Raw genomic sequence first — 55123 nt, 5'->3', positions numbered from 1 at the left:
CCGACGAGGAACTTCTCGAAGTTCCACTCGACGTCGCCGGCCTTCCCGTCGGCGTCGGGGGTCGTGGTGAGCTCGGCGAAGAGCGGGTGGGCGTCCGGCCCGTTGACGTCGAGCTTCTCGGTCATCGGGAAGGTGACGCCGTACGTCGCCGAGCAGAACTCCGCGATCTCCTCGGCGCTGCCCGGCTCCTGGCCCATGAACTGGTTGCACGGCGCACCGACGACGGTCAGGCCGCGGTCCCGGTAGTCCTGCGCGAGCTTCTCCAGGGCGGTGTACTGCGGGGTCAGCCCGCACTTGGACGCCACGTTGACGACGAGCAGCGGGCCGTCGAACGCGGCGAGGTCGAGCTCGCCGCCGTCGAGGGCGCGGACGGGGATGGTCTTGATGTTCGTGGAAGCCATGTCCGCGAGGGTACTGCTGGCGGTGGGACGCCGTCACCCACTGTGACGGTCGAGCAGCGCCTTTGCCTGCGCCACCACCAGTGCCCGGGCTTCGGGAGGCTCGATGACCTGGACGGCGCTCCCGAACTGCAATAGCTGGCGGACGCCGCCTACCTCGGAGTATGCGACCGAGATCCGAACACTGCCATTGCCGGAGTTGTCCGGCTCGGTCACCTCGGTCAACCTCGACCCCAGGATTCTGCGGGCGATGTCCAGTCGGCTTCGCTCGAGGTCGGCGGTGACGATGATCTGCTCCCTGGGTTGTTCCAGCGCCTCTGACATGTCCGTCACCACCGAATCGAGAGTCTGCCCGGGGCGTAGCCGCCGTGGTTCATCGAGGACGGCCCACGACTCGAGCCTGCTCGTGGTGTAGAGGCGGGGAAAGCTGTTGCGGTCAGCCACGAGCTACCAACGGCCACCTCTGCCGAGTAGCCCGTAGGGGTCCACGATGCGATTCTCCGAGGTGTGCTCACCGCTTCGGCGGTACACGATGGACAGTCGTCGGGCTTTGCGGACATCATCCGCGAGAGCCGAGACATCGCCGTGGTCTGGACGTTCCGTGAACCACGGGTGATTGTCGATGGTGACTACCTCGGACAAGGACAGGGGGCCGAGGCGGTCTCGGGTGCGGGCCGTCCCCAGTTTTCCGAGTGCCGTGGCCGTCAGTGCAGCCACCCCAAGTTCTGCTGCACGGTCGACATCGAGTCCGGTAACCCGGAGGAGGTCCTTCTCCCTAGTGGAGAGACCGGAGACCGGGAACCGACCGCCGGGGAGGAGGGTGACCCCGCCGTACCGTCCTGGCTCGGTGACGATCGGCGCACCTACGTCCTGGAGCGTGACGAGATCCCGGTGGATCGTCCGGGGCGAGACGCCGAGGTCATCGGCAAGGCGAGCCACGGTGTTGTTTCCTGTCGACTTGAGGATGCTGATCAGGTCGAACAGCCGTTGGGGGCGGGACACTACTCATCCTTCCGCAGGGTGGTCGTGGACTGTATCGGGTGCCGGGACGAAACCCTGACATGTTCTGTCATGGTATCCGTTCATGCTGGGTTTCAGAGGCGAAGTGAACTGATGCCTCGTCAACTACGACCGAAAGGAAGCCACAATGTCAGAGCCCAACCCCTACACCTTCATTGTCTATGTCCGGGATGCCCAGGCATCGGCGAAGTTCTACGGAGACCTCCTCGACACGACCCCGGTATTCGACTCGCCGCGGTTCATCGCCTTCGAGTTGTCCCCAGGCGTTCAGCTTGCTGTGTGGAGCGGATCCGATGTCTACGGAAGCACCTTGCCTTCGGAATCGGCACTGCCTCGCACCAGCGAACTCTGTCTGTCGCTGGGTAGCGCAGCCGAGATTGACGCACGTTTCGTCGACTGGCGTGACCGTGGGGTCCAGATGGTCAAGGAGCCCTACGATGATGTTTTCGGGCGGACATTCGTCGCGGCAGACCCGGACGGGAACCTTATTCGGGTCGCTCCGGTGGACTGATGAGAGGTGGACCGTCCCGGAACACCCAGAAGTTCTGCAGCAGGAAGTTCAGCACCGTGGTCACACCCTGGGACAGGAACCAGGACCGAAAGAACACGCCGTATAGCCCGGCACTGCGTGGCGGATGACCAGGTCGACGACGACGGCGGCGGTGAAGCGCAGAACGTAGGTGACGGTGCTGACGGGGTCGACCCCGCGCCGCGTGCCGGATCCGGGGTCCCCGTGCCACGGATCGACCGAATCGTGCACGCGGCGCGGGGGCACGAGGATCACAACGTTCCTCAACGGACTCTGAGAAATGAGCGTGGCCAGGGCGTCCGCACGGCATCGATGTCCGGGGAATCATCGGTTGCCGGTCTGTGCCGGGCGGGGATGTCATGGGTGCAGAAACTGCCCCGACGGGTGCGGACACCGCTTCCGCTTCCTCGTCCCTGAATCGGAATCCGGAGTGACACTGTGTCTGCGACGACCCCTCAGAACCCACGGAGTGACGCGGTGCCCGGGCTCTCCACCGGCACCACCGTGGTGATGCTCCTGGCCTCGATCCTTCCGTTGATCGATTCGAGCCTGGTCAACGTCCTCCTCCCGTCCATCAGCTCATCCCTCGGGGTGCCTGAGGACTCCGTGCAGCTCGGCATCTCCGGCTACATGCTCGCCGCGACGGGCGGCATCATCCTGTCGACGACCTGTCTACGACGCTTCGGCTCACGGCAGGTCTGGTTCGTCGCGGTGGCCGGGTTCGCGGTCGGCTCCGCACTCGTCGGATTCGCGACGAGTCTCCCCGTCTTCGTCGCGGCCCGCGTCGTGCAGGGCGCGGCCTGTGGGTTCATCATGCCGGCCGTCCAGCAGCTCACCGCGGAGATCGTCGGACGCCAGGGGATGCGGGCCGCGTTGGCGACGCTGGGTCTCCCCGCCGTCGTCGCACCGGCGCTCGGGCCGCTGCTCGGCGGCGTCCTGGTGGACGCCGTCGGCTGGCGCGTCCTGTTCCTCGTCAACGTGCCGGTCGCCGCGGCGGCCGCGCTCATCGCGGTGAGCGTCCTGCCGCGCACCCGGGGCGTCCGGACCCGACTGGGGATCGCCCAGGCGGCCCAGGCGGTGCCGGCACTTCTCGGGATGGTCGGGTTGTTGTGGGTCGTGAGCAGCGCGCCGACCCTGCCGACGTGGGGCGTCGTCGCGGCATCGTGCCTCGCCGTCGCTCTCATCGCGGTGTTCTGCGTCCTGGACCTGCGCGCGGGGACGCCGTTGCTGGACGTGTCGTTGTACCGTCGTGCCTCCTTCGCCACGGTGATGGGGCTCTGCCTGGTTGTGGGGGCGGTGTTCTACGGGACGTTGCTGTCCACGTCCCTGCACGTGCAGGGCGATCTCGGTCAACCTGCCTGGATGGCCGGGGTGCTCCTCGGCGTGCAGGGCCTCGGTGCCTGGGTGGTGCGGAGCCTGATCAGGGGGCCGTGGAAGTCGGCCAACGCCTTCGGCGTCATCGCCGTCGGGCTGCTGGTTGCGGCGGCGGGGACGTTGGGGGTCCAGGCGATCACCACCTGGGACGCTGCGGCGTTCGGCGTGGCCGTGAGCTGTTCCCTCGTTCGTGGGCTGGGCCTCGGGGCCTGCACGTTGCTGGCGCTCTCTGCCGCGTACGAGGTGGTCACGGACGATCAGGCGCCGGCGGTCGGCGCGCACTCCAGGCTGATGCTGCAGCTCGGCGGGGCCCTCGGCACTGCTCTCGTCGGGGTGTGGTCGGGCTCGGCGGTCGGGCTCGGCGTGGCGGTGGCGGTCGTCGCGGTACTCGGGGCGTCCGGAGCCACCGTGCTCGTGGAGAGACGGCGGACGGCAGGGGTACCGACACCGTAATCTGGGCGCATGGATGACGCGGTGATGTTCGGACGTCGACTGCGGCACGCCCGTACCGACCGCGGGGTGTCACAGGCGGGGCTGGCGTCCGGGATCTGCTCGACGAGCGCGGTGTCGCGCTGGGAGGACGGCCAGAGCGTCCCGCCCGCCGATATCATCGCTGACCTGGCTGAACGGCTGGGCCTGGGTGTCAGCGTCCTCACCGGCCGGGGCTTCGACTCCCGCCTCGCGGAATCCCCGGACGGCTTCGACGCCCTGGTGACGGTCGCCTTCGGATCATCACCGTGTGACGCCACCTCGCCGATGTCCGCCTGGATCTCACGGGCGCGACTGGCACTGGACACCGCCGACCCGTGGACGGAGGGAGACCCACGACCTGTTGTCGATGACCTGCAGGTTGATCCGCTCACGGCGACGACACCGGCGGCCCTGGAGATCGTCGAACTGCTGGACGCGCTGGCCCATGTCGCAGCAGACCCGACCGCCCGGACGGTGGACACGCTGGTCGCGACCCTGACGTGGACGCAGGACGCCCCGGGGATCTTCCGGCGTACGGCGATGGAGACGGTGGTGGCAGTTCTCCTCCTCGCGGAGATGCCGATCGCCGCCCGCGGAGCGGTGGCCCGGGTGTCGCCGGCCTCCATCACGGAGACGACGCGACTCCTGCTGACCTGGGATGACGGAGGCTCCGCGGAGGACGGGACGCCTCTGCCGGCGGTGCACGCCCGGCGAACGGCGCGGGACGTCGCCTTCTCCGTCCTGCATCGCTCGATGAACGCAGGGCGCCCGGATCCCGGGATCGTCGATGCGGTGGTGGCGTCCTGCCCCGGCGACGGGCTCGTCGCCGAGTGGGTTGAGGCGCGCTCGGCACCTGATGGGCGGTGACCACGGGGCCGACCCCGCGCCACCGACCAGACGGCCTACGTCGGGCCGAGCTCCAGGACCTCGACGCGTCCCATCCCCACCCAGCCGACGGAGTCGGAGACCATGCGCGGCTGGTGGACGTGGGCCAGGACCCACCGGTCGTAGCGGCGTGACTGCAGTTCGGCGAGGGTGGTCGGCAGGCACGGTTTGCGGCTGAACTCCCCGGTGAGGCTGGTGTGCAGTACTCCCAGGTGCACCTCGCCGTCTGCGCCGTCCGCGCCGCTGCCGCCGCCCCCGGCGATGGGGAAGCACTCGACGATCCGCCGCGGGTCGGGGTCGTCGGCGACGGAGACCGTGTGCACGGTCAGCCCGCCGACACGCATCTCGGACGGCCCCTCGGCGGGGGCGACGGTGAGCCCGTCGATGTGGGGCAGGCGTCGGGGAAGGTCGGCGGCGACGTCGTGGTTCCCCCAGGTCACCAGGACGGGGACTCCGGTGGCGACGGCGGCGCGCAGGAACGTCTCGGCGTCGGCGACGACCTCGTCGGTGGCGTAACCGCGGTCCACGAGGTCCCCGGCGAAGACCAGGAGGTCCGCGCCGCCGCGCTCGGCGTCCTGCAGCGCCGAGAGCGACGAGAGCGCCGAGAGTGCCCACGGGAGTCCGGGGGCGGTGGGAAGTCCCAGGTGCAGGTCGGCCAGGGCCGCGACGATCACGAGGCAGCCTCCCCGGTGGGACGCGGCGTGGTGCGTCGGGCCAGCCAGGTCTGCACGACCAGCAGGACGACGGTGGAGCTGAACACGCCGATCAGCGTCATCGCCATGGCCTCGGTGCGGTGGCCCTGGTCGAACTGGCCCATGATCCAGGGCGACAGCAGCGTCATGTCACTCGGCCGGATCAGCGAGGCCATGACCAGCTCCCGGATCCCGGTGAGGAAGGCGAGCAGCCACCCGGCCACGAGCCCCGGGACGAGCAGTGGCACGGTGATGCGCCGGAAGGACAGCCAGGAGGACGCCCCGGCCACCGTCGCCGCCTCGAAGACGGCGGGGGAGACCGCCTGGGCGGAGGTCTTGATGTTCTGCACCGCCATCGGCAGGAACAGCGCGGTGTAGCCCAGCACCAGGATCCAGGGGGTGTTGTACGGCGTCCACGGCAGCCACCGGGCGTTCCACAGGAAGATGAACCCGATGGCCAGCACGATGGCCGGCACCGTCTCCGGGGAGACGGCGAGGAAGTCCGTCACCCGCGACCGCAGCCGGCCGGACGTGGCGTCCTGCGTGCCTGTCGGCGTCCCGCGCAGGGCCGTCACCAGCGTGACGGCGAGGGCCAGCAGGACGGCGGACGTGGCGCCGACCGCGCCGAGGAGCGCGGACGTCGTCAGCGCCTCCCGCGCCTGGTCGCTGGACAGCACGATGGCGAAGTAGTCCAGGGTGAGGTTGTCCGGGGTCGGTGGCCTGGAGCGCAGGATCGTCGTGGCGCCGAGGATGATCGACACGTACGGTACGACCACCGACACGAGCGCCACGACCCCGATCCACGCCCACCCCAGGGCCAGGACGCTGCCGCGCAGCGTCAGGGAGACGGGACGTCCCGTCCGGCCGTCGGCGCGTGCGTCGCGGGAGAACCACTGCTGGACGCACCACACGCTGATACCCAGGGTGAACAGCAGCGCCGCGCCGACGGAGGCGGAGGAGAAGTCGAGCGGGTCGATCGTCACGTCCCGGTGGATACGGGACACGAGGACCGGGTAGCCGATGGCGTTGCCGAGGGTGACCGGGGTGCCGAACTCGCCCGCCGCACGGACGAAGAGGATCAGGGCGCCCAGCGACCACGGGCCCACGACCTGCGGCAGTACGACCCGGGCGAGGATGCGCCAGCGCGACGCACCGGTCACCGACGCCATCTCCACCGAGGACGCGGGGATCGCGTCGAGGCAGGTCCGCAGCAGCAGGTAGAGGAAGGGGAAGAGCTCGCAGGACATGATCAGGGCCATGCCCCACACGGAGTTCACCGTGCCGCGGACCGCGCCGCCGACGACGGAGCCGAAGAGCATGTCGGCGACGCCGCCCAGCCGGGTGACGTCCATCCACGCCATCGCGGCGACGAAGGGCGGGGTCATGAACGGCACCATCACCAGCAGGTCGATCCACCGGTGCCGACGCAGCTGCGTCCAGCTCGTGAGGAAGGCCAGCGGTGCGGCGAGGACGGTGGAGAACATAACGACCAGCACCGACAGCCACACGGTGTTGCCGAGGATCCTCGGCAGGTCGCCGTCGCCGAGATCGCCGAGCGCAGAGGGGGAGTCGCCGTAGCCGGTGAGGGCGGTGAGCAGCACCATCGCCAGCGGGGCGGCGAGGACGACCAGCAGGACGAGCAGGACGGCGGTGGGGCCCGCCGGCACCGTCCAGCGACGGGGACGGTGGCGGGAACGCGGCGCCGGAACGTCCTGCCTGGCGTCCTGCCCCGCCGGACGCCGCAGCAGGTCGGTCACGACAGGTACCGGGAGACGAACTCCTCCGAGACCGCGGAGGACTTCTCGGCGAGACCGTCGAGGTCGTCGGTGAGCAGCTCGGTGGAGTCGTAGTCGGTCGCGTCGGCGGCGTCGGTGTCGGCGTCGGCGGGGATCATGTGGTTGTCGGCGCTGATGGCCTGGCCCTCCGGGGAGAACATGAAGTCCACGAACGCTTGGGCGGCGTCCTTGTTGCCGGACTGGTCGGAGACCAGCACCGGGCGCGGGGTGACGGTGGTGCCGGACGCCGGGAGGACGACGTCCAGCGGCTCACCCTTGTCCATGGCCGAGCGGGCGGAGTAGTCGACGCCGCCGAAGACGACGGCCTTCGACCCCGAGGTGACGGCGTCCAGCGCCGGGCCGTTCGCCCCCTGGACCTCCATGCCGTTGTCGAAGAGCTTGTCGAAGAGGGCCCAGGTGTCCTCCTCACCCCACTTGTCGACCATGGCGGTGACGAGGTCGGCGGCGGTGCCGGACTCGCGCGGGTCGGGCATGATGACCTTGTCCTTGAAGGTGGCGTCGGTGAGGTCCTCCCAGTCGGACGGGGACCCGGCGCCGCCCAGGGCCTCGGTGTTCACCACGAGTGCGAGGGCGGAACCGTCACGTCCGGTGAAGTCGCCGGTGGACGAGGCCCAGCCTTCGCGCAGGTCGCCGCCGGTCTCCGGGGTGTACTGCTCGAAGGCGCCGGTGTCGGCCTGCTTGAGCGCGGCGGACCAGGACGCGAGGTACACCAGGTCGGCCTGCGGGTTGTCGGCCTCGGCCGTGAGCTTCGCGGTGATCTTCCCGGTCTCGCCGGAGAAGACGTCCACGTCCACGTCCGTCCTGTCCTCGAATGCGGCGACGAGCTCGTCGGTCAGGCCCTGGGGGTTCGCGGAGTAGTAGGTCAGCGAACCGGAGAGCCCCTCGGGGGCCGACCACTCCTCGACCTCCCCGGCGCTGCCGGAACCGCTTCCGGACGCGCTGCCGGAGTCGTCGACGGAGCCGCAGGCGGTGAGCGCCGCGGTGACGCCCACGGTGGCGGAGAGGAGGAGAGCGGAGGTGCGGATGTTCACGGGGGTCCTTTACTTGGAGTGGGTGTTCGGGTTCGGCGGGGTCAGCAGGCTGATGCCGGAACCGGGGAGGTGCTCGACGTCGTCGTAGACGAGCCACGGGCGGGACGCACCGTCGACGGCGCAGCGCAGGTCGTAGCGTCCGCCGACGTAGCGGCAGGTCTCCACACGGGCCTCGATCCGAGGCGTTCCGGGGAGGTCTGTGCCGGTGGCGGTGTCGGTGGCGACGCGGACCTGTTCCGGACGCAGCGCCAGGTCACCGCGACGGTTCATGGTGCCGACGAAGTCGGCGACGAACTCGTCCGCCGGGTTCTCGTAGATCTCGGCGGGGCGGTCGAACTGGGCGACCTCGCCGTTGTTGAGCACCAGGACGCGGTCGGCCATCGACATGGCCTCCTCCTGGTCGTGCGTGACGTACAGGACGGTCAGCCCGAGACGCCCGCTGAGCTCGGTGATCCCCCGGCGGATCTGGGAGCGCAGCACCGCGTCCAACGCGGACAGCGGCTCGTCCATGAGCAGCAGCGAGGGACGGCTGATGATCGCCCGGGCGATGGCGACACGTTGCTGCTGGCCACCGGAGAGCTGCTGGGGACGCTGGTCCGCCTTGGCGGCCAGGCCCACGGTCTCCAGCGCCTCGGCGACTCGCGCCCGACGGTCCGCGGCGGAGACCCGGGGCGCGCCGGGGACGCGCACGGTGAGCGGGAAGCCCACGTTGTCGGCGACGCTCATGTGCGGCCACAGGGCGAGGTCCTGGAAGACCATCGACAGGCCGCGGCGGGAGGGGGAGAGGGTCCGAACCCGGGTGCCGGTGGCATCGAAGACGTCCCGCTCGTTGATGCGGATCCGGCCGGTCAGCGGTGTCTCCAGCCCCGCCACGCACCGCAGCAGGGTCGACTTCCCGCAACCGGAGGGGCCGAGGACGCTGATGAACTCGCCACGCCGGACGCTGATGTCGGTGGGACGCAGCCCCGTGCCGTCGGCGAAGAGCCGGGACACGTTCTCGAGGGAGACCATGGGGGAGTCGTCGCGGGTGCCGGGCTCGTTGTCGGGCCCGGTCTCAGGGCCGGTTTCAGGTCCGGGCATCGCGCGCAGGTGCCGGGCGTCGGTACGGACGGACGTCACAGGGCACCGTCGAGGATCAGCCCGGTCTTGAAGGCGTCGCCGTGGCGGAGGATCCCGCGGTCGTCCAGTGCGGAGGTGAGGGAGTCGCGGATGTCGACGGCCTCTTCCCTTTCGTCGGTCTCGGAGGTGATCTCGACGAAGTAGCCGCCCGACATCGCGGTGACCTCCAGGTCGGCGTCGACGGTGCCGTCCTCGGTGGGGACGCTGACGTTCCAGCTGCGCTGGGTGACCACCTGCGAGGCGGTGGCGTCGCTGCCGGCGAGATCGGTGCCGGTGGCCGTCGTGAACTTCCCGGGGAGCTTGTCGTCCAGGAGGCCCACGACATCGTCGGACGAGGGGATGGCACAGTCGTCGGTGAGGCAGTCGGCGGACTTCTTGTTGCTGAAGTCCAGGGTGCTGGTGGTGTAGCTGGCGTTGACCTGGGGACTGTAGTTCGAGTCCGAGCTGTCGAAGTTGTTGTCCTTCGCGGCGGCGAGGGCGTCGTCGACGGACTGCGCGGACAGTGAGTTGTCGTCGAGCGGGGCCCGGTACTTGTAGGTCAGGTCGTAGCCGTCGGCGCCGGCCTTGTGGCGCAGCCGCAGCGACCAGCCCTTGTCGGCGAAGTCCGTGCCAGGGGTGTCCACGTAGACGCTCTGCTCGACGGAGCCGCCTGAGGCGTTCTCGCCGCTGAGACCGAAGTAGTCGGCGGCGTCACCGGTCAGCTCGCCGGAGGAGTCGAGGATGCCGTCGTCCAGCCGGAGCTTGACCTGGTACTCGTCGACCGTGGCGGGCTGCGCGGCGCTGGCCTGGGGAATCACGACGCCGGAGAACGCGAGGAGGAGTGCACCGGTGAGACCCGCCATGCCGAGAGCGCGGGACGGGGCTGGAGAGGAAGTTACCTTGTTCACGCGCGGGAACTTTACGAGCGCAAGGTGGACGCGACGTGAATCCACGGCCAACGTGGCACGGCGGTCCGGGGTACGTCTGGAGAACTACGTCCGGGGTGGTGACGTCCTGCGGAACACCCAGAAGTTCTGCAGCAGGAAGTTCAGCACCGTGGCCACACCCTGGGACACGAACCAGGACCAGAAGAACACGTTCGGCAGCTCAGGGGCGAGGACGCCTACGAGATGGTCCACGAGCACCGCCGCGCTGAAGCACAGAAGGTAGGAGGCGGCGGCCCGGGTCTTCTCCGCCCGGGTGCGTTCACCGTTGAAGGTGACGTGACTGTTCAGGTAGTAGGCGACGGTGCTGCCGACGATGTAGCTGCCTGCCCGGGCGAGGGGCTCGGGGACTCCCAATGCGTAGAGCAGGGCCTTGGTCGAGAAGTCGACGATGGCACCGACGACGCCGACCATGCCGAAGCGAAGGATCTTCCGGAACAGGGCGGCCTCCGGTGAGGGTCTCGGGGGAGTGGGGCGCAGAACCGGTTCACGGTAGCAGCCGGTGATTATGGGGCCGACCCCGCGTCACGTGCCGGATCCGGAGTCCCCGTGCCACGGATCGACCGGATCCGGCACGTGGCGCGGGGTCCGGTGGGTAAGGCTGGTTCTACCGCGTCAGTACCGCGTCAGTACCGGGGCGCCTGGGCGAACCAGACCTCGCCCTCACGGTGGCGCCCCACGTTGCCGACCTCCTGGTGCTCGAAGGAGGTGAAGTCGGCGAAGAAGTCCGACCAGTTCTCCTTCGTGATGTCGGTGGCGATGCGGCTGCTCATCCGTGTCAGACCCGCGTAGATGCCGGACAGCTGGTTGCCGGCGACGCCGTGGGAGGCGCGCGCACCGGTGGACAGGTGGAAGAGGCGCGACACGTAGGACGATTCGCCGTTCCCGGCTCCGTCGCCACCGTCCTTCGCCTGGAACTGGAAGCCGTCGCCCAGGTACGGGCACTGGCCCAGCGGGTGGTCCTCGGCGGGGCCGAACCGGTCGGACCACAGGGCGATGTCGGGCAGGAACTCGCCGAGCTCGGGACGCAGCCCCAGGTCCACGGTGTACCCGGTCGCCGAGATCACGTAGTCGCCGACGTGTTCGGTGCCCTTGTCGTCGGTGACCACGACCTCGCCGTCGCGGACCCCGGCGTCCGCCCAGCGGGTGTCGGTGGACAGGTGGAAGTTGTCGTGGGAGAAGGCGCGCCACACCGAGGGCTGCGTCGGCGGCTGCGGGAGACCACCGTTGAACAGGGAGAACTCCCACTTCTGCTCGTCGGTGAGGTCGTAGAAGTGCTCCTGCATGCCGGGGAACTCCATCCAGCGCAGCGAGTTCTGCCGCGGGATGTCCGCGCGGCGCACGTGCATCTCCACGCTCGCGGCACCGGCCTCCAGGGCGGCGGAGGCGTTGTCGAAGCCGCTGGCACCGCCACCGAGCACGATCACGCGCTTGCCCTGCAGGGCGGTGAAGTCGATGTCGTCCTCGGTGTGGGCGCGCAGGTTCTCCGGCAGGGCGTCGACGAGCGGCGGCAGGAAGGTTCCGCCGCCACCGACGAGGCCCATGGCGAAGACGATGCGTCGGGTGCGGTACTCGACCGGCGTCCCGTCCTGCGTGGCGGTGACGTGGAAGCACCCGTCGGCGTCCGGCCGGGTCACCCCGGTGATGCGGGTGCCGAAGTCGACGTCCGCGCCGGTCACGCCGCGGTACCAGGTGAGGTACTCGTTCCAGTCCTCACGCGGGGTGAGGTCGGTGGCGGCCCAGGCCTCCACGCCGTACTTGGCCTCGAACCAGCGTCCGGTGTGCAGCGAGGGGATGTCGAGCTCGATGCCCTTCATGTTCTTCGGGCTGCGCAGCGTGTGCATGCGGGCGTAGCGGGTCCAGCAGCCGACCTCCTGCTCGGGGCCGGCCTCGATGACCTTCACCCCGCCGATGCGGTGGCGCGACAGGGCGAACGCGGCGCCGAGTCCGGCCTGGCCGCCGCCGATGACCAGCACGTTGTAGGCGTCCTCGGCGGGGGCGGGGACCCAGTCGTGGTTGTGGCCGATCAGGGCCATGTCGGCGCGGGCCTGCGCGGCGAGGGCGTCCAGGTTGGCCTGGGCGACGTCGGCGGGCAGGGGCTCCGGGCGGTGTCGCTCGGGCAGGGTGGTGTCGTTGCGGGGGATCACGCGTGTCATCGCGAGCTCGGCTCCGTTCTCGTCATCGGCGCCTGGGGGGCAGGCGGCCGTCCGAAGGGGAATTGTAGGGGTGCACTGTTTCGGGCGGGTTTCGCACCGGAGGCGGCGGGGACGCGGCGCGCAGTGCGCCGCAGGAGAGGTCGTCTACCAGCGGCTCTCGATGTCGAGCTGGCCCTCGTCGGTGAGCTCGCCCCACACGCGCAGGCGGGAGATGCCGCCGTCGGGGTACACGTCGGCGCGCACGGCGACGATCGGGGTGGGCCCGGTGGTGCCCTCGGCGGCGTCCGAGACGGCGAAGCGGTGGCGGGTGTCCGGCAGCACGCGGGTCTTGGCGACGAGTTCGAACTCGGAGCCGTCGGCGGTGATGCCGGTGAGCTTCACGTCGCCGGGGGCGTTGAAGACGAAGTAGGACGTGTCGAACTCGATCCAGCGCACGCGGCCCTCCCCGGCGAGCTGCACGGTGACGGAGTCGTTGCCGGCGTCGCGGCGTCGGGCGTTCTCCCAGCCGCCGCCCATGTTGTGCGCGCGTCCCAGGGAGATGATCTGGTTGGGGTGCGAGTAGAACATGTTGGTGCACTCGGTGACGCGCCCGCCGTTCTCCACGGCGGCCAGGTCGATGGTGCCGGTGATGAAGCGGGGGTCCGGGGCGGGCTGGCCGTGGACGCGCAGGCGGGCGATGCCGCCGTCGGGGATCATCTCCAGCTTCACGTGGGTGACGCGCCTGGCGGCGGCGTCGCCGGCGGGGAAGATCTCCACGTGGTGCTTGTGGTCGCCGGCGGCGTCCATCGGGGCGACGAGGGTAAACCACCGGTCGTCGGGCAGGGCGGCGAGCTCCTCGCCGGAGAGGTACTCGTCGCAGGTCAGGCCGTGCACGGCGAAGCGGGGCGGGTAGTTGCCCTTGAACCAGGCGGTGTCGACGACGACACCCTTGACCTGGCCGGGGACGCCGAGGCGCACGATGGCGGCGTCGTTGGAGCCCACCTCGTCGTGGCGGCGGCGCCGGGTCTCCCACCCGTCGTAGACCTTGCCCTTGTTGCCGAACTCGTCCGGGTCGAAGGCGGGCTCGTGCGGCATGATGAGGTTCTCACGCTCGGCGAAGGACTCGTCGGACGCCCACACCACCGAGCCGGCGAGGGCGCGGCTGGCGAGGTCGGGGTAGGAGAGGAAGTCGTGCTGCTCGTTCTGATCGTGCTGCTCGTTCATCGGGATCCTGATTCTCTTTAAGCGGTGGGGCGGAGGGTGAAGGGGCGCACGGCGGCGGGGAAGACCACGTCGTCCTGCAGGTCGGACGCCGGGACGTGCGCGGTGGCGGGACGGACGTAGACCGGCTCTCCGCCGATCCACGTGCGCGTGACCACGCCGGCCAGGGCGCGCTGGGCGTAGGCGGTGACCTTGTTGCGCTGGTGCAGTTCGTCGGGCAGGACGACGAAGGCGTCGTCGGCGCTGACGGTGGCCAGGTCGGCGCGGCGTCCCTCCTGGATCGCGCCGCGGTCGGCGAGCCCGGCCCATTCGGCGGGGGCCTGGCACATCCAGCCGATGACGTCGGCCAGGGCCAGTCCACGCAGGCGCGCCTGGGACCACACGACCGGCAGGCCCAGCTGGACGGAGCCGATGCCGCCCCAGGCCTCACCGAAGGAGCCGCCGGAGCCGCGCCCGTCGGCGCCGCCGGCACCGAGGTCGTTGCCGGTGGCGGCGAGCGCGGAGAAGGCGGTGAGTTCGTTGTTCTCGTTGGCGGACGCCTGGGTGTCGGCGACCTGGGCGAACTTCTTCAGTTCGGCGGTGCAGGGGGAGTGGTCGGAGACGACGGTGGAGATCACGCCGTCCACCAGGCCCTTCCACAGGCGTTCGCGGTTGCCGGCGGTGCGTACCGGCGGGCAGCACTTGTACTGGGTCGCGCCGTTCTGGATCTCCTCGGAGAACAGGGCGAGGTAGTGCGGGCAGGTCTCGGCGGTGATGCGCACGCCGCGGTCGCGTGCGGCGGCGATCTGGTCGATCGAGCCGGAGTCCGACAGGTGCAGGATGTGCGCTCGGCAGCCGGTGGCCTCGGCGGCCTCGATGACGGTGGCGATGGCCTTCGCCTCGGCCGAGGACGGGCGCGACGCCAGGAAGCTGTCGAAGGTCTCGTCGATGCCGCCTGCGGCGTCCGCCTTCGCCTCACCGGCGGCGATCTCGTCGGCGTCCTCGGCGTGGACGATGAGCAGGCCGTCGAACTCGGCGATCTCGGTCATCGCCTGGTGCAGCTGGGCGGGCGACAACGGCTGGAACTCGTCGACGCCGGAGTGCAGCAGGAAGCACTTGAAGCCGAACACGCCGCGGTCCCACAGGGCGCGCAGTTCGCCGGTGCCGATGTTCTCCGGCACCGCCCCGCCCCAGAAGCCCACGTTGACCTTGGTCTTCGGCGCGGCGACGTCCTGCTTGGTGTCGAGGGCGTCCACGGTGACGGTGGAGGGGACCGAATTCAGCGGCATGTCCAGCAGCGTGGTCACCCCGCCGGCCGCGGCGGCGCGGGTGACGGAGGCGAAGCCCTCCCACTCGGTGCGTCCGGGCTCGTTGACGTGCACGTGGGTGTCCACGAGGCCGGGGATGAGCACCTGGTCGTCGGGGACGTCGACCACGGTGGCGTCGGTGTAGTCGTACTCGCCGGGCACCTCGGCGTCCCGGCCGTCGAGCACGGCGACGATGTTCTCGTCGGCGACCAGCACGGTCGCCGGCGCCTGCACGGGTGTGCGATCGTCCCCGGGCAGGACCACGGCGTGCTCGGCGCGGTAGATGGTGGTGATGATGGTCATGGGGTTACTCCTTGAAGTCGGCCGCTCACCTGGAGGGTACGTAACTGCGTGTCGTCGAGGCCGGTGACCTCCAGTTCGGCGTCGGTGACCGCGCCGCAGGCCCGCGCGCGCACCAGGTAGCCGGCCATGGCCTTGGCGGTGGCGGGTTCGTCCATCCAGCGGCTCGTGTCGCCGGCGACGTAGGCGCGCAGGCGTTCCGCGCTGACCCGCCAGTCGGCGCGGAAGTAGGCGATGGTGGTCAGGTGGCGGGTGACGAGCTGGCTGGCGTGCAGGTCCCAGCCCTGCCGGACGCCACGGCGCAGGTGGCGTCCCACCAGGTCGTGGTGGATGCGCCAGCCCTCGAGGATCTCGGTGGCGGTGCCGACGGGGATGCGGTTGGTGGAGCCGTCGGACAGCTCCACGCCGACGGCGGTGGTCGCGACCTGCAGGACGTCCTTGGCGTGGTCGGCGACCGGGTGCTCCATGGACTGCTCGGCGGCGTCCACGCCCAACGACGCGGAGTAGTCGTAGGTGCCGTAGTGCAGGGACAGGACGCGGCCCGCGCCGGCGGCGATGAGGCGGGCGGGTTCGGCGGCACCGTCGGCGGCGAGGATCGCCTGCGGGGTCTCGACCTGCACCTCGAAGGGGATCTCGGGGACGTCGAGGGCGCGCTCCAGGGCCTGGAGCACCTCGACGAACACCTCGACCTGGCGGTGGTGCTGCACCTTCGGCAGGGTCAGACGCAGCGCGCGTCGGTCGCGTTCGAGCACCCGGGCCAGCACGCCGTCGCGGGCCAGGCCCTGCAGCACGATGGTCAGCGTGCGCAGACCACGATCACGCACGGCGGGGTCGAAGGACTTGAACCGGATCCCGGCGAAGGCCGGTGCGCCGGCTGTAGAACCACCAGAACCGCCACCGAGCCAGGACGCCAGGACGTCGGCGGCGCGCGCCGCCAGTGCGTCCTCGTCGGCGTCCCGGGCGTCCTGCGGGACGCCTCGCTGGGTGAAACCGTCCTCGAAGTCGATGCGCAGGTCCTCGACCGGTTCGCGGTGCAGCTTGTCGAGGGTCAGTTCGCCGACGGTCTCGGCGTGCTCGGCGGCGACGCCGAGGTCGCGGGCCAGCGCGGCGGCACCGCCGTGCGCCGTGACGGCGTCCAGTGCGTCCTGCGCCCAGCGCTGCGGCAGGGCAGTGCCTGAAGTGCTGTCCCCCACGATGAGGTGCGCGGGCACGTAGACGGTGTGCACGGGCTGGCGCCAGGTGACCGGGGTGGCCCAGGGGCCGGTGACCAGGGGGTCGACCTCGGCGAGGCGGTCGTCGGCGAGGGTGGTGATCCCGGTCAGGACGTCGGGATCGGCGGGCACGGGCACAGGTACTCCTAGCTCGGGGAGGTGCGGACGTCACAGGATGTTACGTCATCGTCCGGACCTCTGACGGGGATACCGGGAACGTCCCTGGTGAGCCGCCTCACAGGAGTTGTAACTGTAACGTACGTTCGGTACAGTTCCGGGTCTCAGACATAACAAACGCAGGAGGTAAGGAAAAGTGAGCGACACGACCACGGCGACGGGACGGACGGTGGGACGTCCGTCCGGCGGCACCGGCGGCACCGGGAACGCCGCGGCCACCACACCCGCCCAGCGCTGGAGCTTCCTGGGTATCATCAGCCTGGGCCTGTTCCTCGTGGGTGCGGACAACTCCATCCTCTACACGGCCCTGCCGGTGCTGCGCGACGAACTGCACGCCACCGCACTGCAGGGACTGTGGATCATCAACGCCTACCCGCTGGTGCTCGTCGGGCTGCTGCTCGGCACCGGCACCCTGGGCGACAAGATCGGCCACCGGGTCATGTTCCTCACCGGTGTCAGCGTCTTCGGCCTGGGATCGCTGCTCGCGGCCTTCTCCCCGAGCGCGTGGATGCTCATCGCCGCGCGCGCCGTCCTCGGCTTCGGTGCGGCCACGATGATGCCCGCCACACTCGCCCTGATCCGGCAGACCTTCACCGACGTGCGCGAACGCAACACTGCCATCGGCATCTGGGGGTCGATCGCGGTCGTCGGCGCGGCGTCCGGCCCGGTGCTCGGCGGGTTCCTGCTCGAGCACTTCCACTGGGGCACCGTCTTCCTGATCAACGTGCCCGTGGTCGTGGTGATCCTCGTGGCCACCGCCGTGTACGCCCCGGCGAACCAGGCCGACCCGAGCCGTCACTGGGACGTGCTGTCCTCGGTGTGGGCGATGCTGACCATGGTCGGCGCCGTGATGGCGATCAAGGAGCTGGCGAACTCCGAGGGCTCCGGCGGACTCGTCCTGGCCTCCGCCGCGGTGGGCGTCCTGGGTGCGGTGCTGTTCGCGCACCGTCAGGGGCTGCTGCGCCGCCGGGGGATGCCCGCCCTGCTGGAGTTCGGCATCTTCCGTGACCGCATGTTCGCCGGCGGCACCCTGGCGGCCATGTTCGCCATGTTCGTGCTGGCCGGCACCGAGCTGATGACCACCCAGCGTTTCCAGACCTCGGGCGGCTTCAGCCCCCTGGAGGCCGGGCTGCTGGTGGCCTCGGCGGCCGTCCCGGCGATCCCGGCGTCGATCCTCGGCGGCATGAACCTGCACCGGCTGGGCTTCCGTACGCTGATCACCGGTGGTTTCACCGTGGTGGCGCTCGGCGTGGCCGTGGTCGTGTGGGCCGTGCCGGACCAGCCGCTGTGGGCCGCGGTCATCGGGCTGGGCCTGGTGGGTGTCGGTTCCGGCTGCGTGATGTCGGTGTCGTCCTCGGCGATCATCGGGTCCGCCCCGGAGAGCAAGGCGGGCATGGCGTCCTCGGTGGAGGCGATCTCCTACGAGTTCGGCACGCTGCTGTCCGTGGCGATCCTCGGTAGCCTGATGCCGATGTTCTACTCGCTGCGCGCACCGGCCGAGGTGGCCGACGACGTGGACCACGGGGTCGACCACCCGGTGTTCGGTGCGGCGGCGTCGAGCGCCTACGACACCGGCTACCTGCTGGTGCTCGTGATCGCGGGTATCGTCGCTGTGGTCGCCGCCCTGGTGACTGCCTGGTGCTTCCGTGGAAACCCGAAGGAGGCGAAGTACTCTGCGCACGAGTAAGAAGGACGTGATCCTGCGCGCCGCCGTCGGGATCATCGAGTCCGACGGCCTGGACGCGGTGACCTACGAGTCCCTCGCCGAGGCGTCCGGCATGTCGAAGTCGGGGCTGATCTACCACTTCCCCTCCCGCCACGAGCTGATGCTGGGGGTGCACCGGTTCCTCGCCGGACAGTGGGAGGACGAGCTGGTCGCCGTCGCCGGCGGCCCGGCGTCCGAGGTGTCGCAGGCCGACCGGCTGCGGGCGATGGTGCTGTCGCTGAGTCGCTCGGCGACCCGCGCCGACCTGCTGCTGCAGGTGGACTCGCGCACCCACCGCGACTTCGCGGAGGTCTGGCGCGACGTGGACCGGCGCTGGTTGCCGCCCGTGGACGGGGTGGACGGTGACGGTGTCGGTGAGCAGGACGCCGCCCTGGCGCGCGCGGCGTACCTGGTGCAGATCCTCGCCGACGGCCTGTGGCTGCACGACCACGTCCACGACGACGCCCTGACCGACGTGCAGCGCAAGGCCCTGACCGCCGCCATCCTGGAGCTCATCCCGTAGGCGGTGCGGTGGGGCGAAGGCGAGTGCGGCACCTTGAGCCCTCAGGTCGCTGACGGGGCTGGAAAATGACCTGAGGGCTCAAGGTGGGGGAGGGAGAATCTATCGCCGGGCCCGGGCACCCCTGTGGAGAAGCGTCATCGCCGTCGACAGTGCGAACGCGCCGCCCAGGTACATGAGTAAGGCCCAGGAGAAGACCTCCGGGGAGTCCGCGGTGGCGTTGGCGGAGAAGACCCCCACCGCCCCGACGATGATCCCGGCCGAGAACAGGATGACCTGCACCTTCGTGCTGGCGCGGGACAGCGTGAGCGTGACGAACGCAGCCAGGGGAGAGCACAGGGCGAGGACGATCCCGAGGATGAACAACCATCCGAGGGACAAGAGGTGGGCCACGATCGCAAGTGCGACTCCCGCGGCGAAGGACGCGAGTTCCGGGTAGAGATTCCTGCCGGGGCCGAAGGTCATGGTCGGTAACTCCTTGGAGAGGGAAGAGTTCCCGGACACCACATCATGGTCCTGACCCTCCTGCAACCTCATGGCCCTGTAGCTCCGCGGCACCTTGAGCCCTCAGGTCGCTGACGGGGGCCGGAAAACAACCCGAGGGCTCAAGGTGCGAGGGTGCGACGGGGCATGGGGGCTATGCCGGTTCCGCCACCCTCCCGTGGTCGAGGACGATGACCCGGTCCGCACCGTCCGCCTGGTGGCGGTGGTGGGTTGCGATGACGACCGTGGTGCCGGCCCGGCTCTCCTCGTGGACGGCCCTGTCAATCATTGCGACCGTGGTGGTGTCCACCGAAGACAGTGGTTCGTCGAGGAGCAGCAGCGGGGCCCGCTGTACCAGTCCCTGGGCGATGAAGGTGCGCTGGCGCTGTCCGCCGGACAGGTCACCGAGGGTGCGGTCGGCCAGGTCAGTGATCCCCATGCGTGCCATGGAGGTGTCGATGACGGCCCTGTCGTGCCGGGTGAGGGGACGGAGCAGTCCACGGTGCCGCCAACGTCCCATGGACACGGTCCTGCGGACGGTGACGGGGAACAGGTCGGGAACGGCGCTGTGCTGGGGGACCAGAGCCGTGTTCTCCGGGACCCCGGTGACGGTACCTGACGTGGGACGCAGGGTGCCGGCGAGGATGCCGAGCAGGGTGGACTTCCCGGAACCGTTGCCGCCGACGAGGGCGGTGACGGTACCCGGATCGACCGTGAGGGTGATGTCCCGGAGAGTGGGGACCCGGGCGTAGCGGTGGGAGATGCTGTCGAGGTGGAGCGGTTCACGCATTCCTTGATGATAATGGTAATCATTATCAAATGGAACTTCTCATTGCTCCTTTCGAGGTCTCGTTCGTCTTCCGGGCTTTGTTGGCCGGCGGGTTCGCCGCCGTGCTCTGTGCGTGTATCGGCACATGGGTCGTCCTCCGGGGGCTCGCGTTCTTCGGGGACGCGATGAGTCACGGCATGCTGCCCGGGGTGGCGGTCGCGGCGCTCGTCGGTGGAAACCTCATGCTCGGGGCGGCCGTCAGTGCGTTGGTGATGTCCCTGGGTGTCGTGACGGTCAGTCGTACGTCGCGGTTGTCGCAGGACGTGAGTATCGGCCTGCAGTTCATCACGATGCTGTCGCTGGGTGTGGTGGTCGTGTCGCACTCGGGTTCCTTTGCGGTGGACCTCACCGCCTTCCTTTTCGGTGACGTCCTCGGTGTCACGCGTGGCGACGTCGTGGTCATCGCAGTGGCTGCCATGGTCGGTGGGCTGGCCTGCGTTGTACTGCACCGACCGTTCACCGCGTTGACGTTCGACGAGCGCAAGGCACGCACCCTCGGTATGCGTCCCGGGGCGACTCACGTGGGGATGCTGGTTCTCGTCGCGCTGGCGACGGTGGCGTCGTTCCAGGTGGTCGGCACACTGCTGGTCTTCGGTCTGTTGATCGGTCCGCCGGCGACGGCGTTGCTGCTGGTCCGGGGGATCGGGCGGGTCATGGCGGTTGCGGCCGCGATCGGAGTGGTGCAGGTCTACGTCGGCCTGCTGGTCAGCTGGTATGCGGAGACTGCTGCCGGGGCGACAGTGACCCTGCTCGGCGGTGTGAGCTTCCTGGTCGTGTTGGCGGCAAAGGCGGTTCTGTGTAGAGTCGGCCCCCCTAATGCAAATGATAATCATTATCAGTAGAGGAGAATGATGACGCTACAGCGCAGAACACGCGCTCGACCACCTGTCCCGTTCGGTCGGCTCGCCGCCGTTCTCGCCGTCCCGACCCTGGTCGTGGGACTGTCCGCCTGTGGGACGGAGGACTCGGGGACGGAATCGGCCACTGCCGCCGGTACGGCAGAGACACCCCACGGCTATGTCGAAGGAGCTGATGAAGCCAGAGAACTGCAGCTGAGATTGTCCGCCGTGGATGCCGACAGCGGTGGTATCACCCTGGTCGACCTGCTGACGGGAGACCCCGTGGAGGCGCAGGGAGAGTCCGAAGGGGTTGAGACCGCCGTGCTCAAGGAATCTGACGGCCGGTTCCTGTTCACTGCGGACGATGCAGGTGTCACCGTCACGGACACCGGCGTGTGGACCGTCGACCACGGCGACCACAGCCACTACTACCGGGCCGAACCGTCCGAGGTTGGCACGGTGGACGGCGACACTCCCGGCCATGTCGTCTCCAACAGTTCGCAGGTCGCGATGTTCTTCGACGGCGACGGCGCGGTGAAGGTCTTCCCGCGGCAGGGACTCGGTGACGGAGAACTGGCCGAGGACGTCTCTTTCGAGGTCGGTGCCCACCATGGTGTCGCAGTTCCTTTCGAGGACCACGTCCTGACCACGGTCCCCGGAGTCGACGACGAGGAACTCCCCGGGGAGATCTCCCTGTACGACGCCAGTGGTGAGGAGGTGTCGGACGAACTCACCGGGGATCTCACCTGCCCTGAGATCCACGGGGTGGTTGGACTCCGTGACCACGTGGCTTTCGCCTGCGGGGACGGTGTCCTCACGGTGGACGACGATCTCAACGCCACCGTCACCCCGTATCCGCAGGACGCGGACGGTCGCGCCTGGTCCCTGGTGGCGGGCCGGGACCTCGTGGCCGCACCGTTCGAGGACGGTGGGCTTGGAGTCCTCGACCCGGAATCGGGCGAGTGGCGGACCGCCGATACCGACGCCCCGGTGGTCTCCGCCGCGGTCGCACCGGACGACTCGACCGTCTTCGCCGTTGACGAGGACGGCACGGGATATGTGGTCGACGCCGGCTCCGGCGAGGTCACCGCGCAGCGACAGCTGGTGGACGGCGGAGGCGACACGGTTCCGTCGGTCGCCCTCACCCGGGAACGCGGATATGTCTCCGATCCTGCAGCTGGCACGGTCTCCGAGCTCGATGTGCGCGACAACCTGCGCGAAGCCCGCAGCGTCGACGTCGGTGGACACCCGGCGGCAATCGCCGTGACAGGAGACAAGTGATGAACCGTCTCCGGATTCTCACCGCAGCACTGGTCTCCGGAGCGCTCGCATCCGTCCTCGTGGCCTGTGGCAGTGACGCCGACCGTCCGAGCATCGTGGTCACCACGAACATCCTCGGTGACGTCGTTTCCCGGCTCGTCGGCGATGCCGCGGATGTCCGGGTACTGATGAAGCCGAACGCCGACCCACACTCCTTCGGCATCTCCGCCCGTGAGGCCGGGGACATGCAGCAGGCCGATCTCATCGTCGCCAACGGCCTCGGGCTCGAGGAAGGACTTGGATCGAACCTCGACAACGCCCGTGACGAGGGGGTCGACGTCCTCGAGGTCGGTGACGAGATCGACCCGCTGCCCTACGCCTCGGGCGGGGACGAGGGAGACCTCGACCCGCACTTCTGGACGGATCCCGGCCGCATGGTCACCGCCGCCGACATCATCGCAGACCGCCTGGCGGGTGCGGTCGACAGTGACGTCGGCGAAGAGATCCGGTCCTCCGCCGAGGCATACCGAGCGGAGTTGGACGACCTCGACACCGGGGTGACGGAGCTCCTGGGCTCCGTGCCGGAGGACCGCCGGAAACTGGTGACCAACCACCACGTGTTCGGCTATCTCGCCGACCGCTTCGGCTACGACGTGCTCGGCACGGTCGTTCCCGGTGGCACGACCCTGGCAGCACCGTCGGCGGCGGACCTGCGGGACCTGAGCACCACCATCCGTGACAACCGTGTCCCGGCGATCTTCGCCGATTCCTCCCAGCCCCAGCGCCTCGCCGACGTCCTCGCCGACGAGGCCGGAATCACCGTCGACGTCGTCCCCCTGTTCACCGAGTCGCTCACCGAGCCCGACGGCGGGGCAGGGAACTACATCGACATGCAACGCACCAACGCCGAGCGCATCAGTGATGCGCTCAGCTGACACCTGACTTTCATCTGCCCCTCAAGAAGGAGACCCATTCATGTCCTCAACATTCCTGATTCACAACCCACGCCGCATCCGCCGCAGCGCCACCGCTGCGGTGGCGGCGAGCCTCTCCGCCGTCCTGGCCCTGTCCGCCTGTTCCTCCGACGACGGCGGCAGTAGCGACAGCACCTCGACCGAGGAGACGTCACACGGCGGGCACGACCACGGCGATGAACCTGCTGCCGAAGTACAGGAGGTCGATGCGGCGGAGCCACGCATCCTCACCACCTATGACGGTGGCTACCTCACGCTGGACGCCAACACTCTGGAGGTGATCTCGGACGAGAAGATCGACGGCTTCAACCGGTTGAACCCGCTCGGTGATAGTCGTCACGTTCTGTTGTCCACCGGTGACGGATTCCAGCTCATCGACGTTGGCGTCTGGACCGAGCCGCACGGCGACCACACCCACAGCTACGCCGGTGATCCCGTCCTCACCGACACCGTCTTCGGTACCGACACCCCTGGTCACGTGGTCAGTCATGACGGCAACGTCGCCCTGTTCGGCGACGGCGACGGTAAGATCCAGCTGTTCAAGGCCGAGGACTTCCTGGACATCTCCGGTGGTGACGGCGACGATGTTCCGGAGCCGACAGTGCAGGAGACGGACGACCCCCACCACGGTGTCGCCGTCGAGCTCTCGGACGGGACCCTGCTGCACACCGAGGGGACGGAGGAATACCGGGACACCGTTGTTGCCCTCAGTCCCGACGGTGAAGAGATCGCCTCCAGCAACGACTGCGAAGGCGTGCACGGTGAGGCGACCGCAGCGGGCGAGGCGGTCTCCTTCGGCTGCGAGGACGGTGTGCTGGTCTACAAGGACGGCGGGTTCACCAAGATCGACGCAGAGGACAACTACGGGCGGACAGGTAACCAAGCGGGCTCCGAGCAATCTCCCGTAGTGCTCGGTGACTACAAGGTGGACGAGGACGCGGAACTCGAGCGTCCGACCAGGATCAAGCTGACGAACACCGAGGACAACACCGCGCAGCTCGTCGAGCTGGGGACGTCCTACAGCTTCCGCTCGCTGGCCCGCGGGCCGGAGGGTGAGGCTCTGGTACTGGGCACGGACGGAAAACTGCACGTCATCGACCCGGAGAGCGGTCAGGAAACCGATGCGTGGGATGTTATCGACGAGTGGGAGGAGCCGGTGGAGTGGCAGGAGGCACGTCCCACCCTGTTCGTGCAGGGGGACCGGGCCTATGTCTCTGAACCGTCCACCAACGAGCTGCATGTGGTCGACCTGTCCACCGGCGAGATCCTGGCCTCCGCTGAACTGCCTCGGACCCCGAACGAGCTGACCGGTGTGACCGGCTAGGACGCCCGGCTCTGCAGCCGGCGTCACCGTCGCATTGACCTGCCACGGGAGGCTGGAACCAATAATCTCCCGGGTAGCGGGCGGAGTGACGGGGAGGATGGGGGTCAGCGTGGCACCTTGAGCCCTCAGGTCGCTGACGGGGCCGGAAAACGACCTGAGGGCTCAAGGTGGGCAGTGCAGCACCTACCTCCGGCGCAGCAGCACGACACGGTCCGGGTGGCCGCCGATCTCGCCGTCGAAACCGATGACCGCGCGATCCACCGTCTCGTCGCGGACGAGTTCCCAGGCGTCGAGGTCGAAGCCCAGGGCGTCGACGGCACCGGACTCCTCGGGCGCGGCGTCGGGCATCACGTGCGACAGGATGAACAGGTGGCCGCCGGGGGAGACCAGTTCACCGGCGTTGAGCAGCAGGGAGGAGCGCCGATCCTGCGAGGGGGCGTGCAGGTAACTGGCGGTGACCAGGTCGAAGCATTCCCCCTCGGGGATCCCCAGCACGCCGGTGTCGGTGAAGCGCACACCGTCGACACCGGCGGCGACAGCAGCGTCCCGCGAGCGCTGGGCCGCGGTGGACGACACCTCCACGCCCAGGGCGTCCCAGCCCTGCCGCGCGAGCCAGATCGTGTCCGCGCCCTCGCCGCAGCCGATGTCCACGGCACGGCCACGCGTGGCCCCGAGCTCCTCGGTGAGCACCCGGACCAGGGCAGAGTTCGGGCGTCCCGACCAGCGCGGCGGGGCCTGGGCGTAGGTCTCCTCCCAGAAGTCGTCGTCGGCGACGTCCGGCCAGGCGTCGTGCGAGGTCGGCATCGTGAGCGCGTGCACGGCGTTGTCGGTGTCCTCGGTGACCAGAGTGGTGTTGAGCATGCCGGCGGTCATCGAGGCCTGCCCGGTGGAGGCGGGCACGTTCAGGCGCGGGTCGATCACGTTGCCCGCGGCCCACACGCGCGGGTGGCTGGTGCGTCCGAACTCGTCGGTGGCGAGGAAGGAGCCCATGCCGGGCAGCTCGGTGCGCTGCAGGTCGAGCGGGGCGAGGAAGGTGTCCCGCGGCCGCGCCTCCGGGTGCAGCCCGATCGCGTCGATCGCGTGGACGGCGCCGTCCTGCGTGCGCACGCCGGTGAGCGCACCGTCGGTGGAGAGCACCTCGGCGACCGGTGAGGTGACGATGGTGGCGCCGCGCGCCTCGAGGCGCTGGCGCGTGGCGTCGTCGAGGGCGTCCGCGACGTCCTGCGCGGTGACGAAGACGGTGAGTTCCGCGGTCCAGTTCCGCAGGAGCTGGGCGTACCCGAAGAGCATGGGGGAGGACGCCAGGACGCCGATGCGCTGGTCGCGGTGCTCCCACCCGTGGCAGTAGGGGCACTGGAAGACGCTGTCGCCCCAGTGCCCGGCGAGACCCGGGATCTCCGGGAGGACGTCGTCGATGCCGGTGGCCACGAGGACGGCGCGGGCGTACTCCACGGTGCCGTCGGCGCAGGTCACCTTCAGGCCGCGGACGACCTCGGTGACCGACGCGATGTCGTTGGTGGTCAGTGAGACGCCGTAGGACGCCAGCTCCGTGCGTCCCTTCTCCAGCAGGTCGAGCGGGGGCAGGCCGTCGTGGCCGAGGACGCCGTGCATGTTCGTGGCGAAGCGGTTGCGCGGGGCGCCGGAGTCGATGACGAGGACGTCGCGGCGGGCGCGTCCCAGCAGCTCGGCGGCGCTGAGACCGGCCGCGCCACCGCCGATGATGATGATGTCGTGTGCTCTCATGACCACGATCTTGCTGCGCCGCGGGCGCGGCGGCAACACGGGTTGCCGGAACGGCACACGCGGGAATCAGTGCGACTGGGTCTGCTTCCGGGGCTGTTTCTGCCGCCACACCGACGACGTCGTCACCGCCGCGATCGCGGTGGTCAGCGGCACCGCGGCGACCAGGGCCAAGGAACCGGTGACCGAGCGCATCAGCTCGGTGGCCATGATGTCGGAGGTCAGGATGTGTCCGAGGTCGCGTCCGGACACGCTGAGCAGCACCAGCAGCGGCAGTGCGGCACCGGCGTAGGACAGCACCAGCGTGTACACCGTGGAGGCCAGGTGGTCGCGTCCGACCCGCATCGCCGTGCCGAAGAGGCGCAGGTTCGAAGCGGTCGGGTCCAGCTGCCTCAGCTCGGCGATGGTGGAGGCCTGTGCCACGGTCACGTCGTTGAGCACACCCAGGGTGCCGATGATGAACCCGGCGAGCAGCAGCCCGCTGATCGACAGGCCGGGCAGGTACAGCATGATCTGCATGTTGTTCTCGTCGGCCAGCCCGCGCAGCTGGTTGGTGTCGATCGCCAACCACGCCAGCGCGGTGCCCACCAGCATCGCCGCCAACGTGCCGCCGAGGGAGGACGCCGTCTTCCAGCTCATCCCGTGCACCAGGAACAACGCCAGGTACAGCACCGCCGAACACGCCGTCACCGCCAGCAGCACCGGGTCACCGCCGCGCGCGAGGGCGGGCAGCAGGAAGACCCCGAAGATCCCGAGCGTGACCCCGAGCCCCAGGATCGAGCGGAAGCCGCGCCACGCACCGACCACCACGATCGCCACCACGGTGAGCAGCAGCCAGATCCACACCGGGGTGGTGCGCTCGTAGTCCTGGAAACCGTAGGTGTGCGAGCCGTCCTCGGTGGTTCCGGTGGTCATCAGGATGTCCTGGCCCACGGGCAGGTCGGCGGACCCCTCGGAGTCGGTGACGGCGAGCAGGGTGCGGCGTCCCTCTTCGGGTCCGGACGTGATGTCCACGATGACCTGGTCGCATGTCGTGGCGTCCGCACCGTTGGCGCTGGGGTGCGCCGACGGTGGGGAGGTGTCGAAGGACCGCCCGATCGACGGTGAGTTGCACGCCCCGGTGGTCTCCAGGGCGACGGTGCCGGTCGACACCTCCTGCGCCAGGCCCGAGGTCTGGTGGAAGTTGTCGCCGGTCTCCGGCTCACCCTGCGGCCATTGCATCACCACGGCCACGGCGGTGGCGACGAAACCGGCCACCAGGACGATGAAGAGGATCGAGCGCGGAAGCGTCCACACGACGGCGCGCGGGTCGAGGTTGCGCGGGTGCATGCGCTCGCGCAGCGGACGGTCGTCGGACGGTCCGTGGCTGTGCACGTGGCTGTGACCGTGTGCGCCGTGCGGCGTGTGCGGCGCCGCAGAGGCGTCGGACGCTGCGTCGGACGCTGGTGCGTCCGGTGCGTCCTGCGCGTTCCTGTTCTTCCTCGCGGGGGCGGGGGCGTGGTGGCGTCCCAAGGTGTCGGCTGCTTTCTGTCGCGGGGATGGTGGGGTGTTCCGCACCTGAGGATAGCCGGGAGCGGGGCGGGCCACCGCAGTCTGCGGCGTCGGCGGGCGGGAGGCCCGTGCCCGCACCTCGCAGATATGACCCTGCCCACCGGAGAAGCTAATCTGGGGGACATGTCCACAATCAGCCATGTCCCGGCCGCGGCGGCCGACGGTGCCGGTGACGCCGGCACTCCTGCCGCGACTGCCGTGTCCGGCACTCCTGCCGCGCCCGCACGGGAGCGGTCCGTGTCCGCCGCGGACCGGTTCATGCTCCGGCTGCTGCGCGTCAAGGAGATCGACCGGATCGACATGGAGGCCCTGGCCGGCGCGCACCGCGCGTTCCGCTGGGCCATCGTGTTCTCCGCGGTGCGCTGCACGATCACCTACCTGCTGGTGCCGATCCTCGTGCCCGTCATCAGCGCGGCGGGCATGGTCGCCACACCGCTCAGCATCACCCTGTGCGTGCTGGCCATGGTGAACGGGACGGTGAGCATGCGTCGGTTCTGGAAGACCGACCACAAGGGTAAATGGGTCTACACGTGGTTCATGGCGGTCATGTTCGTGATCCTCATCGGCACGGTCGTCTACGAGGTAATTGGGTTGGTGTCGTGATGTCGCAGTCGCAGTCTTTTGACGCGGAGAATCTGGAGGGGGAGTACGTCGAGGGGGTCGACAACGTCGAGAACGTTGACGACATCGACGCCGCTGACGACGAGTGGGAGGAGTACGAGCGCCAGGAGGTCCCCGGTTCCTCCACTGCCGACGTGGTGACGTTGTTGTTCATGGCGGCGATGATCATCGCCACGGTCTTCTGCTTCGTCTTCCTGATGTGAGTGACGCCGGGCTGAACGGCGTCAGTCGTTGAGCAACTCCCGGCACTGCTCGGCGGTGTTGGTCTCCAGGCACTCCGACCAGGCGATCTGCCCGTCGACCCACGGGTGGTTCGGCGTCTGCCCCTGGTTGAGCTGCCACATGTAGTTGTCGCACATGATCGCGGTGCCGTCGGCGGCGACGGCCGTGCGCCCGATGTCCGCGCCGATGCACTGGTCACCGAGCTGAGGGCCGGTGATCTCAGGGGTCTGGGGCACCTGTGGCACCTCCGGGACGGGGGCGGGGGCCGGTTGCGGGGCGGGCTCAGGATCCGTCGCGGGCTGGGGTGCCGGTTCGTCCACGACCCCGCCGGTCGTCGGGTTCGGCTGGGCGGCGGAGGTCGTGCTCGTCGTACTCGTGTTGGTCGTGCTGGTCATGGACGACGTCACGGTCGGCGGGGCGTCGTCGTCGGTGGAGCATCCGGCGAGCGGGAGGGCGAGCAGGGCGAGGCCGGCGAGTGTGGTGCGTCCGGCACGAAGTCTGTGGAGCATATGCGAAGAGTACATGTTCACCCTGAGCCCTCAGCCCGCGTCGCGTGCCGGATCAGGGCCTCCCGTGCCACGGAACGCCCGGATCCTGTACGCGACGCGGGGTCGGCCGTAACCGAGCCCACCCAACGAACCCCACTCACCCCAGCAGCGACTCACCCCAGTACTCGTCCTCGGTCGTCCCGCCGGGCACGTGGAACACGGCGGAGCCGACGTGGGTGATCCACTCGTTCAGCCGGTCGCCGTCGGCGAGGCGGCGCTGCACCGGGATGAACGCGGTGTCCGGGTCGCGTTGGAAGCAGGTGAAGATCAGTCCGGTGTCGGAGAGGTCGATCAACGCGGCGTCCTGCAGGCCGGCGGGCCCGGCGGTGACGGGCAGGTCGTAGTTGTAGGCGCGGCGCAGCATGCGTTCGGCGTCGCCGTTGCGCGAGGTGGCCATCGCCACGTGGGAGTGGGTGTCGATCAGGGGCAGGCCGTCGTGGCCGAGTTTGTTCACGTCGACGTCGCTGAACTCGCCGCCGCCGCTCAGCGGGGCGCCCTCCACGATGGTGCGTCCCATGGCGACCTCGCGGGTGCCGCGGTCCACGGACTCCCACTCGGGCATGTCGAAGGCCACGCGGCGCACGATCATGCAGGTCCCGCCGTCGTCGTTCCACACCTGGGCGTCGAACTCGGCGTCGGAGCGCGGGTTGACGGTGCCGTCCTTGAAGCCGAAGAGGTTGCGCGGGGTGCCGGGGTCGCCGTCGTGCACGGGGATGTCGAGGAAGCCGGTCTGGCTCCAGGACGGCCGGGCGTGGTCGGCGCCGCCGCGCACGAGGACGCGCAGCGCGTGGGAGACGGTGGTGCGGTCGTCGCCGCAGATCTGCAGGACCACGTCGCGTCCGCCCCAGGTGTCGTCGAGGGCGTCGCCGGTGAAGTGGGGCAGGGGTTTCAGCCAGGACGGCGCCTTGTCGGCGATCCCGGCGGCCTCATAGAGTCCGCGGCCGAAGCCGCAGGTCACGGTGAGGTTCCCGGGGTCGCTGGCGAGCTCGGGTTCCAGGTCGGCGAGTACGGGGTCGCCGGAGCAGAGGCGTCGGGCATCACCGGTCCAGATGCGCAGCAGGCGTTGCACGGTGGTGCGGTCGGCACCGTCGCGCAGGGTGAACGCGACGGTGGTGTTGTGCGCCTGCGGCGCGGTCGCCACGCCGGCCTGGTGCGCACCGTCGAAGGGCACGGAGGACGGCCCGGCCGCGCCGGACGCTGCGGCGTCCTGCGTCCCGCCGGCGTCCTGCGCGCAGGACGTGGTGACGGCGGCGGACGCGCCGAGCACGCCGAGGGTGCCGAGGCTTCCGAGGAAGCCGCGGCGGGTGACGCGGTGGGGACTAGTGCCCGGCATGCTCGTCGTGCTCAGCCGCATCGTCGGTGTCGCCGGTGCCGTAGTCCTCGTGGGCGGACTGCTGCACGCGCACGGGGATGTCGGCGACCTCGTAGGTGGTGCCGTCCTCGGCGGTGAGGGTCAGGGTGAGGGCGTCGCCGGCGGCGATCTCGTCGTTGTTCTCCATGATCATGATGTGGTTGCTGCCGGGTTCCATCGTGATGCTGCCGTTGGCGGGCACGGTGACGCCGTCCTCGGTCTCCTGCATGATGCCGTCGACGGTCTCGTGGAACTGGTAGACGCCCTCCAGGTCACCGGTGACGCGGGTGAGGTGGATGTCCTCGTCGGTGGTGTTGGTCAGCTCGCCGAAGACGGCGGTCATGGAGGTCTCGGTGTCCTTCGCGCCGACGTAGCCGTCGGTGAGGGTGAGCGCGTCCGTCGACTGCTCGGCTGACTGCTCGGCTGACTGGTCCGTGGTCGCCGACGCTGCACTGCTGGAGCTGCCTGCACTGCTGTCGCCGCTGTCGTCGTCGTTGCCGCAGGCGGTGAGGCCGAGGGCGAGGACGCCGGCGAGGGAGGCGGCGGCGAGGCGTCGCGTCGTGGTGACGGTCATGGGAACACTCCTGGAAGGTGTGGAGGTAGTCGCTGTTGCGGGTCACACTACTAGTCGGTTCTGTCGTCAGAAGAGTTCCGGACCGTCGCCGGGATCACGTCCGGGGGTGCTGCGGTGTGCCCGGTGACACCCCCACGGCGGGAGGGTCCGGAACCGGAGGGGCTGCAGATCCGACAACTGCACCGTGACCTCAACTCTTCCCGACTCTCTCCGACCGCCCGGCCGCGCCACGGCGCGCACCGACGACCGCCAGATGAACGGGCTGCTCAAGCGCCTGCACTTCTTCGCCGGGGTGCTGTGCGCCCCGCTGATCCTCATCGCCTCGGTGACGGGTCTGCTCTACGCGTTCGCCCCCACGGTGGAGCAGGTGATGAACCACTCGATGCTCACCGCCGAGGCGCCGGATGGTGCGGGAGCGGGGCAACGTCTGCCGGTCAGCGACCTGGTGGACACCGCGCAGGCCGAGCACCCGGACCTGGCGCTGGCCGGGGTGCGCCTCGGCGACGATGACGAGACGACCCGCGTCCTGTTCACCGACCCGGAGCTGCCGGAGTCCACGGTGCAGGCGGTGTTCCTGGACCCGTGGACCGGCGAGGTCACCGGCGACACCACCCAGTACGGCAGTGCCGGGTCGTTGCCGTTGCGCCAGTGGATCGCCGAGGGCCACCGCACGGCGTGGCTGGGCGAGCCGGGCCGGTTGTACTCGGAGACCGCGGCGAGCTGGCTGGGCGTGCTGGCCGTCGGCGGTGTGGTGATGTGGTGGCGGCGCCAGAAGTCGGGCCAGAAGTCGGGCCGAGCGTCCACCGCCAGGCTGCGGGCGATGCTGCGCACGGGCGGTCGCGGCCGTACGCGCACGATGCGCCTGCACGGGGCGACGGGCACGCTCGTGGCCGTGGGCATGGTGTTCCTCACGGTGACGGGGCTGACCTGGTCGTCGGTGGCGGGCAGCACGATCGGGGATGTGCGGGAGAAGTTGAGCTGGGGCACGCCGTCGGTGTCGGCGTCGCTGCCGGGGATTCAGGACGCACCGGACGCCGCCGGCGCCGCTTCCGGTGGCCACGCCGGCCACGCCGGGCACGGCGGGGCGGCCGGGGCGTCCTCCCCGGTGCGGGTCAGCGGCCTGAACCAGGGTTCGGTCGACCGCGTCGCGGAGACGGCGGTGGAGGAGCTGCGCACGCCGGTGACGATCACCCCGCCGAGCGCGGAGGGGCAGGCGTGGACGGCGACGGAGGACCGGGTGGCCTACCGGCTGACCAACGACGCCGTGGCGATCGACTGGGCCACCGGCGAGGTGACCGAGCGTCTGGACTTCGCCGACTGGCCGGTGGCGGCCATGGCGACCGGCTGGCTGATCCAGCTGCACATGGGCACGTTGTTCGGCCTGCCGAACCAGCTGGTGCTCGGCGCGTTGGCGGCGGCGATCATCGCGATGGTGTGCTGGGGCTACGCGATGTGGTGGCGGCGCAGGCCCGTCGGACGCCTCGCCGGGCCGCCGCGCAAGAACGTGGGCGGGACAGGCTGGGAGCGCCCCACCGCCGGGACCGTGGTGCTCGTCGTCGCGCTGGTGGCCTACGGGTTCGTCGCCCCGCTGTTCGGGGTGACGTGCCTGGCGTTCGTGGCGGGCAGCGCGATCTGGGACAGGGTGGGTGCGGCGCGTGAGGCGCGCGAGGCGCGTGTCTTCAGCACTCCACCACGTTGACGGCCAGGCCGCCGCGGCTGGTCTCCTTGTACTTGTCGTTCATGTCCGCACCGGTCTCGCGCATGGTCTGGATGACCGCGTCGAGGGAGACGATGTGGGAGCCGTCGCCGGCCAGTGCCAGGCGGGCGGCGGTGACGGCGGTGGACGCGGCGACGGCGTTGCGTTCGATGCAGGGGATCTGCACCAGTCCGCCGATGGGGTCGCAGGTCAGGCCGAGGTGGTGTTCCACGGCGATCTCGGCGGCGTTCTCCACCTGGGCGGCGGTGCCGCCGCGTACGGCGCAGAAACCGGCGGCGGCCATCGCGCAGGCGGAGCCGACCTCGGCCTGGCAGCCGCCTTCGGCCCCGGAGATCGAGGCGTTGGCCTTGATCAGCGAGCCCACGGCGGCGGCGGTGAGCAGGAAGGTGCGCACGTCGCGCAGGGTGGCGTCCGGAGTAGTTCGCCACATGTAGTGCAGGACGGCGGGGATGATGCCGGCCGCACCGTTGGTGGGGGCGGTGACCACGCGTCCGCCGCCGGCGTTCTCCTCGTTGACGGCCAGGGCGTAGACGTGCAGCCAGGCGTCGACGGCGGATGCCGGGTCGTCCTCCAGTCGGCGGCGCATGGCCGCGGCGCGTCGGGGGACGTGCAGGCGTCCGGGCAGGACGCCGTCGGTGTGCAGGCCGGCGTCCACGCAGGTGCGCATCGCCGCCCAGATGGCGTCGAGTCCGGCGGTGACCTCGTCGGGGTCGCGGCGGGCGCACTCGGCGGCCCAGGCGACGTCGGCGACGCTGCGCCCGTCGGTGCACAGGGCGAGGAGTTCGGCGGCGGTGCGGAAGCCTGGGCCGGTGGGGGTGCCGTTGTCGCCTGTCTCCCCGGAACCCTGCTCGCCGACGCGCTCGATGAACCCGCCGCCGACGGAGAGGTAGGTCTCCTCCAGTGCGGGTTCGGCAGGTGCCTCCCCGTCCGTCCACGCCTGCAGCACCATGGTGTTGGGGTGGCGCAGGCCCGAGGATGGCGCGTTGAGGACCACGTCGTCACGGGTGAAGGGCACGTCCACGGTGCCGTCGACCAGCAGGTGGGAGTCGTCGTTCAGCCTGCCCCAGGCGCCGCGGACGGCGTCGGGGTCGCACGTCTCCGGCTGCGCGCCGGCGAGCCCGGCGACCGCGGCGTCCGGCGTCCCGTGGCCGTGTCCGGTCGCCGACAGCGAGCCGTAGAGCTGCACGCGTACCCGCGTGAGGCCCGGCAGGGCGGCGGCGCGACGTGCGAAGTCCGCACCGGCGCGCATCGGCCCCACGGTGTGGGACGACGACGGGCCGATGCCGATGGAGAACAGGTCGAGTGCGGAGACGTACACCGACTCGATCGATGTACCCGCGGTGACCGACGTAGCTGACATCGTCAGGACTCTACCGTGGTGGCCCCCACGGGCCGCGCCGCCTGGCGTGCCAGCAGGTCAGCCCTGGTTTCGGGGGTGGTGGCCACGGTGGCGGCGGCCAGGGCGAGGCCCTTGGCCGCCACGATCGCGGCCTCGTCGCCGGCCGGGGTGGCCGCGGCGGCGGCGAAACCGACGGTGTGCGGCGGGGCCTCGTGGCCGAGCAGGGAGATCATCGGGTGGATCGAGGGGACGACCTGGGAGACGTTGCCCATGTCGGTGGACCCGCCGACGTTGCCGGGGTGCGCGGCGACGGTGCGTCCCAGGTCGACCAGGGCGGTGTTCCAGGCGTCGGCGAGCAGCGGCTCCTGCACCAGGCTGGCGTAGCGCGGCTCGGTCGGCTCGCACTCCCACGAGCAGCCCGAGGCCAGGGCGCCGGCCTCGAAGCAGTTCATCACCCGGCGCTTGGCGTCCTCCAGGACGTCCATGTCGAAGGCGCGGACCTCGGCGTCGACCTCGGTGTGGTCCGGGATGATGTTGGTGACGTGGCCGCCCTCGGTGAGCACGCCGGCCACGCGCACGGAGTCGGCGAGCTGCTGGCGCAGCAGTCCGATGCTGGTCAGGGCGATCGTCGCGGCGTCGAGGGCGTTGACGCCCTTCTGCGGGGCGGCCGCGGCGTGGGCGGGTGTGCCGGTGTAGGTGACCTTGAAGCGGTCGACGGCCTGGCTGGTGAAGTCGCTGCAGCGGGCGTCGGCACCGTCGCCGGCGTCCTGCCCGCCGTGGACCATCAGCGAGATCGTGGCGTCCTCCCAGGCGCCCTCGCGCAGCATGAGCACCTTTCCGCCGCCGTGCTCCTCGGCGGGCGTGCCGAGGAGTTTGACCCGGATGCCGGCCTCGTCGGCGATCTCCGCCAGGCCCAGGGCCGCGCCGAGTCCGGCGGTGGCGATGATGTTGTGGCCGCAGGCGTGGCCGATGGACGGCAGGGCGTCGTACTCGGCGCAGACGGCGACGACGAACTCGCCGGAACCGTAGGTGGCCTCGATGGCGGTGTCGAGACCGTAGACGCCGACGGAAACGTCGAAGCCGGCGTCGCGCAGTTCGGCGGCGACGAGGGCGGCGGAGTCGTGCTCGGCGAAGGCGAGCTCCGGGTTGGCGTGCAGCGTGTGGCTGATCTCCAGCAGACGGTCGCGGTGGGCGTCGATGCGTGCGGTGACGTTCTCGTTCATGGGTGCTCCTGGGCGGTACGGCGGTGGGGCGGTGTTACGGGGCTAAGGTAGTGAACACGATCAATTCTGGCGGTACGGGGCAGGGAAGTGACGAAAATGGACGACAACACGCAGGAAATGGGTCTCAGCACCCTCGACGAGCGCATTGTTCACGCGCTCCAGGTCGCCCCGCGCGCACCGTGGGCGGCGTTGGCGCCGGTGGTGGGCGCGGACCCGGTGACCCTGGCGCGGCGGTGGGCGCAGCTGCGCGCCGACGGGGTGGTGTACGTGACCGGCTACGGCGGCGACGCCGACGCGGTCATCGCCCTGATCGAGATCGAGTGCCGTCCGGAACGCACCGTCGACGTCGCCGACGCGCTGGTCGCCGAGCGCAGTGCGTTCACCATCGACTTCACCGCCGGCGCGCGCGACATCATGGTCACCCTGCAGACCCAGGGCACCACGGGCCTGGCGGACTGGACGCTGGACCGGGTGCGCCGCCTCGACGGGGTGCGGCGGGTGCGCACCCACCTGGTGTCGCAGATCGTCACTGATGCGCGCGAGTGGCGGCTGCGGGCACTGTCGAAGGACGAGGTCGCCGAGATCCACCGGCGGGTGCGTCCGGCGACCTCGCCGACGATGCCGCGGCTGAGTTCCGCCGAACGCGCCGGCGTGCTGGACGCCCTGGCGGTGGACGGCCGGGCGTCCACCGCCGACATCGCCGCGGCGGCGGGCATCACCGCGCGCAAGGCCCGCGAGGCCGTCGCCGCGCTGACCTCGACCGACCGCTACATCATCCGGGTCGACGTGGCCCGGGCCCGGACGCCGTGGCCGGTGTCGGTGTGGTACTTCCTGCAGGTCTCCGCGGACAAGCTGGCGAAGGTCGGCCCGCTGCTCAGCCGGATCGACGAGGTACGTCTGGTCGTCACCGCGACCGGTGAGTACAACGTGATCATGGCGGCGTGGCTGCGGTCCCTGCTGGACGTCAACCGGCTGGAGGCGGTGCTGGAGGAGCGGCTGCCCGGGGTGCGCATCGTGGACCGGTCGGTGGTGCTGCGTTCGCTGAAGCATCTCGGCCACGTGCTCGACGCCGACGGTGACGCGACAGGGCGTACCGTCCCCGTCCCGTGAGGAGTTTTCCGCCTGATCCTGCATATGGCCCCAGATTGGTGGTCATATCCTGCATGACGGACGCATGCGGGGGCATGGTCGAGTACTTTCGCGCCATCCCCGCGCGTCGGGGACGGGCGGCCGCAAGGATGACGACCACGGCCCTCACACCGCAGGAACTCACCACGAGAAGAGACCGAAGCCATGAGCGAGACACCACCGACACCACCGGTAGACACGACGACGCAGGACACCACGCAGGACGCCGCGGCGCCGCCGCGCATCATCGCCCCGGGGCTGCGTGACCGCGGCCTGTGGCTGGTCGGCGGGCTGGTCGTGGTCATCGCCGCGGTCGCCCAGGCCATCGGCACGCTGGAGATCTCGCTCGGTGTCGCCGCGCTGACACTGCTGCCGATGATCTGGGCGCTGGCGATGGGGGTGGTGGTGTCGGTGCAGCGTGTGCGCCCGCTGCCGGTCGACCTGCAGCACGTGGCGAACGTGATCATGGGTGTGGCGGTGCTCGTCCTCGTCGCCCGGTTGTCCTTCACCCTGGGCCCGAACATCCCCTTCCTGCTGGACGCCGGCCCGGCGCTGCTGCTGCAGGAGGTGGGCAACATCATCGGCCCGATCTGCCTGGCCCTGCCGCTGGCGGTGATGCTGCGCATGGGTTCGGCGACGGTCGGGGCCACGTTCTCCGTCGACCGTGAGGGTGCCTTCGCCATGGTCACGGAACGTTTCGGAACGAACTCGCAGCAGTACCGTGGCGTGCTGTCGATGTACATCTTCGGCTCGGTGTTCGGTGCGGTGATCATCAGCATGATCGCCTCGTTGGCGTCCTCGCTGGGCATCTTCGACTGGCGGGCGCTGGCGATGGGCGCGGGCGTGGGTTCGGGCTCGATGATGGCCGCTGGGTCGGCCTCGGTGACCGCGGCGCACCCGGAGTTCGCCGACCAGATCCTGGCGTTGAGCACCACGGCGAACCTCATCGCCTCGATCGCCGGGGTGTACCTGGGGATGTGGGTGGCCCTGCCGCTGGCGGACCGTTTCTACCGCTTCCTCACGCGGCGCCAGGGTGACGGGGAGACCGGCGCGACATCGGCGCCGTCGTCGAAGGCCCTGAAGTCCTCCGAGGCGCTGGCCACCGCGGTGACGGACGCCCCGCTGGTCAAGCTGCCGTTGTGGGTGTCGCTGCTGATCATCAGCGTCGCCGGCGTGGTGGTGTCGGTGGTGTCCTCGGGGAGTTTCTCCTGGGACATGGTCCTGACTTTCGTGGCGATCAGCCTGTTGACCGCCGCGGGTATCGGGGTGGCGAAGCTGACGCGCGGCAAACTGCCGGCGATCATCGTGGTGATCACGGTGGGCACGTTGCTGACGGTGCCGGCCTCCCCGGTGGCGCCGTGGCTGCTGGAGGTGTCCTCCAGCGTGGACTTCCTGTCGGTGATCACCATGATGCTGGCGGTCGCGGGCCTGAGCATCGGCAAGGACATCCCGCTGCTGCGCCAGATCGGCTGGAAGATCATCCCGGTGGGCATCGTCGTGATCGTCTCGACCTACCTGGCCTCGACGATGATCGCCGAGGGTGTCCTGCGCTTCATCGGGTAGGGAAGAACTCCCGTCAGCCCCGCGCGGTTACCACCACGTGCGGGCGTGACTCGTGTCCGGGCGCGACCCCGAAACGCCTGTCGAGCTCGGCAACCTCGGGCAGCGGGTCGACCTCCACGGAGGTGAAGCCGGCCTCGCGGAAGACCGCACCGAACTCGGCGGTGTCGGCGGCGGTGGCCAGCGGCAACGCGTCGAGGGTGGTGGGGGAGTAGGTGCGGGTGAAGGCGTCCTCCCCGTCCGCGGAGGGGACCTTCATCGACGGGTCGACACCGTGGGGGAACCAGGTGGCGTCCACGGCGACGACGACCCCGCCGGGGCGCAGCATCCGCCGCCACGCCCGGGCTGCGGCGACCGGGTCGGGCAGCGTCCACAGCACGTAGCGGCTGACCACGGCATCAGCGCGCGCAACGCCGGCAACTCCTCCGACCTGTGGGTCGTGGGCGTCGCCGACCTCGAACCGCGCACCACCGCCGGACGCCGCGGCCACCGCGATCATCCCCGCCGAGCTGTCCACCCCGGTCACCCGGTGCCCGTCGGACGCCAGCAGGTTGGCGAGGTACCCGGAGCCGGTGCCGACGTCCAGCACGTCCAGCACGCCGAGCGCACCACCATCCTGAGCGTCTCCCAGGCGTGACCCGAACACCGTCGACCACAGTTGTCGGTCCAGCGGCGCGCGCGGCCCACTGACCTGGTGGTCGTGGTAGTCGGCGGCGCGGCCAGACCAGTACGAGTCCAGGTGGGACTGCAGGGGCTGAAGGGTCTGCAGGGTGGAGACGCTCACGGCCGACCCACCAGTCCGCGGTCGGTGGCACGGTCGGTGCTGCGGGGGAAGATCAGGGTGATCTCGCCGTCGATGTCCACCCGTGTCACGCGCCGGCCGTAGACGGGTTCCAGGACGGCGGGGACGAGCACCTCGTCCGGAGTCCCCTCGGCGACGACGACGCCACGGTCCAGGACCACGATGTGGGTGCAGTAGCGCGCGGCGAGGTTGAGGTCGTGCAGAACGACCGCGCAGCCGGGCAGTCCGGCGACGAGTTCGAGGATCTCGTGCTGGTAGCGCACGTCGAGGTGGTTGGTGGGTTCGTCGAGCAGGATGTGGCGGGTCTGCTGGGCCAGCGCGCGGGCGATGAGGGCGCGTTGGCGTTCGCCGCCGGAGAGTTCGGCGAGGTCGCGCCGGGCGAGGTCGGTCATGCCGACGGCGTCGAGGGCGCCGGTGACCACGGCACGGTCGTGGGCGCTGGTGCGCGGCAGGCGTCCCTGGTGCGGCAGGCGGCCGAGGGTGACCAGGTCGGCGACGCTCATCGGCATGCCGGAGGACGTCGCGTCACGCTCCTGGGCGACGACGGCGACCGCGCGCGCGACGTCCGTCTGTCGGCTGCCGTGCCGGCCGCCGCGTAGGTCGGCACCGTCGAGCAGGACACGCCCGCTGCTCGGCGTCACCGAGCCGTAGAGCGCGCGCAGCAGGGTGGTCTTGCCGGAGCCGTTGGGCCCGACCAGGCCCACTGTGCCCTCGTCGGGCACGGTGAGGTCCACGCCGGCGAGTGCGCGGGTGGCGCCGAAGTCGACGTGCACGTTCTCGGCGGTGATCACGGGTTCTCCTGCAGGTAGGTGGTGAGTTTCTCCAGGCCGTCCACGGCCAGCGGGGTGGGCGGTTCGGCGTAGTTGAGCAGCATCGGCAGGATGTTCTGGGAGCGCCCGGCCGTGGTGCGGTCGATGCCGGGGATCTGGTTGACGGCGTCGAGCACCTGATCCTCCCCACCGTCGGAGTGCAGCGCGAGGATCACGTCCGGGTTGCGTTCCACGATGTCCTCGGCGGTGACCTCGAAGACGCGGTCGGCCTGGTCGCCGTAGACGTTGGACGCCCCGGTGGAGGCGACGATCGGGGCGGCCATGGACCCGGCGCCGTAGGCGTAGGTCACGCCGCCGCCGACGGTGGGGTACAGCACGGCGACGCTGCGTCCTGCCGCGGCGTGGGAGGCGGCCTCCTCCTCGACGGCGGCGAGGCGGGCGCGCAGGTCGTCGACGGTGGACGCCGCGGCGTCCTGCCGGTCGAAGACGGTGCCGTAGAGCCCGACCTGGTCCCAGACGTCGTCCCAGGTGACGGGCCCGTCGATGGCGTCGCAGAAGGCGGGTTCCTCGATCAGCGGGATGTCGGAGCTGGCCAGGGTCTGCCGGTTGACGGTGTCGGTCTCCCCGAGCACGAGGTCGGGGGCGGCGGCGACGACCTCCTCGCGGGAGATCTGCAGGTGGCCGGACTCGTCGGTCTTGTCGGTGATCGAGGGGATGTCGGCCAGCGCCCGGTTGGTGGCGTCGTCGAAGTACTCCTCGGGGTACTGGCCGGCGCGGTTGGCGACCCGGTCGAGCACGCCGAGGTCGGCGAGGGTGGTCACGGCGGCAGGTTTGAGCAGGGTGACGTTCTCCGGCGGGCCGTCGAGGGTGACGGTGTCGCCGCAGTTCTCCACGGAGATCGCGGCGTCCCCGGCGGCGTCGGTGCTGCCGTTGCCGCCGTTGCCGCCGCTGCCGCAGGACGCGAGCAGCAGGGAGGACGCCAGGACCAGCGTGGTGGTCACGGTGGGCGCAGTGGTTGCGGGACGTTTCATGGGGCGACTCCGTGGTGCATGCGGCGGACGAGGATGAGCAGGAAGGGGGCGCCGACGAGGGCGGTGATGATGCCGACGGGGATCTCCTGCGGGGCGAGCAGGGTGCGCGAGCCGATGTCGGCCCAGCACAGCAGGACCGCGCCGAGCAGTGCGCAGACCGGGATCACGGCGCGGTGGGCACCGCCGACGAGGCGTCGGGCGAGGTGCGGGACGACCAGGCCGACGAAGCCGATGGATCCGGCCATCGCCACCACGGTCCCCACCAGCAGGCACGACAGCACGAGCAGCAGGATGCGCATGCGCTCGGGGTTCACGCCGAGGGTGAGGGCGGTGTCGTCGCCGGCGGTGAGGGCGTCGAGGCGGGGGCCGAGGACGAGCAGCAGTGCGGTGACCACCAGCACGACCACCACCACGGCGGCCAGGGGTCCGGACCAGGACGCCAGGCCGAGGGAGCCGAGCAGCCAGAACATCACCGAGCGCGAGGACTCGGCGGAGTCGGAGGCGAAGATCAGGAAACTGGTCAGTGCGGACAGGGCGTAGCCGATGGCGACGCCGGCCATGATCAGGCGGGTCGGGGTGATGCGCCCGCCGGAGCGGGCGACGCCGAAGACGACGAAGGACGCGACGACGGCGCCGAGGAAGGCGCTGGTCTGCAGGACGTAGTCGCCGAGGCCGGCGCCCATCCCCGTCCCGACGCCGGTGAGGATGGCGGTCGCGGCGCCGACGGAGGCGCCGGAGTTCACGCCGAGGACGTAGGGGTCGGCGAGGATGTTGCGCACGGTGGCCTGCAGGACGACCCCGGCGACGGCGAGGCCGGCACCGACGGCGGCCCCGAGGACGGCGCGCGGGGCGCGGATCGTCCAGATGACGGCGTCGTGCCGGGCGAGATCCGTGCCACCCTGCACCTCCAGCCCGGTGCCGAGGAGATGGTGGGCGAGGATGCGTGCGGAGTCGGCCGGGGAGACGGACACCGAGCCGAAGCAGACGCTGAAGACGAGCGTGACCAGCAGGGCGAGGGTGAGTGCCGCGGTCCAGGAGAGCGCGCGCCGACGTGCGGCGGCGTGGCCGAGGACGTCGGTGCCGGCGTGTGCGGCGCGTCCGGTGGCATCGCTCCCGGGGGATTCTGTGGTGGTCACGGGGGATCACGCTACCGGCCGGGGAGCCTCATTCGCACATTCAAGGGACTATTTGAATGAAGGTTTTACCTGCGGGAAACACGGTGGGTCAGATACCCCGTGGGGTATGTTTGTTCTGTGAGCGAAAATCCATTCAGTGGTGACGGGCGGGGAGCCCACGGTGCGTCGGGGATCTCCCGGAGGCAGGCGAGGGCGATCATCGCGCTTCTCGGCGCGATCGTGGTGCTGGCGGTGGCGGGCCTGGGGGTGTGGTTCGTCCGGCAGGGCGGAGGTGGGGACGACACGTCCGCAGGGGCGGGCGCCGACGCGGGCACGGTCCGTGTCGATGAGGTGGAGGAGGTGGACGAGCGTACCGAGCCGCCTGCTGAACCGGAGGTGGACTCGGTGGCGCTCCTCGAGTCGGCGGGTGTCGAGAGCGTCAACCCTGCGCCGGTCCCGGAGGCGGTCGAGGCCTGGGGTGACTACACGACGTACCGGTCGTGGTCGGGGACGCTCCGTGTCTTCGAGAACGGCGATCCGACACCGCTGCCCGACGAGGACCACGGACGTTTCCCGGCGACGATGAACGGCTGTGGATTGGCGATGTACCTGGTGACCTTCCGCTCGGTGAACGAGGACATCCTGCTCGACGCCCAACTGCTCAACGCCGCCAACACCGTCAGCGCGAGTGAGACTCTCTCCGACGGTTGGATCCTCTCGACGAACTGCATGACGCCCCAGTTCGCCTTCTCCTCCTCGACGGACATCTCGAACCTCGGTGACGTGGCCTACGACGTCACCGAGTACCGGCAGTCGTCGGTGGTGCAGCCTGCCGCGGACGCGGCCACGGTGGATGAGCCGGTGGCCGCCGAGGTGCCGGTCGTCGCGGAGCCGACTCTCGTCGAGTGCGAGAACGGTCTGACGATCATGGGGCTGTACAGCGACGGGATCTGGCGTTCGACACCGGAGTGCGACACCCCGGAGCACAGGCGGTCTGCACAGGCTGAGGGGGTCTGTGGTGGTCTCTACGGCAGGGAGGAACAACCGGAGCTCTGGGCGGAACTCTGCCAGTGAGGCGCCCGGCGCTCTTTATGACTCTTGATGACTCGCCAACTCATAAAGAGTCATAAAATCACCCACTTAGGGGGCTGATGGTCGCCTGTAACGCCGGGGCGTGGACGGCGACGACGGCATCGACGTCCGCCTCCGCCAGTGGTGCGGCACGGACGACGTAGCGCATCAGGCCGAGGCCGATGAGCTGGCTCGCAACCGACGACGCCCTCATCGCCGCGTCCGGACCATCCAGTCGTGCGGCGATTCGCCCCGTCACCACGTCCTCGGCGAAGTTCAGCAGCGGGGGAGAGGTGGTAGCGGCAGTGCCGGCAGCACCGCCGAGCGCGCTGCGCACCGCCGCGGTGAATACGTCGCGGTGCGGGTCCCAGGACTCACATAATGTGCGCACCAGCCGCGCACCGAGGTCCTCCAGCGGCCCGTCCAACGCTGTCTCGATCCGGTCCACCGGGTCGAACGGCAGGGCCATCGTGGCCACGAGAAGCCGGGCCTTGTCCCCGAAGTGGTGGTTGATCAGGCTCGGGTCGACCCCGGCCTCCTGTGCGATGGACCGGACGGACGCGCCACGGAAACCGTGCGTGGCGAACTGCCGCCGGGCGGCGTCGACGATGTTGCGGCGTGTCTGTCGCGTCCGCGCGGCACCGCCACCACGGGGCCGGCCGCGACCGCGGCGTACCTCGGGGCGTCCTTCCTGGCGTCCTTCCCCGCTCATGCGGTGCGACGCCGCAGCGTGAGGGCGGCGAGCGCGACCGAGACCACGGTGAAACCGAGCACCACGGCGAGGTCCACGGTGAAGTCGGCGTTCCAGCCGGACACGTGGGTCAGGCGGGTGAAGGAGTCGGCGGCGTAGCTCAACGGCAGGACGTCGGAGATGCGGGTCAGCACCACGGCCATGCTGTCGCGCGGGGCGAGCAACCCGCACAACAGCAGCTGCGGGATCACCACCAACGGCATGAACTGGACGGCCTGGAACTCCGTCCGGGCGAAGGCGGACGCCAGCAGTCCCAGTGAGGTGCCCAGCAGGGCGTTGGCGACGGCGAACACGACCAGCACCCACGGGGAGTCGACCTCCAGCCCGAGGAACAGGATGCCCACGGCGGAGGTCACCGTGGCCTGCACCAGCCCGGCCGCACCGAAGGCGAGGGCGTAGCCGGCGATGAACTCCCCGCGACGCAGGCGGGTGGTCAGCAGGCGTTCCAGCGTGCCGGAGGTGCGCTCGCGGACCATGGTCACAGAGGTCAGCAGGAACATGAGGATGAAGGGGAACAGTCCGAGCATCTGCGGACCCACCTGCTGGAAGGTCGCCGGGCTGTCGTCGAAGACGTACCTGAACAGGCACAACAGCATCGACGGCAGGACGAGGACGAGGGCCAGCGTGCGTGGGTCGTGCAGCAGCTGCGCGGCCACGCGGCGCGCGGTGGCGAGGGTGCGGGTCATGGTGCTGTCCTTCCTGTGTCTCTTGTGCCTTCGGTGCCTTCGGCGCCTTCGGCGAGTGCGAGGAAGGCCTGCTCGAGGTCGTCCTGCCCGGTGCGTCGGCGCAGTTCGTCCGGCGTGGCGTCGGCGATCAGCTGTCCTTCGCGTAACAGCAGCACGCGGTCGCACCGGGCGGCCTCGTCCATGACGTGGCTGGACACCAGCAGCGTTCTTCCCCGGTGGGCGAGGTCGGTGAACAGCGCCCAGAGGTCGCGGCGCAGGACGGGGTCCAGACCCACGGTGGGTTCGTCGAGCAGGTACAGCTCGGCATCGCCGAGCAGGGCGGCCGCGAGGGAGACGCGCGTGCGTTGGCCGCCGGAGAGGCTGCCGGTCAGGTCGCCCTCCCGGCCGGTCAGTCCCACGCTGGCGACCGCCGCGTCGACGGCGTCCTGCCCGACCCCGCTGAGCCGGGCGAAGTAGCGGAGGTTCTGGGCCACGGTGAGGTCCGGGTAGACGGAGCTGGCCTGGGTCACGTACGCCACGCGTGCGCGGTTCACGGCGTTGCCCGCCGGCTCCCCGAGCACGGTGACTGAACCCGATTGGATGATCTGGATACCGGCGATGGCCCTGATCAGGGTGGTCTTCCCGCAGCCGCTGGGGCCGAGGATGCCCGTGATGGTGCCGGCCGGGAGTGTGAGCTCGAGGCCGGTGAGGACGCGGTGCTTCCCGCGGGTCACGTGGAGGTCGGTGACGGTGACGGCTGGTTTATTCACCATGTGTTTAATATATGGCACTCATTCATCCGGGGCAACGGTTCTTGCTGTGTCTTCTCGGTGTCTTCCCTGCGTGTACTCCGCCGGGTTTCGCTACAGTACGGAGTCATGAGCGGGGCACAGGAGAGCAGGGACACAGGCGACACCGGTGTTGCCCGCATGCGCGAACTCTCCGACGACTGGGCGGAGACCTTCCGCCTGCTCGGCGACCCCACCCGGCTGCGGCTGCTCACCGTCCTGCACTACGAGGGGCCCGGCACGTTGAGCATGTCGGAGCTCGCTGAGCGCGCCGGGGTGCGAACCGCCACGGCCTCGGCGGCGTTGCGGCTGCTCACCACGGCCGGCATCGTGACGGCCACGCGGGACGGAAGGATGATGCGCTACGCGCTCACCGACGAGCGCGTCCACCGCCTGCTGCACCACCTCGGCGGCACGCACGCGCACCACACGCACGAGGAAGACTGAGCACCTGCCGTGAGCTGGCTGCTGCTCCTCGCCGGGTTCGCCGTCCTCGTCGTGGGCGGCGAGCTTCTGGTGCGTGGGGCCTCGGCACTGTCCGCGCGTATGGGGATCTCCCCGATGGTCGTCGGGCTCACCGTGGTGGCGATCGGCAGCAGCCTGCCGGAGCTGGCCGTCGGCGTCGACGCCGCGGTGCGTGGCAGTCCCGGCCTGGTGACCGGCAACATCGTGGGCACGAACATCGTCAACCTGCTGCTCGTGCTCGGGTTGGCCGCGGCGATCCAGCCGATCATCACCGCACGCCAGATGCTGCGCCTGGACCTGCCGGCCGTCGCCGCGGCGGCGGTCCTGCTGCTCGTGCTCTCCCTCGGCGGCTCGCTGACCTGGCCCGCCGGCGTCCTCCTGCTGCTCGTCGGGGTGGCGTACACCGCCACGATCCTCTGGTACACGAAGCGGTCGCGCGCGCAGGAACTGTCGCGGAGGGCCGCCCAGGCCCAGACGGTGGAGACGACAGACACGCAGGACGCGCCGCCCGCCGGCTGGCGTCGCGGCGCGGTGGACGCCGTCCTGCTGCTCGGGGGTATCGCCCTGGTGATCCTCGGTGCGGACTGGCTGGTCACCGGTGCCGTCGACATCGCCTCGGAGCTCGGGGTGTCCGATGCCCTGATCGGCCTGACGATCGTGGCGGTCGGCACCTCCGCCCCGGAGCTGGTGACCACGGTGGTGGCCACGCTGCGCGGTCAGGCGTCCATGGCGGTCGGCAACCTCATCGGATCCAGCGTGTACAACATCGTGTTCATCCTCGGCGCCACGGTGCTGGTCGCCCCGGACGGCATCCCGGTGCCGGACGAGGTGCTGCGGGTCGACATGCCGGTGCTCGTGGCGGTCTCGCTGCTGGTGGTCCTGATGTTCCGGACCGGCCGCAGGATGAGCCGCTGGGAGGGGCTGCTGCTGGTGGCGTTCTACGCCGTCTACCTGACCTACCTGCTGCTCGCAAGGGTGTGACCGGCACGGGCACACGCATGCCGGCACAGTCCGTATCCTCGAACCTGCACATCATTCTCGTACCGAGGAGGTCGAGCACCATGAGCACCATCACCACACGTGACGGGGTGAACCTGCACGTCGACGACAGTGGGGAGGCAGGTGACCTGGGACGCACCGTCGTGCTGATCCACGGTTGGCCGTTGTCCGCCGAGTCCTGGTCGGCGCAGACGGAGGTCCTGCGCAAGGAGGGCTACCGCGTGGTCGCCTACGACCGTCGCGGGTTCGGACGCTCCGGCAAGCCGGACGATCCGGAATCCGCCTACGGTTACGACACCCTCGCCCGCGACCTCGAGGACGTGCTCACCGCCCTCGAGCTCACCGACGTGACGCTGGTGGGCTTCTCGATGGGTGGCGGCGAGGTCGCCCGCTACTTCAGCGTGGGCGACCCCTCGCGGATCCGCAGCGTGGTGTTCGCCGCGGCGGTGTCGCCGTTCATGATGAACGGCGACGACAACCCGGACGGACCGCTCACGCAGGACGCCGCGAAGGGCATGGAGGACGGCCTGCGCGCCGACCGCGACGCCTTCTTCGAGGACTTCACCACCGGTTTCTACTCCGTCGGCGACGACCTCAAGGTCAGCGAGGCGACCAGGAAGGAGGCGGTGCGCCTGGCGCAGCAGAGCGACCAGGACGCCGCCCTGGGCTGCATGGAGGCGTTCGGCACCACCGACTTCCGCGATGACCTGCCGAAGATCGAGGTGCCGGCGTTGATCATCCACGGGGACTCCGACGACATCGTGCCGTTCGAGGGGTCCGGCAAGCGCACCGCCGAGGCCGTCGCGCACAGCAGGACGACCGTGATCCAGGGCGCGCCCCACGGGTTGAACGACAGCCACGCCGCGGAGTTCAACGCCTCGTTGCTGGAGTTCCTCGCCGACTGAGCTACGCGAACTGCCGCTCCACCGACTCGACGAGCCAGCGGGTGTACTTCTCCATCGACCATCCCGAGCCCAGGACGAGCTGGCGGTGGGCTTCCGGGGCCCACAGGAAGGACAGCTCGTCGGCGAAGTCGTCGAGTTCCCGTTCGTTGGCGCGCCAGGCGACCAGCCCCCTGCTGATGAGGGAGGTCGCGAGCGCACGGTAGTCGTCGCGCCGACGGGCGAGCAGCTTGCCCACCGAGTCGGCGATCTTGTCGTCCGAGGTGGCTGCGCTGAGGAGTTCGCCCCACAGCATGCTGGTGCGTGCGTTCGCTGCGGCCACGAGGGAGGCGGCGGCCTCCAGGTACTTTCCCTCGTCGGGGTCCGCGGCGATTCGGGGTGCGTCCTCATTGTCTGCGGGGGAGCGCTGGCCCTCGCTGCCCGCGTAGGCCTGTTGGAAGGACGCCAGAAGGAGTTCCCTCTTGCGGCCGACGGTCAGCACGGCGTCGATGGAGACCTTGGCCTCCCTGGCGATGTGCGTCAGGGTGGTTCCTGGGTAGCCGTTGGTGGAGTAGCAGGCTGCCGCGGCATCGAGGATGCGCCGCCGGAGCCTGGCTACGCGGTTGGCACGAAGGGCCGAGCCGAAACTGCGGATGCTGGGAGACAAATCGATTCACCTCAGTGGTCAATCCGGCGGGATGGTTGATTCACGAGAACGCCATCCGACGCTAGCACCGCGGAGTTACGTGCGGCGCCGCTCATCCTTTCCGCTACCCCCCTCAGCCGAGGCTTTTATACCGGCGGTCACCGCCGGGGAGTTCCTCCGGTACCTCTCTCGACGGGGCCTCCCACAGCACACCGAAAGAAGCGTTTAATGGAGAGGGCACTTAAGTTTCCCGACACAACAGGAGCTGACATGACCGACAACACCGACAACACCGAGAACACCGAGAGCTCAGCGAACACCGGCTGGACCGGCGGGCAGAACGCCTTCGGCGACTTTGCTCCCGGCATGGTGCACTACACCGACAAGGTGCTGTTCGACGAGGTCTGGGAGCGTGAGGGGCTGTCCAAGCGCGACCGCAGCCTGGTCACCATCTCCGCGCTGACCGCGCTGGGCAAGATGGACCAGCTGCAGTTCCACCTCGACTTCGCGCGGCAGAACGGGGTCACCGACGAGGAGCTCAAGGAGGCCCTGCTGCAGCTGTCGTTCTACGCGGGCTGGCCCAACGGCATGGGTGCGACGGGCGTGCTGAAGAACATCATCGAAGGGGACAGCTGACCGCGTCCCCCCGTGTTTCCGGGGGGTTAAAATTCGGCGGCCCCGTCCCCGCCGACGGCAGTGCGCCGCTACCGTTGGGTGGGTACGCAGCACGCACTGACCCCCGCATAAACCCCCGCATAAACCCCCGCATAAACCCCAAGGACGCACCGTGGATCTCACCCCCCGGGAGCAGGACAAGCTCCTCATCTTCACCGCCGCCGAGGTCGCCCGCAGGCGCAGGGGCCGGGGGCTCACGCTCAACGTCCCGGAGGCGACGGCGCTGATCAGCGAGGCCGTCATCGAGGCCGCGCGCGACGGCCGGACCGTCGCCGAGGCGATGGAGGTCGGCACACAGGTGCTCGGCCACTCGGACGTGCAGGACGAGGTGCGCGAGCGCCTGTCGTTGATCCAGGTGGAGGCCACCTTCCCGGACGGGACGAAGCTGGTCAGCGTCCACGACCCGATCGGCCTGTGAGCGTGGGGATGCATTCCGTCACCGTCCTCTACGCCGGCGCCGAGGCGCCGTCCCCGGCCGTCCTGCAGGACGCCACGGGCGTGCCGGTGGTCACCGGCCCGCGCGAGCTCGCGCGCCATGCCGAGCAGGCCAAGACGCAGGACGCCGCGCTGGTCGTCGTCCCGGCGGGGACGGGCCGGGCGCTGACGTCGGTGACGCAGGCGGCGCAGGCGTTGGCGTGGGAGCGCCGCTCCGGCACGACGGTGGTGCTCGGCCCGTCGTTGATCGACGGCACGCGGGCGATCGCCGAGATGCGCCGTCACCTGCGCGCCTCGGCCAAGGACCACGACGCGGTGCTGTTCACCGCCAACACGGTCGACCCCTTCGCCGACGCCGAGCTGCTGCGCCGGGTGCGTCTGGCCCAGCAGTTCTCCGAGGACCTGCTGGTGGAGGTCGCCTTCGAGGGCTCGTGGCCGTCGGTGGACACCGCCCGTGAACGGCTGCGGCTGCTCGGGGCGACACGGGTGGCGCAGGTGCGCGCGGACCTGGGGCAGGACGACTCGGCGACCCCGCTGTTCCGCTCCTCGTCGTTGGCCACGGCCGCATCAAGGGCCTCGCACACCGCGCTGCACCAGTTGGTCGACCACCACGACGACGGCGTCGCCGCCGGACTGCTCGCCGACCACGCCACCGGTTTCGCCCACTCCCACGGCGACGAGGACGGCCATTCGCACGGCCACTCCCACTCGCACGGCCACCATCACCACCACTAGGAGACCCACATGTCCGGATCCGCCAGTTACGGCCTGGCCCCCGACCAGCCGGCCACCGTCGAGCTGAACGCGGGGCGCCGCACGACCACCCTGCGGGTGTCCAACACCGGCGACCGTGCGGTGCAGGTCGGCTCGCACTACCACTTCCTCGAGGTCAACCCGGCCCTCGAGTTCGACAGGGAGGCCGCCTGGGGCATGCACCTGGCCGTGCCGTCCGGCCTGGCGGTGCGTTTCGAACCCGGCGACACCCGCGAGGTCGATCTCGTCGACTTCGGCGGCCGGCGCGTCCTGCACGGTTTCGCCGGACTCGTCGAGGGCCCGCTGGACGACCCGGCGGTGAAGGCCCGCGCCCTGGCGGACCTGCCGGGGTTCCTCGCCACCAACGACGAGCTGGAGACACACCGATGAGCAGCATCGACCGGTCCCGCTACACGGAGATCTACGGCCCCACCACAGGCGACACCGTGACCCTGGCGGACACCTGCCTCACCGTGCGCATCGAGCACGACCACCTGGCCGGCGCCTACGGCGACGAGTCGGTCTACGGCGGCGGCAAGGCCGTGCGCGACGGCATGGCGCAGGACCCCACCGCCACGGCGGCGTCCGGTGCACTCGACACCGTGATCACCGGCACCATCGTGCTGGACGCCGTCGCCGGGGTGGTCAAGGGCGACGTCGGCATCCGCGACGGCCGCATCGTGAAGATCGGCAAGGCCGGCAACCCGAACACCCAGGACGGGGTCGACCCGGAGCTGGTCATCGGCCCGGGCACCGAGGTCATCGCCGGTGAGCACCGCATCCTCACCGCCGGCGGGGTGGACACCCACATCCACTACATCACCCCGCAGCAGGCCGAGCACGGTCTGGCCAACGGCGTCACCACCTTCTTCGGCGGCGGCACCGGCCCGGCCGAGGGCACCCTGGGGACCACGTGCACGCCCGGGCCGTCCGGCGTGCAGTTCATGCTGCGTGCCGCCGAGGGGATGCCGGTCAACACCGGTTTCCTGGGCAAGGGGTCCGGCTCGCTGCCGGAGGCCCTGGCCGAGCAGATCCGTGGCGGGGCGGCGGGCCTGAAGATCCACGAGGACTGGGGCGCGACCCCGGCCACGATCCGCAACGCCATGGACGTCTGCGACGAGTTCGACGTGCAGCTGGCCATCCACACCGACACCCTCAACGAAGGCGGCTTCTTCGAGTCCACCGCCCGGGCCTTCAAGGGCCGCCCGGTGCACACCTTCCACTCCGAGGGCGCCGGCGGCGGGCACGCCCCCGACATCCTGCGCGTCACCGGCATGGCGAACGTGCTGCCGGCGTCGACCAACCCCACGCTGCCGTACACGGTGAACTCGGTGGAGGAGCTGCTGGACATGGTGATGGTCTGCCACCACCTGTCCCACGACATCCCGGAGGACGTCGCCTTCGCCGACTCGCGCGTGCGCGCCGAGACCATCGCCGCGGAGACCGTGCTGCACGACCTCGGCATCATCAGCATCTTCAGCTCCGACTCGCAGGCCATGGGCCGGGTGGGGGAGTCGTGGATCCGGGCCTTCCAGACCGCCCACCACTGCCGTGATCAGCTCGGCGCGCTGACGGAGGACGCCGGCAGCGGCGCGGACAACGCCCGCGTCCTGCGCTACCTGGCGAAGATGACGATCAACCCGGCCATCGCCCAGGGCATCGGCGCCCACGTCGGCAGCATCGAACCGGGCAAGCTCGCCGACCTGGTGCTGTGGCCGGTGGACTCCTTCGCGGCGAAACCACGCCTGGTGCTGCGGCAGGGGCGCATCGCCTACGCGCAGATGGGCGACCCGAACGCCTCGTTGGCGACCCCGCAGCCGGTGGTCTACCGCCACCAGTTCGCCAACTACGGCACCGCCCTGCAGGACACCCGGGTGACGTTCATGTCCGCCGCCGCCATCGAGGCCGGCGTGCCCGAACAGCTCGGCCTGACCTCCACCGTCCTGCCCGTCGCCGGCACCCGCGACATCGGCAAGAAGGACATGGTGCGCAACGACCGGCTCGCCGAGATCGTCGTGGACCCGGACACCTACGAGGTCACCGTGGACGGCGAGCCCGCCACGATCGCCCCGGCGACCGAGCTGCCGCTGGCGCAGCGGTTCTTCCTGTTCTGATGGTCGCGGTGCAACCGTTCCTGCAGGCGTTGACCTACGCCGACTCCGCCTACCCGTCGGGACGCTACACCCTGTCCCACGGGCTGGAGGGGCTGGTGCAGGCCGGACGCGTGCGCGGGACGGCCCAGGTCACCGACGTGCTGGCCGAGCACCTGCGCCACACCGCCGCCCCGGGCGACGGGGTCGCCACCGCGGTGGCGGTGCTCACCGACGACCTTCCCACCCTGTTCACCGTCGACCACGAGCTCTCCGCGACGAAGGTCACCGGCGAGCTGCGCCGTGCGTCCACCCGCGTGGGACGCCAGCTGCTGCTGGTCACCGGCCAGGTCGAGGAACAGCTCGGCGGGACGCAGCCGGACGTCCTGCGCGCCTACGCCGCGGCCGTCGCAGCGAAGGAGGCGCCCGGCAACCAGGCCGTCGCCGCCGGGGTGGTACACGCGTCCCACGGCATGGACGCGGTCACCGCGGTGGCCACCGAGCTCACCGGCCTCGCCGTCGGCTGGGCCGGTGCCGCCCTGCGCCTGCGCCAGTGCGACCACGTGGGCGCGCAGGTCGCGATCACCGCCGCGCACCCGGTGATCGGCGAGCTCAGCGCACGCTGCGCCGACACCGCCGCCGGGCTGCTGGCGTCCGGCGACTGGCGGCTGCTGGGACGCGCGAGCCCCGGCAGCGACCTCGCCTCCGCCGCGCACGAGTCCGCCCCCGCCCGACTGTTCATGAGTTAGCAAGAGTTAACAAGAGTTAACAAGGAGACCCACATGAGTACACCCGACCCCGTCACCGGATCCGGTTCACCGCTGCGTATCGGCATCGGCGGCCCCGTCGGTTCCGGCAAGACCGCCCTGATCGAGGCGCTCGTCCCACGGTTCGTGGCGGCGGGGCGCAACGTCGGGGTGATCACCAACGACATCTACACCCAGGAGGACGCGATGCACGTCCGCCGGGAGCTCGCGGGCGTGATCGACCCGGACGTGGTCGTCGGCGTCGAGACCGGCTCCTGCCCGCACACCGCGGTGCGCGACGACCCGACGATGAACCTGATGACCGCCGCGGACCTGCTCGACGAGCACCCGGAGATCGACACCCTGTTCTTCGAGTCCGGCGGCGACAACCTCACGCTCACCTTCTCCCCGGCGCTGGTGGACGTGTTCGTGTTCGTGCTCGACACCGCCGAGGGGCAGAAGATGCCGAAGAAGCGGGGCCCGGGCATCACTGAGTCCGACATCCTGGTGATCAACAAGACCGACATCGCCCAGTACGTGCGCTGCGACCTGACGGTGATGAACGCCGACGCCGTCGACGTGCGCGACGGCAACCCCGTGGTGCTCACCGACTGCTTCTCCGGGCAGGGTGTGGAGGAACTCCAGCAGAAGCTCGAGGGCTTCAGGGCGTGACACAGGGTTTGTCTCAGTGCGTGAACAGGTCGCTGGCCCCGGCGGACCTGACCCCGCCGGTGCCGCACGAGGTGGCGGCGGTCGCCGGAGAGGTCAGCTCCGGCGGCGTGATGCCGGTGGGACGCCCCGGCAAGGTCGGCGTGCTCGACGTGACCTTCGGCGTGCGGGGTGGCGGCGACGGTGTCACGGGCGTGACCTCACGGTTCGTCAAGGCGCCGATGCAGGTCACCCGCCCGCTCCACATCGACCCGGGCGACCCCGGTGAGGCGTTCCTCTACGTGCGTACCACCGGTGGTGGGCTGGCCCAGAACGACCGGATCCGTCAGACCTTCCGGCTCGAACCCGGTGCGCGGGCCACGGTGACGACGCAGGCGGGCACGCCGGTGCACCGGATGAACGCCGGCATGGCCTCGCAGTGGGTCAGCCTGCACGTGGCCGACGGGGCGGTGTGCGAGTACCTGCCGGGGCAGACGATCCTCTTCGGCGGCTCCCGCCTGCTGCAGGTCACCGACGCCGAGGTGGCGCCCGGGGGCACGCTGCTGGCCGCGGAGGTGATGCTCACCGGACGCCTGGCGCGTGGCGAACGCGACGGTTTCGACGCCCTCGCCCAGGGTTTCCGGGTGACGCGGGACGCCCGGCCGCTGCTCTCGGACACGTTGTGCACCACCGGCGCGACCGCACGCTCGGAGATGCTGCTGTCACGCTGGCCCGTGTGGGGCACGGTGCTGGTGGTCCCGGCGGAGGGGGAGGACGTCGCGGGCCTGCTCACGCAGATCCGCGACGACCTGCCGGCGGCCGGCGAGGAACTCACCGCCGCGGCGTCCACCATGGTCGGTGACGCGGGCATCACCGTGCGCGTGGCGGGGGAGGACCCCGTCAGCGTGCGTGCGCTGGTGGAGCGGGTGCACAGCCGGACGCGGGAGCGTCTGCTGGGGCGTCCGGCGGTGGATCTGCGCAGAATGTAGCGCACAATGTAAAGGATCATGTACATTGTGACGTGTCAGTTATTCACGGAAGTTCCCGGAGGGGTCATGGAGACGGGCAATATGGTCCGCCGCTACCGACGGTGGGAGGAACTCTCCCAGGCGGAGCTCGCCGAGCGCGTCGGAGTGTCGCGGCAGACCGTGGCGAATATCGAGAAGGGGAACTACTCCCCGTCGGTGCACCTCGCGCTCGACATCTGCCGGGAGCTCGGGAAGACCGTCGAGCAGATCTTCGGTCAGGAACAGGAGCAGTCATGAGCTACGGCGACACCGTCGTCCGGCGCGCCGAAGACGCCGTCGACGACGAGTACCAGGCACAGGTCACGCACAAGGCCTCGACGGTGGGGTTGCAGTACTGCCTGTGGTCGACGATGGCGGTGGCCGCCCTGCTGGCGTGGGTACTGCCCGGGGCGCTGTCCCTGTGGTCCTTCGCGGTGCTGGTCGTCCCGGGTGCGGCCGCCGCACTCGGCGCCGGACTGTGGATGCGCCGCCATGCCCCGCGCCCGCGCTACACCGGCCCGACGGCGTCGGACTGGGCCGTCATCCTCCCCGTCGCGGCAGCGATGCTCGCGGGGATCCTGGTCCACGCCTTTGACGGCCAGCCGGCTGCGGCGGCGGGGATGGTCACCGGCGGCGTCATCGCCGGCGTCGCCACCCCATGGGTCACCCGACGTCGCGCCCAGCGCGGGCGGCAACGGGACGAGCGTCG

57 protein-coding genes and 1 pseudogene (1 of these 58 cut by a window edge) are annotated in these 55123 nt (G+C 70.2%); 28 read left to right on the top strand and 30 right to left on the bottom strand.

What is annotated here, in order from left to right; translation table 11 throughout:
- The 3 genes in view from ACT3TD_RS05555 to ACT3TD_RS05545 are tightly spaced (at most 33 nt apart) and all read right to left on the bottom strand, a layout consistent with a single transcriptional unit that may run on beyond the window.
- A protein-coding gene (locus ACT3TD_RS05555; protein ID WP_301442786.1) for a glutathione peroxidase crosses the window boundary here: on the bottom strand, nucleotides 1-401 show its 5' portion. 88 nt of this gene lie to the left of the window's left edge; 401 of the gene's 489 nt are visible here — the first part of the coding sequence; it begins with the start codon at nucleotides 399-401; its stop codon lies off the left edge, out of view.
- 33 nt (nucleotides 402-434) lie between these two features.
- The gene (locus tag ACT3TD_RS05550) at nucleotides 435-842 is read right to left on the bottom strand and encodes a hypothetical protein (RefSeq protein ID WP_441579415.1); all 408 of its coding nucleotides are present in this window, start codon (nucleotides 840-842) and stop codon (nucleotides 435-437) included.
- A 3-nt stretch (nucleotides 843-845) separates the two neighbouring features.
- Nucleotides 846-1400, bottom strand: coding sequence for a helix-turn-helix transcriptional regulator (locus tag ACT3TD_RS05545; protein ID WP_441579414.1), 555 nt, complete (start codon nucleotides 1398-1400; stop codon nucleotides 846-848).
- Between the two features lie 145 nt (nucleotides 1401-1545).
- On the opposite strand from ACT3TD_RS05545, the gene ACT3TD_RS05540 reads away from it, so the two are divergent.
- From ACT3TD_RS05540 to ACT3TD_RS05530, 3 genes are all read left to right on the top strand, one after another.
- Nucleotides 1546-1929: a VOC family protein gene (locus ACT3TD_RS05540; protein ID WP_441579413.1), complete on the top strand. Its 384-nt coding sequence runs from the start codon at nucleotides 1546-1548 to the stop codon at nucleotides 1927-1929.
- A 495-nt stretch (nucleotides 1930-2424) separates the two neighbouring features.
- A complete protein-coding gene (locus ACT3TD_RS05535) occupies nucleotides 2425-3774 on the top strand; it encodes an MFS transporter (RefSeq protein ID WP_444614915.1) in 1350 nt (449 codons plus the stop codon).
- A gap of 9 nt (nucleotides 3775-3783) precedes the next feature.
- Complete coding sequence (locus tag ACT3TD_RS05530; protein WP_441579411.1) at nucleotides 3784-4659, top strand: helix-turn-helix domain-containing protein; 876 nt, start codon at nucleotides 3784-3786, stop codon at nucleotides 4657-4659.
- 35 nt (nucleotides 4660-4694) lie between these two features.
- On the opposite strand, the gene ACT3TD_RS05525 is transcribed toward ACT3TD_RS05530, so the two are convergent.
- The 10 genes from ACT3TD_RS05525 to ACT3TD_RS05480 form a co-directional block, all read right to left on the bottom strand.
- Complete coding sequence (locus ACT3TD_RS05525; RefSeq protein ID WP_444614916.1) at nucleotides 4695-5351, bottom strand: metallophosphoesterase family protein; 657 nt, start codon at nucleotides 5349-5351, stop codon at nucleotides 4695-4697.
- The gene (locus tag ACT3TD_RS05520; RefSeq protein WP_441579409.1) at nucleotides 5348-7126 is read right to left on the bottom strand and encodes an ABC transporter permease; all 1779 of its coding nucleotides are present in this window, start codon (nucleotides 7124-7126) and stop codon (nucleotides 5348-5350) included. Before ACT3TD_RS05520 ends, ACT3TD_RS05525 begins: the two co-directional genes overlap by 4 nt.
- Nucleotides 7123-8196, bottom strand: coding sequence for an ABC transporter substrate-binding protein (locus tag ACT3TD_RS05515; RefSeq protein WP_441579408.1), 1074 nt, complete (start codon nucleotides 8194-8196; stop codon nucleotides 7123-7125). The genes ACT3TD_RS05520 and ACT3TD_RS05515 overlap by 4 nt, the downstream gene beginning before the upstream one ends.
- A gap of 9 nt (nucleotides 8197-8205) precedes the next feature.
- Nucleotides 8206-9315, bottom strand: coding sequence for an ABC transporter ATP-binding protein (locus tag ACT3TD_RS05510; RefSeq protein WP_441579407.1), 1110 nt, complete (start codon nucleotides 9313-9315; stop codon nucleotides 8206-8208).
- Nucleotides 9312-10202 carry a hypothetical protein gene (locus tag ACT3TD_RS05505; RefSeq protein ID WP_441579406.1) on the bottom strand — a complete coding sequence of 297 codons (891 nt, stop codon included), beginning with the start codon at nucleotides 10200-10202 and terminating at the stop codon, nucleotides 9312-9314. Before ACT3TD_RS05505 ends, ACT3TD_RS05510 begins: the two co-directional genes overlap by 4 nt.
- Before the next feature lie 84 nt (nucleotides 10203-10286).
- Nucleotides 10287-10652, bottom strand: a complete 366-nt coding sequence (locus ACT3TD_RS05500) for a GtrA family protein (RefSeq protein ID WP_441579405.1) — start codon at nucleotides 10650-10652, stop codon at nucleotides 10287-10289.
- Between the two features lie 212 nt (nucleotides 10653-10864).
- Nucleotides 10865-12394, bottom strand: coding sequence for an NAD(P)-binding domain-containing protein (locus ACT3TD_RS05495; protein WP_441579404.1), 1530 nt, complete (start codon nucleotides 12392-12394; stop codon nucleotides 10865-10867).
- 144 nt (nucleotides 12395-12538) lie between these two features.
- A complete protein-coding gene (gene alc / locus ACT3TD_RS05490; RefSeq protein WP_441579403.1) occupies nucleotides 12539-13597 on the bottom strand; it encodes an allantoicase in 1059 nt (352 codons plus the stop codon).
- Between the two features lie 17 nt (nucleotides 13598-13614).
- Nucleotides 13615-15183: an allantoinase AllB gene (gene allB, locus ACT3TD_RS05485; RefSeq protein ID WP_441579402.1), complete on the bottom strand. Its 1569-nt coding sequence runs from the start codon at nucleotides 15181-15183 to the stop codon at nucleotides 13615-13617.
- Entirely contained in the window at nucleotides 15180-16523 is a 1344-nt protein-coding gene (locus tag ACT3TD_RS05480) for a DUF6986 family protein (RefSeq protein ID WP_444614917.1), read from the bottom strand. The genes allB and ACT3TD_RS05480 overlap by 4 nt, the downstream gene beginning before the upstream one ends.
- 214 nt (nucleotides 16524-16737) lie before the next feature.
- Here ACT3TD_RS05480 and ACT3TD_RS05475 point away from each other — a divergent pair, with 214 nt between their 5' ends.
- Nucleotides 16738-18255, top strand: a complete 1518-nt coding sequence (locus ACT3TD_RS05475; protein WP_441579047.1) for an MFS transporter — start codon at nucleotides 16738-16740, stop codon at nucleotides 18253-18255.
- Nucleotides 18242-18796, top strand: a complete 555-nt coding sequence (locus tag ACT3TD_RS05470; RefSeq protein ID WP_441579048.1) for a TetR/AcrR family transcriptional regulator — start codon at nucleotides 18242-18244, stop codon at nucleotides 18794-18796. Before ACT3TD_RS05475 ends, ACT3TD_RS05470 begins: the two co-directional genes overlap by 14 nt.
- A gap of 99 nt (nucleotides 18797-18895) precedes the next feature.
- On the opposite strand, the gene ACT3TD_RS05465 is transcribed toward ACT3TD_RS05470, so the two are convergent.
- Nucleotides 18896-19258, bottom strand: a complete 363-nt coding sequence (locus ACT3TD_RS05465) for a hypothetical protein (protein WP_441579012.1) — start codon at nucleotides 19256-19258, stop codon at nucleotides 18896-18898.
- Between the two features lie 172 nt (nucleotides 19259-19430).
- Nucleotides 19431-20066 (bottom strand): zinc ABC transporter ATP-binding protein AztA, encoded by a 636-nt coding sequence (gene aztA / locus ACT3TD_RS05460; RefSeq protein WP_441579013.1) that lies wholly within the window; start codon nucleotides 20064-20066, stop codon nucleotides 19431-19433.
- A 29-nt stretch (nucleotides 20067-20095) separates the two neighbouring features.
- Here aztA and aztB point away from each other — a divergent pair, with 29 nt between their 5' ends.
- The 4 genes from aztB (at nucleotide 20096) to aztD (ending at nucleotide 24502) form a co-directional block, all read left to right on the top strand.
- On the top strand, nucleotides 20096-20947 hold the full coding sequence (aztB, locus tag ACT3TD_RS05455) for a zinc ABC transporter permease AztB (protein WP_441579014.1): 852 nt from the start codon (nucleotides 20096-20098) through the stop codon (nucleotides 20945-20947).
- A 225-nt stretch (nucleotides 20948-21172) separates the two neighbouring features.
- Nucleotides 21173-22225 carry a hypothetical protein gene (locus tag ACT3TD_RS05450; RefSeq protein ID WP_441579015.1) on the top strand — a complete coding sequence of 351 codons (1053 nt, stop codon included), beginning with the start codon at nucleotides 21173-21175 and terminating at the stop codon, nucleotides 22223-22225.
- Complete coding sequence (gene aztC, locus ACT3TD_RS05445) at nucleotides 22225-23139, top strand: zinc ABC transporter substrate-binding protein AztC (protein WP_444614920.1); 915 nt, start codon at nucleotides 22225-22227, stop codon at nucleotides 23137-23139. The genes ACT3TD_RS05450 and aztC overlap by 1 nt, the downstream gene beginning before the upstream one ends.
- Before the next feature lie 40 nt (nucleotides 23140-23179).
- Nucleotides 23180-24502: a zinc metallochaperone AztD gene (gene aztD, locus ACT3TD_RS05440; RefSeq protein ID WP_444614921.1), complete on the top strand. Its 1323-nt coding sequence runs from the start codon at nucleotides 23180-23182 to the stop codon at nucleotides 24500-24502.
- Between the two features lie 183 nt (nucleotides 24503-24685).
- On the opposite strand, the gene ACT3TD_RS05435 is transcribed toward aztD, so the two are convergent.
- Both ACT3TD_RS05435 and ACT3TD_RS05430 read right to left on the bottom strand, forming a co-directional pair.
- Nucleotides 24686-26245 carry an FAD-dependent oxidoreductase gene (locus tag ACT3TD_RS05435; RefSeq protein WP_441579018.1) on the bottom strand — a complete coding sequence of 520 codons (1560 nt, stop codon included), beginning with the start codon at nucleotides 26243-26245 and terminating at the stop codon, nucleotides 24686-24688.
- 66 nt (nucleotides 26246-26311) lie between these two features.
- On the bottom strand, nucleotides 26312-27754 hold the full coding sequence (locus tag ACT3TD_RS05430) for a YibE/F family protein (protein ID WP_441579019.1): 1443 nt from the start codon (nucleotides 27752-27754) through the stop codon (nucleotides 26312-26314).
- Nucleotides 27755-27916: 162 nt separating this feature from the next.
- Here ACT3TD_RS05430 and ACT3TD_RS05425 point away from each other — a divergent pair, with 162 nt between their 5' ends.
- Both ACT3TD_RS05425 and ACT3TD_RS05420 read left to right on the top strand, forming a co-directional pair.
- On the top strand, nucleotides 27917-28396 hold the full coding sequence (locus ACT3TD_RS05425) for a hypothetical protein (RefSeq protein WP_441579020.1): 480 nt from the start codon (nucleotides 27917-27919) through the stop codon (nucleotides 28394-28396).
- The gene (locus tag ACT3TD_RS05420; RefSeq protein ID WP_441579021.1) at nucleotides 28396-28617 is read left to right on the top strand and encodes a hypothetical protein; all 222 of its coding nucleotides are present in this window, start codon (nucleotides 28396-28398) and stop codon (nucleotides 28615-28617) included. The genes ACT3TD_RS05425 and ACT3TD_RS05420 overlap by 1 nt, the downstream gene beginning before the upstream one ends.
- A 21-nt stretch (nucleotides 28618-28638) precedes the next feature.
- Here ACT3TD_RS05420 and ACT3TD_RS05415 read toward each other — a convergent pair whose 3' ends face one another.
- The 3 genes from ACT3TD_RS05415 to ACT3TD_RS05405 form a co-directional block, all read right to left on the bottom strand.
- Nucleotides 28639-29145 carry a hypothetical protein gene (locus ACT3TD_RS05415; RefSeq protein WP_444614922.1) on the bottom strand — a complete coding sequence of 169 codons (507 nt, stop codon included), beginning with the start codon at nucleotides 29143-29145 and terminating at the stop codon, nucleotides 28639-28641.
- A 136-nt stretch (nucleotides 29146-29281) separates the two neighbouring features.
- Nucleotides 29282-30517, bottom strand: a complete 1236-nt coding sequence (locus ACT3TD_RS05410) for a Dyp-type peroxidase (RefSeq protein WP_441579023.1) — start codon at nucleotides 30515-30517, stop codon at nucleotides 29282-29284.
- The gene (locus tag ACT3TD_RS05405; protein ID WP_444614923.1) at nucleotides 30504-31109 is read right to left on the bottom strand and encodes a copper chaperone PCu(A)C; all 606 of its coding nucleotides are present in this window, start codon (nucleotides 31107-31109) and stop codon (nucleotides 30504-30506) included. The genes ACT3TD_RS05410 and ACT3TD_RS05405 overlap by 14 nt, the downstream gene beginning before the upstream one ends.
- 253 nt (nucleotides 31110-31362) lie before the next feature.
- Here ACT3TD_RS05405 and ACT3TD_RS05400 point away from each other — a divergent pair, with 253 nt between their 5' ends.
- The gene (locus ACT3TD_RS05400) at nucleotides 31363-32808 is read left to right on the top strand and encodes a PepSY-associated TM helix domain-containing protein (RefSeq protein WP_444614935.1); all 1446 of its coding nucleotides are present in this window, start codon (nucleotides 31363-31365) and stop codon (nucleotides 32806-32808) included.
- On the opposite strand, the gene ACT3TD_RS05395 is transcribed toward ACT3TD_RS05400, so the two are convergent.
- Both ACT3TD_RS05395 and ACT3TD_RS05390 read right to left on the bottom strand, forming a co-directional pair.
- Nucleotides 32789-34186, bottom strand: coding sequence for an L-serine ammonia-lyase (locus ACT3TD_RS05395; RefSeq protein ID WP_441579025.1), 1398 nt, complete (start codon nucleotides 34184-34186; stop codon nucleotides 32789-32791). The genes ACT3TD_RS05400 and ACT3TD_RS05395 overlap by 20 nt on opposite strands.
- Before the next feature lie 2 nt (nucleotides 34187-34188).
- Nucleotides 34189-35388, bottom strand: coding sequence for an amidohydrolase (locus tag ACT3TD_RS05390; protein ID WP_441579026.1), 1200 nt, complete (start codon nucleotides 35386-35388; stop codon nucleotides 34189-34191).
- A gap of 96 nt (nucleotides 35389-35484) precedes the next feature.
- On the opposite strand from ACT3TD_RS05390, the gene ACT3TD_RS05385 reads away from it, so the two are divergent.
- A complete protein-coding gene (locus tag ACT3TD_RS05385; RefSeq protein WP_441579027.1) occupies nucleotides 35485-36498 on the top strand; it encodes an AsnC family transcriptional regulator in 1014 nt (337 codons plus the stop codon).
- A gap of 183 nt (nucleotides 36499-36681) precedes the next feature.
- Nucleotides 36682-38079 (top strand): DUF3100 domain-containing protein, encoded by a 1398-nt coding sequence (locus ACT3TD_RS05380; RefSeq protein ID WP_444614924.1) that lies wholly within the window; start codon nucleotides 36682-36684, stop codon nucleotides 38077-38079.
- Nucleotides 38080-38092: 13 nt separating this feature from the next.
- Here the strand turns inward: ACT3TD_RS05380 and ACT3TD_RS05375 are convergent, their stop codons facing one another.
- From ACT3TD_RS05375 to ACT3TD_RS05360, 4 genes are read right to left on the bottom strand one after another with little or no spacing between them, the layout of a single operon-like run.
- Nucleotides 38093-38860 (bottom strand): class I SAM-dependent methyltransferase, encoded by a 768-nt coding sequence (locus ACT3TD_RS05375; RefSeq protein WP_444614925.1) that lies wholly within the window; start codon nucleotides 38858-38860, stop codon nucleotides 38093-38095.
- Nucleotides 38857-39669 (bottom strand): ABC transporter ATP-binding protein, encoded by an 813-nt coding sequence (locus tag ACT3TD_RS05370; RefSeq protein WP_441579030.1) that lies wholly within the window; start codon nucleotides 39667-39669, stop codon nucleotides 38857-38859. Before ACT3TD_RS05370 ends, ACT3TD_RS05375 begins: the two co-directional genes overlap by 4 nt.
- The gene (locus ACT3TD_RS05365; protein ID WP_441579031.1) at nucleotides 39666-40679 is read right to left on the bottom strand and encodes an ABC transporter substrate-binding protein; all 1014 of its coding nucleotides are present in this window, start codon (nucleotides 40677-40679) and stop codon (nucleotides 39666-39668) included. Before ACT3TD_RS05365 ends, ACT3TD_RS05370 begins: the two co-directional genes overlap by 4 nt.
- Nucleotides 40676-41815, bottom strand: a complete 1140-nt coding sequence (locus ACT3TD_RS05360; protein WP_441579032.1) for a FecCD family ABC transporter permease — start codon at nucleotides 41813-41815, stop codon at nucleotides 40676-40678. Before ACT3TD_RS05360 ends, ACT3TD_RS05365 begins: the two co-directional genes overlap by 4 nt.
- 117 nt (nucleotides 41816-41932) lie before the next feature.
- Between ACT3TD_RS05360 and ACT3TD_RS05355 the strand changes: the two genes are divergently transcribed.
- Nucleotides 41933-42868, top strand: coding sequence for a hypothetical protein (locus ACT3TD_RS05355; protein WP_444614926.1), 936 nt, complete (start codon nucleotides 41933-41935; stop codon nucleotides 42866-42868).
- A gap of 58 nt (nucleotides 42869-42926) precedes the next feature.
- Here ACT3TD_RS05355 and ACT3TD_RS05350 read toward each other — a convergent pair whose 3' ends face one another.
- Genes ACT3TD_RS05350 through ACT3TD_RS05340 form a run of 3 tightly spaced genes read right to left on the bottom strand, consistent with a single transcriptional unit; the run spans nucleotide 42927 to nucleotide 45054 of the window.
- Nucleotides 42927-43577: a TetR/AcrR family transcriptional regulator gene (locus ACT3TD_RS05350; protein WP_441579034.1), complete on the bottom strand. Its 651-nt coding sequence runs from the start codon at nucleotides 43575-43577 to the stop codon at nucleotides 42927-42929.
- Nucleotides 43574-44302, bottom strand: coding sequence for an ABC transporter permease (locus ACT3TD_RS05345; protein ID WP_444614927.1), 729 nt, complete (start codon nucleotides 44300-44302; stop codon nucleotides 43574-43576). The genes ACT3TD_RS05350 and ACT3TD_RS05345 overlap by 4 nt, the downstream gene beginning before the upstream one ends.
- Complete coding sequence (locus ACT3TD_RS05340; protein ID WP_444614928.1) at nucleotides 44299-45054, bottom strand: ABC transporter ATP-binding protein; 756 nt, start codon at nucleotides 45052-45054, stop codon at nucleotides 44299-44301. The genes ACT3TD_RS05345 and ACT3TD_RS05340 overlap by 4 nt, the downstream gene beginning before the upstream one ends.
- Before the next feature lie 105 nt (nucleotides 45055-45159).
- Between ACT3TD_RS05340 and ACT3TD_RS05335 the strand changes: the two genes are divergently transcribed.
- From ACT3TD_RS05335 to ACT3TD_RS05325, 3 genes are all read left to right on the top strand, one after another.
- On the top strand, nucleotides 45160-45516 hold the full coding sequence (locus ACT3TD_RS05335) for an ArsR/SmtB family transcription factor (protein WP_441579037.1): 357 nt from the start codon (nucleotides 45160-45162) through the stop codon (nucleotides 45514-45516).
- Between the two features lie 9 nt (nucleotides 45517-45525).
- Nucleotides 45526-46515 carry a calcium/sodium antiporter gene (locus ACT3TD_RS05330; protein WP_441579038.1) on the top strand — a complete coding sequence of 330 codons (990 nt, stop codon included), beginning with the start codon at nucleotides 45526-45528 and terminating at the stop codon, nucleotides 46513-46515.
- Between the two features lie 80 nt (nucleotides 46516-46595).
- On the top strand, nucleotides 46596-47438 hold the full coding sequence (locus tag ACT3TD_RS05325; RefSeq protein WP_441579039.1) for an alpha/beta fold hydrolase: 843 nt from the start codon (nucleotides 46596-46598) through the stop codon (nucleotides 47436-47438).
- Nucleotide 47439: 1 nt separating this feature from the next.
- Here ACT3TD_RS05325 and ACT3TD_RS05320 read toward each other — a convergent pair whose 3' ends face one another.
- The gene (locus tag ACT3TD_RS05320) at nucleotides 47440-48081 is read right to left on the bottom strand and encodes a TetR/AcrR family transcriptional regulator (protein ID WP_441579040.1); all 642 of its coding nucleotides are present in this window, start codon (nucleotides 48079-48081) and stop codon (nucleotides 47440-47442) included.
- A 249-nt stretch (nucleotides 48082-48330) separates the two neighbouring features.
- On the opposite strand from ACT3TD_RS05320, the gene ACT3TD_RS05315 reads away from it, so the two are divergent.
- From ACT3TD_RS05315 to ACT3TD_RS05270, 10 genes and pseudogenes are all read left to right on the top strand, one after another.
- Complete coding sequence (locus ACT3TD_RS05315) at nucleotides 48331-48696, top strand: carboxymuconolactone decarboxylase family protein (RefSeq protein ID WP_441579041.1); 366 nt, start codon at nucleotides 48331-48333, stop codon at nucleotides 48694-48696.
- Between the two features lie 151 nt (nucleotides 48697-48847).
- The gene (locus tag ACT3TD_RS05310; protein WP_441579050.1) at nucleotides 48848-49153 is read left to right on the top strand and encodes an urease subunit gamma; all 306 of its coding nucleotides are present in this window, start codon (nucleotides 48848-48850) and stop codon (nucleotides 49151-49153) included.
- 8 nt (nucleotides 49154-49161) lie between these two features.
- A complete protein-coding gene (locus tag ACT3TD_RS05305) occupies nucleotides 49162-49905 on the top strand; it encodes a hypothetical protein (RefSeq protein WP_441579042.1) in 744 nt (247 codons plus the stop codon).
- A 9-nt stretch (nucleotides 49906-49914) separates the two neighbouring features.
- A complete protein-coding gene (locus ACT3TD_RS05300; RefSeq protein ID WP_444614929.1) occupies nucleotides 49915-50313 on the top strand; it encodes an urease subunit beta in 399 nt (132 codons plus the stop codon).
- On the top strand, nucleotides 50310-52037 hold the full coding sequence (gene ureC, locus ACT3TD_RS05295; RefSeq protein ID WP_441579044.1) for an urease subunit alpha: 1728 nt from the start codon (nucleotides 50310-50312) through the stop codon (nucleotides 52035-52037). Before ACT3TD_RS05300 ends, ureC begins: the two co-directional genes overlap by 4 nt.
- Nucleotides 52037-52762, top strand: a complete 726-nt coding sequence (locus ACT3TD_RS05290; protein ID WP_444614930.1) for an urease accessory protein UreF — start codon at nucleotides 52037-52039, stop codon at nucleotides 52760-52762. Before ureC ends, ACT3TD_RS05290 begins: the two co-directional genes overlap by 1 nt.
- A 33-nt stretch (nucleotides 52763-52795) precedes the next feature.
- Complete coding sequence (ureG, locus tag ACT3TD_RS05285) at nucleotides 52796-53431, top strand: urease accessory protein UreG (RefSeq protein ID WP_444614931.1); 636 nt, start codon at nucleotides 52796-52798, stop codon at nucleotides 53429-53431.
- A 20-nt stretch (nucleotides 53432-53451) separates the two neighbouring features.
- Nucleotides 53452-54396: an urease accessory protein UreD gene (locus ACT3TD_RS05280; RefSeq protein WP_444614932.1), complete on the top strand. Its 945-nt coding sequence runs from the start codon at nucleotides 53452-53454 to the stop codon at nucleotides 54394-54396.
- Nucleotides 54397-54462: 66 nt separating this feature from the next.
- Complete coding sequence (locus tag ACT3TD_RS05275) at nucleotides 54463-54672, top strand: helix-turn-helix transcriptional regulator (RefSeq protein WP_444614933.1); 210 nt, start codon at nucleotides 54463-54465, stop codon at nucleotides 54670-54672.
- Nucleotides 54669-55123 (top strand): annotated as a pseudogene (locus ACT3TD_RS05270) (hypothetical protein); the annotation flags it as partial. The gene ACT3TD_RS05275 and the pseudogene ACT3TD_RS05270, both read left to right, overlap by 4 nt.

This window comes from Corynebacterium sp. AOP36-E1-14 (genome assembly GCF_052377495.1).
Taxonomy (GTDB): domain Bacteria; phylum Actinomycetota; class Actinomycetes; order Mycobacteriales; family Mycobacteriaceae; genus Corynebacterium.
The sequence above is the reverse complement of the archived record's forward strand: the minus strand, read 5'-3'. Positions and strand labels throughout refer to the sequence as shown.

Excerpts from the sequence above, each read along its gene's own strand:
- ACT3TD_RS05340 (WP_444614928.1), bottom strand. The coding sequence starts at position 45,054 with ATGGTGAATAAACCAGCCGTCACCGTCACCGACCTCCACGTGACCCGC.
- ACT3TD_RS05315 (WP_441579041.1), top strand. The coding sequence starts at position 48,331 with ATGACCGACAACACCGACAACACCGAGAACACCGAGAGCTCAGCGAAC.
- ACT3TD_RS05380 (WP_444614924.1), top strand. The coding sequence starts at position 36,682 with ATGAGCGAGACACCACCGACACCACCGGTAGACACGACGACGCAGGAC.
- ACT3TD_RS05325 (WP_441579039.1), top strand. The coding sequence starts at position 46,596 with ATGAGCACCATCACCACACGTGACGGGGTGAACCTGCACGTCGACGAC.
- ACT3TD_RS05400 (WP_444614935.1), top strand. The coding sequence starts at position 31,363 with ATGAACGGGCTGCTCAAGCGCCTGCACTTCTTCGCCGGGGTGCTGTGC.
- alc (WP_441579403.1), bottom strand. The coding sequence starts at position 13,597 with ATGAACGAGCAGCACGATCAGAACGAGCAGCACGACTTCCTCTCCTAC.
- ACT3TD_RS05335 (WP_441579037.1), top strand. The coding sequence starts at position 45,160 with ATGAGCGGGGCACAGGAGAGCAGGGACACAGGCGACACCGGTGTTGCC.
- ACT3TD_RS05405 (WP_444614923.1), bottom strand. The coding sequence starts at position 31,109 with ATGACCGTCACCACGACGCGACGCCTCGCCGCCGCCTCCCTCGCCGGC.
- ACT3TD_RS05385 (WP_441579027.1), top strand. The coding sequence starts at position 35,485 with ATGGACGACAACACGCAGGAAATGGGTCTCAGCACCCTCGACGAGCGC.
- ACT3TD_RS05365 (WP_441579031.1), bottom strand. The coding sequence starts at position 40,679 with ATGAAACGTCCCGCAACCACTGCGCCCACCGTGACCACCACGCTGGTC.
- ACT3TD_RS05530 (WP_441579411.1), top strand. The coding sequence starts at position 3,784 with ATGGATGACGCGGTGATGTTCGGACGTCGACTGCGGCACGCCCGTACC.
- ACT3TD_RS05275 (WP_444614933.1), top strand. The coding sequence starts at position 54,463 with ATGGAGACGGGCAATATGGTCCGCCGCTACCGACGGTGGGAGGAACTC.
- aztD (WP_444614921.1), top strand. The coding sequence starts at position 23,180 with ATGTCCTCAACATTCCTGATTCACAACCCACGCCGCATCCGCCGCAGC.
- ACT3TD_RS05495 (WP_441579404.1), bottom strand. The coding sequence starts at position 12,394 with ATGACACGCGTGATCCCCCGCAACGACACCACCCTGCCCGAGCGACAC.
- ACT3TD_RS05305 (WP_441579042.1), top strand. The coding sequence starts at position 49,162 with ATGCATTCCGTCACCGTCCTCTACGCCGGCGCCGAGGCGCCGTCCCCG.
- ACT3TD_RS05300 (WP_444614929.1), top strand. The coding sequence starts at position 49,915 with ATGTCCGGATCCGCCAGTTACGGCCTGGCCCCCGACCAGCCGGCCACC.
- ACT3TD_RS05290 (WP_444614930.1), top strand. The coding sequence starts at position 52,037 with ATGGTCGCGGTGCAACCGTTCCTGCAGGCGTTGACCTACGCCGACTCC.
- ACT3TD_RS05350 (WP_441579034.1), bottom strand. The coding sequence starts at position 43,577 with ATGAGCGGGGAAGGACGCCAGGAAGGACGCCCCGAGGTACGCCGCGGT.
- ACT3TD_RS05500 (WP_441579405.1), bottom strand. The coding sequence starts at position 10,652 with ATGGTCGGCGTCGTCGGTGCCATCGTCGACTTCTCGACCAAGGCCCTG.
- ACT3TD_RS05435 (WP_441579018.1), bottom strand. The coding sequence starts at position 26,245 with ATGAGAGCACACGACATCATCATCATCGGCGGTGGCGCGGCCGGTCTC.
- ACT3TD_RS05395 (WP_441579025.1), bottom strand. The coding sequence starts at position 34,186 with ATGTCAGCTACGTCGGTCACCGCGGGTACATCGATCGAGTCGGTGTAC.
- allB (WP_441579402.1), bottom strand. The coding sequence starts at position 15,183 with ATGACCATCATCACCACCATCTACCGCGCCGAGCACGCCGTGGTCCTG.
- ACT3TD_RS05410 (WP_441579023.1), bottom strand. The coding sequence starts at position 30,517 with ATGCCGGGCACTAGTCCCCACCGCGTCACCCGCCGCGGCTTCCTCGGA.
- ACT3TD_RS05420 (WP_441579021.1), top strand. The coding sequence starts at position 28,396 with ATGTCGCAGTCGCAGTCTTTTGACGCGGAGAATCTGGAGGGGGAGTAC.
- ureC (WP_441579044.1), top strand. The coding sequence starts at position 50,310 with ATGAGCAGCATCGACCGGTCCCGCTACACGGAGATCTACGGCCCCACC.
- ACT3TD_RS05465 (WP_441579012.1), bottom strand. The coding sequence starts at position 19,258 with ATGACCTTCGGCCCCGGCAGGAATCTCTACCCGGAACTCGCGTCCTTC.
- ACT3TD_RS05345 (WP_444614927.1), bottom strand. The coding sequence starts at position 44,302 with ATGACCCGCACCCTCGCCACCGCGCGCCGCGTGGCCGCGCAGCTGCTG.
- aztB (WP_441579014.1), top strand. The coding sequence starts at position 20,096 with ATGGAACTTCTCATTGCTCCTTTCGAGGTCTCGTTCGTCTTCCGGGCT.
- ACT3TD_RS05425 (WP_441579020.1), top strand. The coding sequence starts at position 27,917 with ATGTCCACAATCAGCCATGTCCCGGCCGCGGCGGCCGACGGTGCCGGT.
- aztA (WP_441579013.1), bottom strand. The coding sequence starts at position 20,066 with ATGCGTGAACCGCTCCACCTCGACAGCATCTCCCACCGCTACGCCCGG.
- ACT3TD_RS05540 (WP_441579413.1), top strand. The coding sequence starts at position 1,546 with ATGTCAGAGCCCAACCCCTACACCTTCATTGTCTATGTCCGGGATGCC.
- ACT3TD_RS05390 (WP_441579026.1), bottom strand. The coding sequence starts at position 35,388 with ATGAACGAGAACGTCACCGCACGCATCGACGCCCACCGCGACCGTCTG.
- ureG (WP_444614931.1), top strand. The coding sequence starts at position 52,796 with ATGAGTACACCCGACCCCGTCACCGGATCCGGTTCACCGCTGCGTATC.
- aztC (WP_444614920.1), top strand. The coding sequence starts at position 22,225 with ATGAACCGTCTCCGGATTCTCACCGCAGCACTGGTCTCCGGAGCGCTC.
- ACT3TD_RS05415 (WP_444614922.1), bottom strand. The coding sequence starts at position 29,145 with ATGCTCCACAGACTTCGTGCCGGACGCACCACACTCGCCGGCCTCGCC.